This is a genomic window from Pseudomonas sp., assembly GCF_002796985.1.
In the GTDB taxonomy this organism is placed as follows: domain Bacteria; phylum Pseudomonadota; class Gammaproteobacteria; order Pseudomonadales; family Pseudomonadaceae; genus Pseudomonas.
This window is the reverse complement of record NZ_PEKX01000012.1, coordinates 230,687-286,457: the sequence shown is the minus strand read 5'-3', so window position 1 is coordinate 286,457 and position 55,771 is coordinate 230,687. Positions and strand designations below refer to the sequence as shown.

Below are 55,771 nucleotides of genomic sequence, written 5' to 3'. Positions count from 1 at the left end.
TCCTGGTCGCTGTAGGTGCTGGCCAGACTGCCAGCCTTGACGAAGGCGGCGGTGGGGCCGATCAGCGGCCGGTTCTCGGCGTAGGCGCTGAGGAGGATGCCCTTGATGGTCTGCGCGTTATAAAGCTGTTTGTCGTCCAGACCGAGCAGCAGGTCACTGCGACCGAGCAGTTCTCGCAATGGGCGGCTGTCTTCGGCGCGGGTCTGCAGCTCGCTGACCAACTCCACGCCGAGCCTTTGTGCGGCCTGGGTGAGTTCGTCCAGGAGGAATGCGCTGGTGGGGCCGAGCAGTACGCCGATGCGCTGCGGGCGCGGGCTGAGCTCCAGCGCCAGCTGTAATTGGCGGACCGGTGGCGGGTCGCTCCACAGCAGGCTGAGGTGCGGCGGCTTGTACTCACCCAACACTTGCCGGGCTTCGACGCGGCTGACCAACAGGGTCAGGGCCGGTGGTGCGTCGTCACTGGCGATACGCCAGTTCAGCGCGCCGCTGCCGAGCAGCAGCAGCCGGGTTTCGCCATCGAGGCTGGCGGCCGGCGGCAAATTCTCGGGGGACTCCAGCCGCACCTGGTCATTCGGCCGGCGTTGCGCCAGGGCCTGAGCGAAGTCTTGCAGCGCCGGGCTCTGCTCGGCGCTGACCAGCAGGATCTCGCGGGCCTGGGCCGGCAGCGCGCACAGGCAGGCCAGCCAGAGGATCAGGGCGCTGAGAAGGGTTCCGGGGCTCGTCCTTGAGCGGCGGGCAGGCATGCTAGAAGTCCACCTCGGCGCTGAAGTAGAGGCGGTGGCGGCTGTCGTAGCGGTTTTCCGGCCAGGTCAGCGGCTCGTCGTCCAGGCGCTGCTGCAGCACGCCGGCCAGCTCCAGCGCGGCGCGGCCCAGGGGAATGCGCTTGGCCACGCGCAGGTCGACGCGCTCGAAGCGGTGTTCGTTCAGCGCATCGTCACCATAGTAGAAGACCGAGCTCGACCAGCCGCGCCCCCAGTCGCGCATCCAGCCGGCGGAGCCGCTGTTGCGCGCGGTGAGGCGTTGGTCGTAGCGGCTGCTGGCATCGTAGTCGACATAGGCGTAGGTCAGGCGCACGCGGTCCTGCCGCGTCAGGCGCCAGTCGAGCTGGGTTTCGGCGCCGCTGAAGCGGATGTCGTTGTCGTTGCTTGGTTCGAAGTCGGAGACCTTCAAGGGATCGCTGATCAGCCCATTGATTTCGTCGTAGTAGGCTTTGATGTCGACCGCGAGCCCGAGTTCGTCGAACTGGCCGTTGTAGCCGATCTCCCGCGAGCGCATGCGCTCCTGGTCGAGGTTATCCGGGCCCTGGGCGCGGGCGAAGTAGTAGGCGCTGGACTGGCCGTAAGCAGGAGCCGAGAGATTGCGCACCCGGTAGCTCCAGTTCACGTTGTTCTCATACATGTCCGGCGAGCGCACCGCCTCGGAGTACACCGCGCGCAGACTGTGGCGCGGGGTGATCAGGTAGTTGAGGGCGATGCGCGGGCTGACCGAGCTGCCGGAGAGCTGGTCGTCCTCGATCATCGCGCCGCCCTGTAGCAGCCAGTGCGGCGTCAGGTGCCATTCCAGCTGGCCGAACAGGCGCCAGATATCGTTGTTCACCGTGCCGTCGAAGTAGGTTTCCGAAGTCGCCTGGTCGTGGCGGTAGCTCATGCCGCTGACCAGCCGTACGCCGTCGGCGAGGCTCAGGGTGTCCTGGATTTCCAGGTCGTAGCGGGTTTCGCGAATGTTCTGGTTCACCTGGCCGCAGACCGGCAGGTAAGCGCCGCCGGCCAACTGCCGCAGGACCTGCCCGGCCAGCGTCTGTTCCTGTGCCGTGCCACGAGGAATGCGCGGCAGCGAGTCAGCGAAGCTCTCCACGTACTTCGGATTCAGCGCCCACAACTGCGCGAGCTGGGGGCTGAAGGCGACCTGCGCCTCACACGCGCCAAAGTCCTGCAAACGCTCCCAATGCTCGGCGTAACCCTGCACGTACAAGCTGTGCTCGGGATTGATGTCGAAGGTCCAGCGCAGGGAGCCGGCGTAGTCGCGGGCGGTCAGGTCGGAATTGTCGTCGCCGGCGGCTATGTTGCCGAAGATCGGCTCGTAGTCGTACGGCCGCTGGTTAGTGCCTTCTTTCGCGGCGAGCTGCCAGTCCAGGCTGTTGCGCAGGTCGAGGCTGTGGTTGGCTGCCAGGTTGAAGCGGCTCAGGCGGCGGCCATCGCGGTAGTCGTGGCCGAACTGGTCGTGGTCGAAGCCGTCGTCCTCCTGGCCGGAGAGGGACAGGCGATAGTCGCCGGAGCGGTCGCGGATGCCCTGGCTGGCGTACCAATCGCGGATGCCGTTCTGCCCGGCGGTGTATTTCAGCCGCGTGCCCTGGCTGTCGGCCGGGTGGCGGGTGAGGATGTTGATCACGCCCATCAGCGCGTTGGCGCCGTAGCTCACCGCGTTCGGGCCGCGGAAGACCTCGATGCGGTCGACGTCCTCGATGGCCACCGGGATGTCGCTCCAGTCCACCGTGGCGAGGCCCGGGCGGTACACCGAGCGGCCGTCCACCAACACCTGTAGGCGACGCGCCTCGGTGACGTTGGTGCCGTGGTAGTTCACCGTCGGCTGGTTGCCCGACAGGTAGCCGACCATCATGCCTGGCACCAGACGCATCAATTCGGGAATGTCGCGGGCGCCGGACGCCTTGATCAGGTCGCGATCGAGCACTGTCATGCTGCCGGGGACTTCGGCGGGTGACTGTTTCAGCCGGGTCGCGGTCAGAACTTCAGGGACGTCCAGGCTGTCCACGAACAGATCGCCCGCCATGGCCTTGCTCGCCAGCAGCGCAGCGCACAGGGAAAGCGGCAGGGGAGCGCGAAAGGGACGATGCACGGAACGACCTTGTTCTCGGTTCTTATCGGTTCAGTCAGCTCGGTTCAGTCGATGTCTACGGCTGGACGTATTCTGCTAGTCGGATGTTAAACGAGGCAGCGCTGATTACCAGCCCGGCGATCCGGACTGGCCGGTCGCCGACGCGGCCTTATAATGCCCCAATTGCCGCCGCGGAGCGGCCACCAATGGAACAGACATGACACAGCAGCAACCGATCGCCGTCCTCGGTGGTGGCAGTTTCGGCACCGCCTTCGCCAACTTGCTGGCAGAAAACGGACAGCGCGTGCGCCAGTGGATGCGTGACGAGGAGCAGGCCGAGGCAATTCGCACCCGGCGTGAGAACCCGAACTATCTCAAAGGCGTGCCGATCCATGCCGGCGTCGAACCGACCACCGATCTGGCGGCGACCCTGGCCGAGTGCGAGATGATCTTCGTTGCGGTGCCCTCCAGCGCCCTGCGCAAGGTGCTCGACGGCCGCAGCGATGAGCTGGCTGGCAAGATGCTGGTCAGCCTGACCAAGGGCATCGAGGCGCAGAGCTTCAAGCTGATGAGCCAGGTGCTCGAAGAGATCGCGCCGAAATCCCGCATCGCGGTGATTTCCGGCCCGAACCTGGCGCGCGAGATTGCCGAGCATGAGCTGACTGCCACCGTGGTCGCCAGCGAGGACGAAGACCTCTGCACCCAGGTGCAGGATGCGCTGCACGGCCGCACCTTCCGCGTCTACGCCAGTGGCGACCGCTTCGGCGTCGAGCTGGGCGGCGCGCTGAAGAACGTCTACGCCATCATCGCCGGCATGGCCGCCGCGCTGGGCATGGGCGAGAACACCAAGGGCATGCTGATCACCCGCGCCCTGGCGGAAATGACCCGTTTCGCGGTCAAGCTGGGTGCCAACCCCATGACCTTCCTCGGCCTGGCCGGCGTGGGCGACCTGATCGTCACCTGTTCGTCACCCAAGAGCCGTAACTATCAGGTGGGCTTCGCCCTGGGCGAAGGCCTGAGCCTGGAAGACGCCGTGGCGCGCATGGGCGAGACTGCCGAGGGCGTGAACACCCTCAAGGTGCTCAAGGCCAAGGCCGACGAGCTGCAGGTCTACATGCCGCTGGTGGCCGGCCTCAACGCCATCCTGTTCGGCGGCCGCACGCTGGAGCAGGTCATCGGGGCGCTGATGAGCGGCGAGCCGAAGACCGACGTCGACTTCATTCCCACCACCGGTTTCTGAGGAGGTTTCGCCATGTCTGCTGAACGACAGTCCGCTGAACGTCAGGAAAAAGAATCCCTGGTCCTGCGCGTCGTCTGGATGCTGGTCTTCGCGCTGGTCTGGTTCGTCGCCGAGATGATCCTCGGCGCCGTGGTGATCATCCAGCTGATCTACCGCATCATCTACGGCGCGCCCAGCGGCAGCCTGATGGGCTTCGGCGACAGCCTGAGCCAGTACTTCGCGCAGATCGGCCGCTTCGGCACCTTCCAGACCGAAGAGAAGCCCTGGCCGTTCTCCGACTGGCCGACCGCCCACTTCCCGGAAGGCGAGGCCCCGCACGACGTGCCGCCGGCGCCGCATCCGGTGCGCGACGAAGAGCCCAAGCTTTGAAGCTCTGGCTGCTCCGTCATGGCGAAGCCGAGCCCCAGGCTCGCCGCGATTCTGAGCGCCGACTGACGGCCCACGGTGTCAAAGAGGTGCTGAAAAGCGCCGCCCAGCTCGCCGGCCAGCCGCTGGACGGCATCCTCGCCAGCCCCTACGTGCGCGCCCAGGAAACCGCCGAGCTGGTCCGCGAGGCGCTGGGTTTCGAGGGGGCGGTGGGCACTGCGCCCTGGCTGACTCCGGATGACGATCCGAAGGACGTGCTGCGCTTCCTCGACGGCCGCAACGAGCAGAACCTGCTGCTGGTCACCCACCAGCCGCTGGTGGGCGCGCTGGCCGGCCTGCTGGTGCACGGCAGCCGCAGCGACGCCGTGCCGTTCAGCACCGCCACCCTGGCGGAACTGGAAGGCGAGGTGCTGGTGGCGGGGCTGATGGAGCTGGTATCGCTGCACCATCCGCGGCATTCCTGAGTTCGCTGAAAAGGTCTCCGGCCGGTTTGTGCTGGGCGCTCCCTCTCCCCAACCCCCTCCCTGAAGGGAGAGGGGTTCTTTCGCCCAGCAGGGTAAATCGTGCCCGGATGTTTCCGCGCGAGCCCCGTCCCAGAGCGGCTCGGACCAATCCTTCGGCTAAATCCTACAAAAGTTCACACGACCAGTCTTGTCTGCCGCTGCGCTGCGTGGAATATTCAACCAAGCAAGTGCTTGGTTGATCCATCGCTGTACCCTTGAGCTACACCTCTGACAACAAGAACAAAGGAGGGGCACGTGGTTAAAGCAGTCCGATTACCACTCGACCTGTTCTATCAGCGCGAGAAGAGCCACCCAAACAAACGCTACCTGGTGCAGCCGCTCACCGGCGGCGAAGTGCAGACCCTGACCTGGGGCGAGGTGGGCGATCAGGCCCGCCGCGCTGCCGCCTGGCTGCGCAGCCTGGAACTGCCGGCAGGCAGCCGGGTAGCGATCATTTCGAAGAACTGCGCGCACTGGATAGTCGCCGACCTCGCCATCTGGATGGCCGGCCACATCTCGGTGCCGCTGTATCCCAACCTCACCGCCGACTCCGCGCGCCAGGTGATGACCCACTCCGAGTCGGTGGTGGCCTTCATCGGCAAGCTGGACGACTGGGCGTCGATGGCCGACGGCATTCCCGAGGGCGTGCCGACCGTGGCGCTGCCGCTGCATCCGCAAGGCCGCTTCGACCATCAGTGGAGTGACCTGCAGCAGCTTTCACCGATCCGCGATGACCCGCGCCCGGATGCCACCACCCTGGCGACGCTGGTCTACACCTCCGGCACCACCGGCACGCCCAAGGGGGTGATGCACACCTTCGGCAACTTCGCCTTCGCCGCCAGCCATGCCATCGACCTGTTCGGCGTCGGCGAGGAGGACCGTCTGCTGTCCTACCTGCCGCTTTGCCATGTGGCCGAACGCATGTTCGTGGAAATGGCCTCGCTGTATGCCGGGCAGACGGTGTTCTTCGCCGAGAGCCTGGAAACCTTCGTGGCCGACATGCGCCGCGCGCGGCCCACGGTGTTCTTCGGTGTGCCGCGCATCTGGACCAAGTTCCAGATGGGCGTCTATGCGCAGATGCCGGCGCAGAAGCTCGACCGCCTGCTGCGTTTGCCGATCATTGGTCGAATGGTCGGGCGCAAGGTGCTCGCCGGCCTAGGGCTGGACGCTGTGCGCTACGCGCTCTGCGGTGCCGCGCCCGTGCCAGAGGCATTGCTCGACTGGTACCGGCGTCTTGGCCTCGGCGTGCTGGAGGTCTACGGCATGTCGGAGAACTGTGGCTACTCCCATGTGTGCCGGCCCGGCGAGCAACGCAAGGGCTGGATCGGGCGCAACAGTCCCGGGGTGGAAGTGCGCATCAGTGACGAAGGCGAAGTGCAGGTCCGCAGCGGCGCGACCATGGTTGGCTACTACAAGGACCCGGAGCGCACTGCCGAGACCATCACCGAGGACGGCTTCCTGCGCACGGGCGACAAGGGCGAACAGGACGCCGAGGGGAACCTGCGCCTGACCGGGCGCATCAAGGAAATCTTCAAGACCGCCAAGGGCAAGTACGTCGCCCCGGCGCCCATCGAGAACCGCCTGGCCGTGCATTCGCGGATCGAGCAGATCTGCGTGGTCGGCGATGGCCTGATCGCCCCGCTGGGCCTGTGTGTGCTCTCCGAAGTCGGCCGCCACGAAGCCGCCAACGGCTCGCGCAGTCAGCTTGAGCAGAGCTTGCAGGAGCTGCTGACGGAGGTGAACGAGGCGCTGGACAAGCACGAGCGTCTGGCTGGGCTGGTGCTGGTCAAGGATGTCTGGACCGTGGACAACGGCTTCCTCACGCCCACCTTGAAGATCAAGCGCAACGTGGTGGAAGGTGCCTACGGGCCGCGCTTCAATGAATGGGCGGAGCGCCGCGAGGCGGTGCAGTGGCATGAATAAGACAAGGGGAATGGCATGACCTGGCGCACCACGCCCGATCTGGAGAAGCTCAACGCGAACCTGAAGAACACCATCGGTGAAGTGCTCGATATCCGCTTCGAGGCGTTCGACGACGACTCGCTGACCGCCAGCATGGTGGTGGATTCGCGCACCCACCAGCCCTACGGCCTGCTGCACGGTGGCGCCTCGGTGGTGCTGGCGGAGACCGTCGGCTCCACCGCCAGCTACCTGTGCCTGGACAACAGCCAGTACTACTGCGTGGGCCTGGAAGTGAACGCCAACCACCTGCGCGGCTTGCGCAGCGGGCGGGTGACGGCGGTGGCCAAGGCGGTGCACATCGGTCGCTCGACACACGTCTGGGAAATCCGCCTGCACGGGGATGACGGCAAGCCGAGCTGCATCTCGCGGCTGACCATGGCGGTGGTGCCGCTGGAGCGTTGAGCCGGCGACGGGCTCCGGGCAGGAAGCCACGCTCGAGATTTGCGCGGGGCTCGGCCAATCGCGGACGGAGTCCGCTCCTACGCTCCCTGGGAGTTGAGCGCGGGGTAGGAGCGGACTTCGTCCGCGATGTCTCCGCCCAACGCCAGACTCCGGAGCTGTCACCGAAGAACCTGCCGCTCGCAATTTTGTCCAAGACCCGCCGTTCCCGCGCCGGTAAAGTAGGCCCATGGAACGCATCGAACACCACAGCAGCGGCCTGCCCGGCGTCCGTTTCATCGACGCCGAATACCGCCGTTTTGCCTTTCCCCGGCACTTTCATCTCGACTACCACGTCGGGCTGATGGAGGGCGGCTACCAGCGCTATACCCATCGCGGTGAGCGTTTGCTGGCCGGGAATGGCGACATCCTGCTGATGAGCCCCGAGAGCATCCATGACGGTTCCAGCGAGGGTGAGGACGGTTATCGCATCCGCGTGCTGTCCATCGACCCGCAATGGCTGGACGATGCCTGTCGCGCTTTCAGCGATGGCCGCCAGGGCGCACCGCGCCTGACCGCCGCGCAGCTACGCGATCCGTTGCTGCAGGTCGAGCTGCAACGCGCCCACGCCCTGATGCTCGGTGGCGAGCGGTTGGCGCAGGAAGGCCAGCTCTGGCAGGCTCTCGCCGCCTTGCTGGAGCGCGCCTCCAGCCTGCGCATCCGCGAACCGGGGCAGGGCTTCGATGCACCGACCTGGGCGCGCCTCCGCGAGTGGCTGGAATCGCGCCTGGAAACCCCGCCGACCCTGGAAGAGATCGCCGAGTTCTGCGACCTCAGCCCCTGGCAGGTGCTGCGCCGCTTCCGCCACCAGTGCGGATTGCCGCCGCACCAGTGGCTCACCCAGCTGCGCCTGGAGCGCGCGCTGCCACGGGTGATCAAGGGCCAGCCGCTGTCGGAGATCGCCCTGAGCCTGGGCTTCTATGACCAGGCCCACTTCAGCCGCCTGTTCCGCCGTACCTACGGATTGCCGCCCGCGCGCTTGCGCCAGCGCTGACCCCCCACCTTCCTCGTTTCACTTTCCACTGGAGAATCCCGCCATGCAGGAGGTTCAGGTCTTGCTCATGCTCACCGCCGTGTTCGCCGTCGCCCTGGTCAGCCCCGGCCCGGACGTCGCGCTGGTGGTGCGCACCTCGCTGCACCAGGGCCGCCGCGCCGGCGTGCTCAGCGCCCTCGGGCTGGCCAGCGGTATCCTGGTCCACGGCACCCTGGTGCTGACTGGCGTGTCGCTGCTGCTCAGCCGCTCGCCGCTACTGTTCAGCGCGCTGCAACTGGTGGGCGCCGCCTACCTTGGCTGGCTTGGCATCGGCGCACTGCGCGCGTTGCGCAAGCCGGGCGGGGCAGGGCGGATCGACGGCGAGCTGCCGGCCTCGAAGCTCGGCCCCTGGCTGCGCGGGCTGGCGACCAACCTGTTCAATCCCAAGGCGCTGGTGTTCTTCCTCGCGCTGCTGACCAGCCTGATCCCGGCGGACATGTCGGCGCCCGGCAAGGTCTCGGTGGCGGTGATGCTGTTTGTCGTCGGCTTCGCCTGGTTCAGCCTGCTCAGTGTCGTCCTCACCCGGCCCTTGTGGCAGAAACGCCTGCTGCGTGCCGTTCCTGCAATCGACGGCGCGTGCGGGGTGGTGTTCCTGCTGGTGGCGGGCGGCATCCTGTTCAGCGTGGTGAATCACGCGACGCATTGGGTCTAACGGCTGACGGCGGATAAGGCGTGCCGCGTTATGCGCTCTACGACGGCGCTCCCGTAGGGCGAATAACCGTTCACGGTTATCCGCCGAAGTTGCTCAGCACGAAGCGCCGATCAGGGCAAATCCGCCGGAGCGCCATGGACTTTGGCCGGAGTGCCGTCATTCGCGGGAGTGTGGGTCATTGCCGCACCCTCGATGCTGGCGGAAAATTCAGGCAGTCATTTCCCTGAGTTCACCCAGCATGTCGCAAACGGTCTTCTTCGCCCACGCCAACGGTTTTCCCTCGGGCACCTACGGCAAGTTGTTCGATGCCCTGGAGCCGGATTACCGGGTCCATCGGCTGGACATGCACGGCCACGACCCGCGCTTCCCGGTGAATGCCAACTGGGAAAACCTGGTGGAAGAGCTGCTGCATCACCTCGAAGCGCTGGACGAGCCCGTGTGGGGAGTCGGCCACTCCCTTGGCGGCGTGCTGCATTACCACGCGGCGCTGCGCAAACCCGAGTTGTACCGTGGCGTGGTGATGCTCGACTCGCCCTTGTTGACGCTGGCCGACCAACTGGTGATCCGCGTCGCCAAGCGCTTGGGCTTCATCGACCGACTGACGCCTGCTGGCCGTACCCTTGGCCGCCGCGAGGACTTCGAGGACTTCGCCGAGGCGCTGGAGTACTTCGCCGGCAAGCCGCTGTTCAAGCGCTTCGACCGCGACTGCCTGGAGGCCTATGTGCGCCACGGCCTGGCTCCGTCCGCCGCGCAGGGCCTGCGCCTGAAGTTCGACCCGGCCACGGAAATCTCCATCTACCGCAACGTGCCGCATACCAGCCCCGGCCGCGCCAAACAGCTGGCCGTGCCGCTGACCATGGTGCGCGGCCGCCACAGCCGCGTAGTGCTGCCGCACCATGCGAGCCTGATCGGCCGCATCCCCATGGGCGAGAGCCTGTCGCTACCGGGCGGGCACATGTTCCCGTTGGAGCGCCCGCAGGACACTGCCGCTCTGCTCAAGACCGTCTTCGCCCGCTGGCAACAGCGCACCCACGTTTAAGGAATCACCATGACCGCCAAAGTCCAGGAAATCCGCCTGAACCTGCCGCATATCGAGCTGGCCGCGCACCTCTTCGGCCCGGAAGACGGCCGCCCGGTGATCGCCCTGCATGGCTGGCTGGACAACGCCATGAGCTTCGCCCGGCTGGCGCCCATGCTCGAAGGCGTGCGTATCCTCGCCCTGGACTTCGCCGGCCACGGCCACTCCGGCCACCGTGCGCCGGGGGCCAGCTACCTGCTGTGGGACTACGCGCTGGACGTGCTGATGGTGGCCGACCAGATGGGCTGGGAGCGCTTCTCGCTGCTCGGGCATTCCATGGGCGCCATCGTCTCGGTACTGCTGGCCGGCGCCATGCCCGAGCGCATCGAGCGCCTGGCGCTGATCGACGGCCTGGTGCCCTACACCGGCGAGGCGGACACTTCGCCGCAGAAGCTCGGCGAAGCCCTGCGCGCCCAACTGGCCCTGCCGAACAAGCGCAAGCCAGTCTACGAAGTCATCGATCGCGCCGTGGAAGCGCGCATGAAAGGCGTCGGTGCGGTGAGCCGCGAGGCGGCGGAGCTGCTGGCGTCCCGTGGCCTGGTGCCGGTGCCCGGTGGCTATACCTGGCGCACCGACGCACGCCTGACCCTGCCGTCGCCGCTGCGCCTGACCCGCGCCCATGCGCGACAATTCGTCCAGTCCGTGCAATGCCCGGCCAGCCTGGTGCTGGCGCAGCAAGGACTGTTGCTGGCCGAGCCGGCCACCCGCGAACTGCTGAAGGACAGACCCTTCGAGGTCCATGAGCTGCCCGGTCAGCACCACCTGCACCTGGATGACGAGGCGGGCGCCGAAGCTGTCGCAGCGTTCTTCCGACCCTTCCTGCAGGCCTGAGGGAAACACCCGGTAGCGCCCTGCGGCTTGACTAAAGCGGGGCCTGCCGCGAGGCTGCACGGATCGCTTCAGGGAGATTGTGCATGCTCGACATCCAGACCGCCGCGCGCCAGGGGCCGGAAAACCCTCACTTCGTCAGGACCGACGCGCACCGGATGTCACGGCTGCTTCGCACGCTGATCACCGGTGGCTTGCTCGGCTTCGCCAGCCTCGCCGCTGCCGCCGACCTGCCCGACAGCCATGACCTGGAGGTTCTCCCGCGCTTCCCGCGTTCGGAGATCGTCGACTTCAACCAGGCTGCCAGCCAGGAACGCATCTACCCGCAAGGCTCGATCAGCCGCATCAGCGGGCGCCTGCGCATGGAAGGGGAGGTGCGCGCCATCGGCGACCTGACCGCCGTGACCTATCGCCTGCCCGACGAGGACTCCAGCCAGAGCGCCTTCGCTGCGGCGCGCAAGGACCTGCTCAAGGCCGAGTCCACGCCGCTGTTCTGGTGCGAGAGCCGTGACTGCGGCTCCAGCAACCTGCTGGCCAATTCGGTGTTCGGCAATTCCAAACTGTTCGGCCCGGACGACCAGCAGGCCTACCTGCTGGTGCGCCTCGCCGCGCCCCACGAGAACAGCCTGCTGGCGGTCTACACCATCACCCGTGGCAACCGCCGTGCCTACCTGCATGCTGAACAACTGGATAGCGCCACCGCCCTCGGCGAACTGCTGCCCAGCCCGGCGACGCTGATGCGCCTGCTCAAGGCCAACGGTGAGCTGACCTTGAGCCACGTACCGCAGGAACCGGGCGGCGCCTGGCTGGACCTGCTGGTGCGCACCCTGCGCCTGGACACCGGCGTGCGCGTCGAGTTGGCCGGCCAGCACGCCAGCGACTGGCGAACTGCGCTGACCGCCCAGGGCGTGCGCGATGCACGCCTGGAACAGGGCAAGGATGATGGCGACGGCCTGCATCTGACCTGGCTGCGCTGATTCCCCTACGCCGATTCTCCTCCGCGAAGAGGGGAAACGCCCTACACTGGGGCTTTCGAGCCAACCGGGGTTTCCAATGTTCGCCAACGATCGCCTGTTGCTGCGCCTGCTGTTGCTTGGCCTGCTGGGTGCGAGTATCTGGGTGCTGCTGCCATTCTGGTCGGCGCTGTTCTGGGCCGCCGTGCTGGCCTTCGCCAGTTGGCCGCTGATGCGCCTGCTGACCCAGTTGCTGGGTGGCCGCCAGGCAGCGGCAGCCGGGCTGCTGACCATTGGCTGGATCGTATTGGTGGCGCTGCCCCTGGTTTGGCTGGGCTTCGGCCTGGTAGACCGGGTGCGCGAAGGCGTCGAGCTGGTGAAAAACCTGCAGGTGGCCGGCCTGCCGCCACCGCCGGAGTGGATGGCGGGGGTGCCGCTGATCGGTGACCGCCTGATCGGCTGGTGGTACCAGGCCGACCAGCAGGGCGTGGCGATGTTCTCCGCGCTCAAGCCGTACATGGGCGAAGTCGGCAACTGGGCGCTGGCGCGCAGTGCCAAGCTGGGCGCGGGCATCTTCGAACTGGTGCTGAGCCTGGTGCTGATCTTCTTCTTCTACCGCGACGGCCTGCGCCTGCAGGCCTTCGCCCACGGCGTGCTGGAGCGCCTGATCGGCTCCGCGGCGCAGCAGTACATGGACATCATCGCCGGCACCGTGCAGCGAGTGGTCAACGGCGTGATCGGCACTGCCGCCGCCCAGGCCGTGCTGGCCACCATCGGCTTCCTCATCGCCGGCGTCCCCGGCGCCTGGCTGCTCGGCCTGCTGACCTTCGTCTGCAGCCTGCTGATGGTGCCGCCGTTGGTGTGGGGCCCGGCGGTGATCTGGTTGTTCTACCAGGAGAGCTATGGCTACGCGGTGTTCATGGCGATCTGGGGCTTCTTCGTGATCAGCGGCGTGGACAACATCTTGAAGCCCTACCTGATCAGCCGCGGCGGCAACCTGCCGCTGGTGGTGGTGCTGCTGGGTGTGCTCGGCGGGTTGCTCAGCTTCGGCTTCATCGGCCTGTTCCTCGGCCCGGTGCTGCTGGCGGTGGTGTACAACCTGGTCAGCGCCTGGGTGGCCAGCTCGCACCAGCCTCCGCCGCCGCCGGTGGCTTGAGGTTCCTGCGTGGGACTGCCCTCACCCTAACCCTGGCTGGGGAGAGGGTGATCAAGCTCGCTCCGGTGTTCCCATGAGGCGCTGTTCGCGAGCAAGCTCGCTCCTACAGGGGCATTCCGAAGTAGGGTGAATAACCCGGAACGGGTTATCCGCCCTACGTGACGGGCCGGGCTCAGACGTGCTCGCTCTTCACCTGCACCAGCTTGTCCCGCCCGGCGCCCAGGCCGAACACGATCCCCGCCACCGTCACCACCACGAAGATAACCCCGGTCGCTGCCCAGCCTCCGGTGGCGTCGTGCACCACGCCGACCAGGAACGGCCCGCACGCGGCCAGGGTATAGCCCACGCCCTGGGCCATGCCGGAGAGGTTGGAGGCGACGTGGGCGTCCGGCGAGCGCAGCACGATCAGCGCCAGAGCGATGCTGAAGGTGCCGCCCTGGCCGAGGCCCAACACCACGGCCCAGCCCCAGATCCCCGAGAGCGGGGCGAACAACAGACCGAGCAGGCCAGCCAGGGTCAGGCTCATGACGATCACCACTGCAAGGCGCTGGTCCTTGCCGCGGGTAGCCAGCCAGGGCGCGGCCAGGGCGCTGAACAACTGCACCATCACCGAGCCGGAGAGCACCAGCCCGGCTTCCACTGCGCTCAGGCCACGGTCGATGAGGATCGACGGCACCCAGCCGAAGACGATGTAGGCCAGCGACGACTGCAGGCCCATGTACAGCGTCACCTGCCAGGCCAGTGGGTCGCGCCACAGGCCGGTCACCTTGTACACCGCGCGGTGGGCATGGTGGTTGTGGCGGGTCTGCGGCAGCCAAATCGCTGCGGCGACCACGGCCGGGATTGCCCAGAACGCCAGCGCCAGTTGCCAGCTGTCGTCCATCAGCTTGGCCAGCGGCACGGTGGAGCCGGCGGCGGTCGCGGCGCCCAGGCACAGGGCCATGGTGTAGACGCCGGTCATGGTCCCGGCGATGTGCGGGAAATCGCGCTTGACGATGCCCGGCAGCAACACGCCGATGATGCCGATGCTGGCGCCGGCCACCAGGCTGCCGAGGAACAGCCCGGCCACCGGGAACAGGCTGCGCAGGACGATGCCGCCGGCCAGGGTGAAGAGGATCAGCAGCACGGTGCGCTCGGCACCCAGCCGCCGAGCGAGCATCGGCGCCAGCGGCGCGAACAGGCCCAGGCAGAGCACCGGCAGGGTAGTCAGCAGGCCGGCAGCCGCCGCCGACAGACCGGTGCCGTCGCGTACGGTGTTGAGCAGCGGCGCGAGGCTGGAAAGTGCCGGGCGCAGGTTGATCGCCACCAGCACCAGGCCCAGCAGCAACAGCCAGGTGCGTTGCGGGCGTGGCGCAGCTGCTGGCGTGCTGTCGTCTTCGGCGTCGATCAGCAGTGCTTCGGGCGGGCAGGACAGCTTGTGCTCGGTGTCTTTCGGGTCGTTGGGCAAGGACATGGTGGGCATTCCAGGGCAGCAAGGCAGAAAGCGTTCGTAGAAAGAAATGGGCGTCAGATCAGCAGCGCACGGTTCGCTTTCGCGGCGGCTTCGGCGTCGCCACGGGCGATGGCTTCGAGCAGCTCGCGGTGCAGCTCGAAGCTTGGCTGCGGCCGACTCGGGTCGCCGATGGTGCGTTCCAGGCCGGCGCGAATCACCTGCGAGAAATAGCGGTACAGCTCGCTCAGCACCGGGTTGTGGGCGCTGTCCACGACGCGCTGGTGGAAGGCCAGATCGAGGTCGATGTAGGTGGCGAGATTGCCGCCGTGGTGAACGGCGGAAGCCTCCAGGGCTTCGTGCAGCGCGGTGAGGTCCGCCTCGGTACGCCGCTCGGCGGCCAGCCGGCTGGCTTCCACTTCGATGATGCCGCGCGCTTCCAGCGCCTGCTCCACCGAGCTGCGGGCCAGCACCAGCATGGCGTCCAGCGGGTTGGCGCAGGCGCGCACGTAGGTGCCATCGCCCTGGCGCACTTCCAGCACGCCGGAGAAGGTCAGCACGCGTACCGCTTCGCGCACGGTGTTGCGGCTGATACCGAGGGACTCGGCCAGTTCGGGCTCTGGCGGCAGGCGCTGGCCCAGTGGCCAGGTGCCGTCGGCGATGCGCTGGTGAATCTGCTCGAGGGCGATGTCCACCAACGAGCGTTTCTGGATGGGGCTTGGCATGGAAACATCCAATCATCGGATGAATTTGAAGAGGCCAAGCCTAGGACAGATTCGGGGCGACTGGCAATCCAGGAAGACCGCCGGAACGGGGGCGCTCCGGCGGCCGACCGAAATCAGACCGCGAGGTGGCCCCCGCTGCTCTGGCATTGCTTGAGCCGGTTGGCGACCAGCTTCTGGTAGGCCGCGCTGGTGCTGGAGTTGCCACTGGACGGGCCGACGGGTGTCGCCAGCGTGTCCGCTGTGTATCGATTTCGATACGTGCCCGCCGGGTGCCGCCCCTGAGCGGTTTTTTACGCCTTCTTTACGCCGCTCGGCGCGGTGGGGAATCGCTCCTTTACGCGTTCCTTGCGGAAAATTTCCGTCAGGCGGCAACGGCTGCCCAAGCGATGGAATCGCCCGCGTGAGGAGAAAGAAATCATGAGCGTGCTCGACGGTGTGTCCCTGGTCCTGGCCACGGGATTGTTCATCTACCTGCTGGTGGCGCTGCTGCGCGCCGACCGTTCCTAGGAGTGGCCATGAACAGCCATGACGTATTGCTGATCGTTGCCTTCCTGGCGCTGGTGCTGGTGCCGGCGCCGTTCCTCGGGCGCTTCTACTACAAGGTGATGGAGGGGCAGCGGACCTTCCTCAGCCCGCTGTTCCTGCCGGTGGAGCGGGCGATTTACCGCGCCTGCGGCATCCACCCCGAAGACGAGCAGGACTGGAAGCGCTACACCCTGGCCCTGCTGGCGTTCAACCTGGTCGGGCTGGTGCTGTTGTTCACCATCCTCATGCTGCAAGGGCTGCTGCCGCTCAACCCGCAGCACCTGCCGGGCCTGGAGTGGACGCTGGCGTTCAACACCGCGGTGAGTTTCGTCACCAACACCAACTGGCAGGCCTACAGCGGTGAAGCCTCGCTGAGCTACCTGAGCCAGATGCTCGGCCTGACCGTGCAGAACTTCGTCAGCGCCGCTGTCGGCCTGGCCGTGCTGGTGGCGCTGGCCCGTGGCATCTCGCGCAAGTCGACGCACAACCTCGGTAACTTCTGGGTCGACCTGACCCGCGCCACCCTTTACGGGCTGCTCCCGCTGTGCCTGCTGCTGGCGCTGCTGCTGGTCTGGCAGGGCGTGCCGCAGACCTTCCTCGACTACGCCCATGCGCTGACCGTGCAGGGCGCCGACCAGTCCATCCCGCTCGGCCCTGCCGCCAGCCAGATCGCCATCAAGCAGCTGGGCACCAATGGCGGCGGCTTCTTCGGCGTGAACTCGGCGCACCCGTTCGAGAACCCGACGATCTGGAGCAACCTGTTCGAGGTCGCCTCGATCATCCTGATCCCGGCCGCGCTGGTATTCACCTTCGGCCACTACGTGAAGGACCTGCGCCAGAGCCGCGCCATCCTCGGCTGCATGCTGGTGCTGTTCGCCCTCGGCCTGGGCGCCTCGCTGTGGGCCGAGTACCAGCCGAACCCGGCGCTCAGTGCGCTGCCGGTGGAGCAGGTCGCACCGCTGGAAGGCAAGGAAAGCCGCTTCGGCACCACCGCCAGCGTGCTCTGGTCGGTGACTACTACGGCTGCCTCCAACGGCTCGGTGAACGCCATGCATGACAGCCTCAGCCCGCTGTCGGGCATGGTTGCGATGCTCAACATGATGGTCGGCGAGGTGATCTTCGGCGGTGTTGGCGCGGGGCTCTACGGCATGCTGCTGTTCGTCCTGATTGCGGTGTTCCTCGCCGGGCTGATGGTCGGCCGCACCCCGGAATACCTCGGCAAGAAGCTCGAAGCCCGCGAAGTACGCCTGCTGGTGGCGACGCTGCTGGTGATGCCGGTCGGCGTGCTGGTGCTCGGCGCCATCGCCGCCAGCCTGCCGGGCCCGGCCTCGGCGGTGAGCAACCCCGGCGCCCACGGTTTCAGCCAACTGCTCTATGCCTACACCTCGGGTACCGCGAACAACGGTTCGGCGTTCGGCGGCTTCGGTGCCAACACGCCGTTCCACAACCTGATGATCGCCCTGGCCATGCTGATCGGCCGCTTCGGCTACATCCTCCCGGTGCTGGCGATTGCCGGCAGCCTGGCGGCGAAGAAGGCCACCCCGGTCGGCCCCAACAGTTTCCCGACCCACGGCCTGCTGTTCGTCAGCCTGCTGACCGCGACCATCCTGCTGGTGGGCGGCCTGAACTTCCTGCCGACGCTGGTGCTGGGCCCGGTGGCCGATCACCTGACGCTCGGTTTCTGAGGATATCGACATGAACGCACATACCCAGGAACTGGCGCCGAAGAAGGTCGCCGAGAAGCGCCCGACCACTGCGCTGTCCGCCCTGTGGAAACCGGCGCTGGTGCAGGCCTTCGTCAAGCTCGACCCGCGCCAGTTGCAACGCTCGCCGGTGATGCTGGTGGTGGCCCTGACCGCTGTGCTGACCACCGTGCTCTGCATGGTCGGTGGTGAGTCGGTGCCGACCTTCGTCGCCGTGCAGATCGCCGTGTGGCTGTGGTTCACCGTACTCTTCGCCAACTTCGCCGAGGCGCTTGCCGAGGGCCGTGGCAAGGCCCGCGCGGACAGCCTCAAGGCCGGCACCCAGGGCCTGCAGGCCCTGCGCCGGACCCCTAGCGGCAACTTCGAGAAAGTCGCCGCCAGCAGCCTGCGCAAGGGCGATGTGGTGCGCGTCGAAGCCGGCGAACTGATCCCCGGCGACGGCGAGGTGATCGAAGGCGTGGCGGCGGTCAACGAGGCCGCCATCACCGGCGAGTCCGCGCCGGTGATCCGCGAATCCGGCGGCGACCGCTCGGCCGTGACCGGCAATACCCGGCTGGTGTCCGACTGGCTGCTGGTGAAGATCACCGCCAACCCCGGCGAGTCGACCCTCGACCGGATGATCGCCCTGGTGGAAGGCGCCAAGCGCCAGAAGACCCCCAACGAAGTGGCGCTGGACATCCTGCTGATCGGCCTGACGCTGATCTTCCTGCTGGTGGTCGTGACCCTGAAGCCCTTCGCCCTGTTCGCCGGCGGCAACCTGCCGCTGGTGTTCCTGGTGGCGCTGCTGGTGACCCTGATCCCGACCACCATCGGCGGCCTGCTCTCGGCCATTGGTATCGCCGGCATGGACCGCCTGGTGCGCCTGAACGTCATCGCCAAGTCCGGCCGCGCCGTGGAAGCGGCGGGGGACGTGCATGTGCTGATGCTCGACAAGACCGGCACCATCACCTTCGGCAACCGCCGCTGCAGCGCGCTGCACACCGCGCCCGGCGTGCAATCGCTGGAATTGGCCGAGGGCGCGTTCCTCGCCTCGCTGGCCGATGACACGCCGGAGGGCAAGTCGATCATTGAGTTCCTGCGTGCGCAGATCGTCCTGCCGGAGCCGGACCGTGCGCGGGTGACGCCGATTGCCTTCAGCGCCGAGACGCGCCTGTCGGGCATCGACATGGATGGCCATGTCTACCGCAAGGGCGCGGTGGACGCCGCGCTGGCTTTCGTCGGCCTGGACCGCGCGCAGATGCCCGAGAGCCTGGCCAAGGAGATCGAACGCATCGCCCAGAGCGGCGGCACGCCGCTGCTGGTGGTGGCCGACGGCAAGCTGCTGGGCGCCATCCACTTGAAGGACGTGGTCAAGCCGGGCATCCGCGAGCGCTTCGCCGAACTGCGCCGCATGGGCATCCGCACCGTGATGGTGACCGGCGACAACCCGCTGACCGCCGCCGCCATTGCCGCCGAAGCGGGCGTGGACGACGTGATCGCCGAAGCCACGCCGGAGAAGAAGCTGGCGCGCATCCGCCAGGAGCAGGGCGAAGGGCGCATGGTCGCGATGTGCGGCGACGGCGCCAACGACGCCCCCGCACTGGCCCAGGCGGACGTCGGCATGGCCATGAACGACGGCACCCAGGCTGCCCGTGAGGCCGCCAACCTGGTGGACCTGGACAGCGACCCGACCAAGCTGCTGGACGTGGTACAGGTCGGCAAGGAACTGCTGGTGACCCGTGGCGCGCTGACCACCTTCTCGGTGGCCAACGACGTGGCCAAGTACTTCGCCATCCTCCCCGCGCTGTTCGCCGGCATTTACCCGCAGCTGGGCGTGCTCAACCTGATGCAGTTGGCCAGCCCGCAGAGCGCGATTCTCTCGGCCATCGTGTTCAACGCGCTGATCATCGTTGCGCTGATTCCCTTGGCCCTGCGCGGTGTGCGCGTGCAGGCCAGCGACGCTTCGCAACTGCTGCGGCGCAATCTGCTGATCTACGGCGTGGGCGGGCTGGTGGCGCCGTTCGTGGGGATCAAGGTGATCGACATGATCCTGGTCGCCATCGGCCTGGCCTGAGGTTGCTCTTCGTAGGACCGAGGGGGACGCCCAGTCCTTGCTCGCGAACCGCCCGAGCGCCGGAGCTGCTGGATGATTGTTCGCGAGCAAGCTCGCTCCTACAGGATCCGGCCAATCCCCGATCTCGCCGGACACGCCGAACTACTCCCTCTCCCTCTGGGAGAGGGCAGGGGTGAGGGCATTCCCTCGCTCCGAACCTGACAAGAGGAATACGAAAATGCTCAACCAACTCCGCCCCGCCATTGCCTCGCTGGTGCTGCTCAGCGCCGTCACCGGTGTCGCCTACCCACTGGCCGTTACCGGCATCGCCCAGGTCGCCTTCCACGACCAGGCCAATGGCAGCCTGGTCCGCGACGACCAGGGCAACGTGCGCGGCTCGGCACTGATCGCGCAGAAATTCGACGGCGCCCAGTGGTTCCACTCGCGGCCCTCGGCCGGCGATTTCGCCACCGTTTCCAGCAGCGCGAGCAACCTCGCGCCCGGTAACCCGGCGCTGGCCGAACGCATCGCCAAGGATGCCGCCGCCCAGCAGATCGGCGCCCAGCCGGTACCGCTGGCGCTGGTCACCACCTCCGGCAGCGGCCTCGACCCGCAATTGCCGCCCGCTGCCGCGCTGTACCAGGTACCACGCATCGCCCTGGAACGCGGCGTACCGGCAGCGAGCCTGGAGAAACTGGTGGAAGCGAACACCGAACGCCCGCTGATCGGCCCCGCCGTGGTCAACGTGCTGGCGCTGAACATGGCCCTGGCCAGCCTGCCTCGCTAGACTCCTGCGCCAGTACCGCACTGCCGCGGTATGGGTAAAAACGCAGGGCCGTCCATTGGCAGAGGACAGCTCCCTCTCCCTCTGGGAGAGGGCTGGGGTGAGGGGCTCTTGAACTCTCACTCCCCCCATGAAACGAGCGCCCAACGCGCTCCGAGGATAGCCCCATGACCGACCCCAACCGCGCCGACGCCCTGCTGGCCGACCTGCCCCCCACGGGCCGTGGCCGTCTCAAGGTATTCCTCGGCGCCGCGCCGGGCGTCGGCAAGACCTACGCCATGCTGCTGGCCGCCCAGAGCCAACTGCGCCAGGGTGTAAAACTGCGCGTGGGCATCGTCGAAACCCACGGCCGCGCGGAGACCGAAGCGCTGTTGGCCGGCCTGCCGCAGCAGGCGCTCAAGCGTTCCGAGTACCGGGGCATCCAACTGGTGGAAATGGACCTCGACGGCCTGCTCGCCGACCCGCCAACCCTGGCGCTGGTGGACGAACTGGCCCACAGCAATGCCCCCGGCAGCCGCCACGCCAAGCGCTGGCAGGACATCCAGGAACTGCTCTCGGCCGGCATCGACGTCTACACCACGGTCAACGTCCAGCACCTGGAAAGCCTCAACGACCAGGTGCGCGACATCACCGGCGTGCAGGTGCGCGAAACCGTGCCCGACTGGGTGCTACAGGAAGCCTACGAACTGCTGCTGATCGACCTGCCGCCGCGCGAACTGCTGGAGCGCCTGCGCGAGGGCAAGGTCTACGTGCCCGAGCAGGCCCGCGCCGCCATCGACGCCTTCTTCAGCCAGACCAACCTCACCGCGCTGCGCGAACTGGCCATGCAGACCGCCGCTGCGCGCGTGGACGACGACCTCGCCCACCGCTATCGCCAGCAAGGCGGCGATGCCCCGGCCGTGCGCGGGCGCCTGCTGGTAGGGGTGGACGGCGAACACAACGCCGAGCGCCTGGTGCGCCATGCCAGCCGCGTGGCCGAACGCCGGCATCTGCCGTGGTCGTTGGTGCATGTGGAGACTGGCGAGCCGCGCAGCGAATCGTCGCGTATGCAATTGCAGAGCGCCCAGCAACTGGCCGAGCGCCTGGGCGGTGACGTAGTCGAACTGCGCGGTGGCGAAGTGGCGCGCACCCTGGTCGAGCACGCCAAGGAACGCCGCGCCACGCTGCTGCTGGTCGGCCGCTCGCGGCAGCGCTGGTATCGCGTGCTGTTCGGCGGCGGGCTGGCGGCGCGCCTGCTGCGCCTGGGGGACGGCCTGGAAATCAGCGTACTCGACAGCGAAGCCGATCTCGCGCCGCCCAAGGTGCGCCCGCCATCCCCCTGGCCCTGGGGCAACTACCTGCTCGCCGCACTCGCCGCCGCCTGCGCCAGCGCATTGGCCTGGGGCGTGGCCAGCGTGCTGGAACTGCCGAACATCTCCCTGGTGTTCCTTGCCGCCGTGCTGTTGGTGGCGGTACGCAGCAGCCTCGGCCCGGCGCTGGCCTGCGCGGTGCTGTCGTTCCTGGCCTATGACTTCCTGTTCATCCCGCCGCATTTCTCCTTCGCCATCCAGCGCGAGGAAGACGTGCTGACGCTGCTGTTCTTCCTGCTCATGGCCGGCCTCACCGGCAACCTCGCGGCCCGTCAGCGCCGGCAGTTGCAGGCGCTTCGCGAGACGCAGGAAGAAACCAGCCAACTGCTCGATCTGTCGCGCAAACTCACCGCCGCCACCGACCGCCAGGCGGTGATGGCCGCCGCTGCGCAGCAGCTCGGCGGCTGGGAGGGACTGGACATCTGCCTGCTCGGCCGGGTCAATGGTGAGTGGAAGGCGGAGGGCGGTCTGAGTCGCGTGCTGGAAGATCAGGAGCGCGCTGCTGCCGACTGGGCCTGGCAGCACGATCAGCCCGCCGGCCTGGGCACCGGCACGCTGCCGGGTGGGCGCTGGTGGTGGTGGCCGCTGTCCGGCGAAGACGGCCCGCTGGCGCTGCTCGGCGTCAGCCCGCGCGATGCTCAGCCATTGCCTGGCTCGCGTCGCCGTCTGCTCGCGGCACTTGGCCAACCGCTGGCGCAGGCGCTGGCCCGCGCGCGTCTGGCGGAAGACCTCGAAGCCGCGCGCTTGCACGGCGAAACCGAACAACTGCGCAGCGCGCTGCTGGCGTCGGTCAGCCACGACCTGCGCACGCCGCTCACTTCCATGCGCGGTGCCATCGACAGTCTGCTGGCGCTGGGCGACGCGATCCCGCCGCCCGACCGTCGCGAACTGCTGGAGAGTACCCGCGACGAAGCCGAGCGCCTGGACCGCTACATCCAGAACCTGCTGGACATGACCCGCCTTGGTCACGGTGGGCTGAAGCTGTCGCGGGACTGGGTGTCGCCCGGCGACATCGTCGGCAGCGCGCTCAATCGCCTGCGCGCGGTGGTCGCCCCGTATCGGGTGGAAACCCACGTCGAGCCGGAACTGCCGCTGCTCTATGTGCATGCCGCGCTGATCGAACAGGCGCTGGTCAACGTGCTGGAAAACGCCGCACGCTTCTCGCCGCCGCAAGGTTGCCTGCGGGTGGCGGTGGAGCAGGGCGAGGAGGAGCTGCGCTTCCTGGTCAGTGACGAAGGGCCGGGCATTCCACCGGCGGAGCGCGAGAAGATCTTCGACATGTTCTACACCGCCGCCCGTGGTGATCGTGGCGGCCAGGGGACCGGTCTGGGACTGGCGATCTGCCAGGGCATGGTCGGCGCCCATGGCGGGCGAATCACCGTCGAGGACGGTATCGACGGGCGCGGCACCACGCTCATGCTGCACCTGCCGCTGCAGCAACAGCCGGACCTGGAGCAACTTGATGCTGCTGTCTGAAAGGCTCAAGCTGGACGCCCCCAGCCAGCCCGGACTGCCGATGAACGCCAGCGCCGCCACCATCCTGGTCGTCGATGACGAACCGCAGATCCGCAAGTTCCTTCGCATCAGCCTGAACGCCGGCGGCTACAAGGTGCTGGAAGCCGGCACCGGCGAGGAAGGTCTGGCCCAGGCCGCGCTGGGCCGCCCGGACCTGGTAGTGCTCGACCTCGGCCTGCCGGACAAGGACGGCCAGGACGTGCTTCGCGAACTTCGCGAGTGGTCACAGGTGCCGGTGCTGGTGCTCTCGGTGCGCGCCAGCGAGAGCGAGAAGGTGCTGGCGCTGGACAGCGGTGCCAACGACTACGTGACCAAGCCCTTCGGCATCCAGGAGTTCCTCGCGCGCATCCGTGTGCTGCTGCGCCAGGGGGCGAGCGGCGAGACGCAGGAGGCGGTGGTCGCGGTGGGGCCGCTGAGTGTGGATTTCTCCTATCGCCGGGTATTGCTCGATGGCGAGGAAGTCTCGCTGACCCGCAAGGAATACGCGGTGCTCTCGACCCTGGCGCGGCATGTCGGCCGCGTGGTCACCCAGCAGCAACTGCTCAAGGATATCTGGGGGCCGACTCACGCCGAAGACACCCATTACCTGCGCGTGGTGGTCGGTCACCTGCGGCAGAAGCTCGCCGATGACCCGGCGATGCCGCGTTTCATCGTCACCGAGGCGGGGGTTGGCTATCGGTTGCGCGAGGTCTGAACGCCTGGGGCCACTTCGTAGCACGTAGGGCGGATAACCCGGAACGGGTTATCCGCCCTACGAAACTGCTTCTGGGAGAGTTGGCCAGGGCGTCTCCTCCGCTCAACCCTGGCGGCGGGCCTCGTTTGGCGGGACGGTCGTGCAGGCTGACTGCATGGTGTCGCCCTATGCCGGACGGTCCCCTCTCCCTCTGGGAGAGGGCTAGGGTGAGGGCAGATCCCAGCGCAGGGGTATCAGGTAGGAGCGGACTCTGTCCGCGATGCTCTTGCCTCAGGTTGGGTGTTCATGCGCCGCTTCGGCGTGCGCGCGGACTTCGTGTTTCGCCCCTCGAGCGAGTCCCTTTTGGCAATCGCCCCAAAAGGAACCAAAAGGTCTTGCCCCGGACATCCGGTTTTTCGCTTGGGGCGAAAAATCCCCTCGTTGAAGCGCAGTTTCAGGGGCGCGAACTAGGCGTCCCCCTCGACGGGCCATCCCTGGCCCGACAGCGCTCTCGCGACATCCATGTCGCTCAACCCCTGAAACTCCGCTTCAACGAGGCCTCCTGAACGGGGCAGCCGGCGTGCGCGGATGTTTCTCTGGAAGTCTTCGCGAGCCAAAGCGTCGCGATGGCGCTCTTCGTAGGAGCGAGCTTGCTCGCGAACCGCCTGACACCGGCGTTCACCTGTAAGCGGGCCATGCTCGCCATCGCGCCCAGGGGGCGCTCCTACAAGGTGGCTCAACTCAATACGGATTCTCCGCCTCATACCGATCCAGCGTATCGCTGGCGATCTGCCGGCCGAGGGCGATGAGTTCGGGGGCCTTGTAGAACTCGAAGAAGCGGCAAACGCGCTTGGGCACGTTGATCAGGATGTCCGGCGGGTAGCCGGCGATCTTGTACTGCGCCAGCGACGTCTGCATCACCTCGAAGCTCTGATTGACCAACTCCAGCAGCGAGGCGGGGCTGCTGCTGTCGATCACGTGGCTGCCGGTGGCCGAGCGCGGTGAACCCTTGGCCTGCGGGGCGGCGGCGGGTTGCTGCATCTCCGGTTCGGCCGGCTCCTCGGAGGTAGCAGGTACCGGGTGGAGCAGGGCGTCGGCGATCAGTTCCGGTGGCGGCTCGACGTCGCCACGGCGCAAGAAGCTCAACTTGTTCGACAGCCCGGAGATCACCGAATCGAAGCGACCCTTGAGGGCCGGCGGCCGTTCGATCACCGGCAGCGAGTACTGGCGCTGGTTGGTGGCGTTGAGGTTGACCGCGACGATCAGGTCGGCATGGGTCGAGACCACCGGGACAATCGGCAGCGGGTTGAGCAGACCGCCGTCCACCAGCATGCGGGTGCCCTGCATGACCGGGGTGAACAAGCTGGGGATCGCCGCCGAGGCGCGCATGGCCTGGTGCAGGCAGCCTTCTTGGAACCAGATTTCCTGCTGGTTGGTCAGGTCGGTGGCCACGGCGGTGTAGGGGATCGGCAGTTGTTCGATGTCGATCTCGCCGAGAATTTCGTGGATCTTGCCGAATACCCGCTCGCCGCGAATGGCCCCGAGGCGAAAGCTGACGTCGAGCAGGCGCAGCACGTCGAGGTAGTCCAGGCTTTCCACCCAGTCGCGGTACTCGCCCAGTTTGCCGGCGGCGTAGATGCCGCCGATCACCGCGCCCATCGAGCAGCCGGCGATGCACACCACTTCATAGCCGCGCCGTTCGATCTCCTCGATCACTCCGATATGCGCATAACCGCGCGCGCCGCCGGAACCGAGTACCAGCGCGATCTGTTTTGACATGGGGCAACTCCGCGTGACGAACCTTGCGACGATACGCCGGGGGAGACGGTCGAGCCAAGCCAGCCTTTGCTAGAATCGCCGTTTGATTTCCTAGCCCGGAGCCTTCAGATGAGCGAACCGATCCGCCTGACCCAGTACAGCCACGGTGCCGGCTGTGGTTGCAAGATTTCCCCCAAGGTCCTGGAGGTCATCCTCGCCGGCAGCGGTGCGCAGAATCTCGACCCGAAGCTGTGGGTCGGCAACGCCTCGCGTGACGACGCCGCTGTCTATGCTATCGACGCCGAGCGCGGGGTAGTGTCCACCACCGACTTCTTCATGCCGATCGTCGACGATCCCTTCGACTTCGGCCGAATCGCCGCCACCAACGCCATTAGCGACATCTACGCCATGGGCGGCGACCCGCTGATGGCCATCGCCATCCTCGGCTGGCCGGTGAACGTGCTGGCGCCGGAGATCGCCCGTGAAGTGATCGCCGGCGGCCGCAAGGTTTGCGACGAAGCGGGCATCCCCTTGGCGGGCGGCCACTCCATTGACGCCCCCGAGCCGATCTTCGGCCTGGCCGTTACCGGGCTCGTCGAAAAGCGCTTCATGAAGCGCAACGACACCGCCACCGTCGGCTGCAAGCTGTACCTGACCAAGCCGCTGGGCATCGGCATCCTCACCACCGCCGAGAAGAAGGCCAAGCTGCGCGCCGAGGACGTGGGCGTCGCCCGCGACTGGATGTGCACCCTGAACAAGCCCGGCGCGCGCTTCGGCAAGCTCGACTGCGTGAAGGCGATGACCGATGTCACCGGTTTCGGCCTGCTCGGCCACCTGGTGGAAATGGCCGACGGCAGCGGGCTGACTGCGCGCATCCGCTATGACGCCGTACCGCGTCTGGCCAGCGTCGAGTACTACCTGGAAGCCGGTTGCGTACCCGGCGGCACCCTGCGCAACTTCGACAGTTACGGCGAGCGCATCGCGCCGCTGCCCGAGCTCCACAAGCTGCTGCTTTGCGACCCGCAGACCAGCGGCGGCCTGCTGGTGGCGGTGGAGCCGGAGGGCGAGGCGCAATTCCTCGCTGCTGCCAAAGAGCTTGGTCTGGAACTGGCGCCGATCGGCGAGCTGGTCGGCCGACAGCGTCACGCGGTCGAGGTGGCGTAATGCGTGACAACACCCGCCACTACCGCGAGCTGTTCCTCGGCGATGTGAAAATGATGGATGTGCGCGCCCCGGTCGAATTCGACAAGGGCGCGTTCCCCCATGTGGTGAACCTGCCGCTGATGAATGACCTCGAGCGGCAGAAGGTCGGCACCAGCTACAAGCAGCACGGCCAACAGGCGGCCATCGCGTTGGGCCACGAGCTGGTTTGCGGCGAGCTCAAGGCCGAGCGCATCGAGGCCTGGGCGAACTTCGCCAAGGCCAACCCCGAGGGTTACCTGTACTGCTTCCGTGGCGGGCTGCGCTCGCAGATCACCCAGCAGTGGCTGAAGACCGAAGCGGGCATCGACTACCCGCGCGTGGTCGGCGGCTACAAGGCGATGCGCGGCTTCCTCTTCGATACCACCCGTGCCGCCGTCGATGAATGCCAGTTCGTCCTGGTGGGCGGGCTGACCGGCACTGGCAAGACCGAGGTCATCGCCCAACTGGCCAACAGCCTGGACCTCGAAGGCCACGCCAACCATCGTGGCTCCGCCTTCGGCCGCCGCGCCACGCCGCAGCCGGCGCAGATCGATTTCGAGAACCGCCTGGCCATCGACATCCTGAAAAAGCGCCACGCCGGCCTGGAGCAGTTCGTGCTGGAGGACGAGGGGCGTATCGTCGGCAGCTGCTCGGTGCCGCTGGAGTTGTACCAGGGTATGCAGCACTACCCACTGGTGTGGCTGGAAGACAGCTTCGAGCAGCGCGTGGAACGCATTCTCAAGGACTACGTGGTGGACCTGTGCGCCGACCATGTGCAGGTGGTGGGCGAGGAGGGTGGCTTCGACGCCTTTGCGGCCTACCTGCGCAAGGCCTTGTCCGGCATCGTCAAGCGCCTGGGTGGCGAGCGTTACCAGCGCCTGTCGGCGATCATGGATGCAGCACTGGAGGAGCAGAAGCGCAGTGGCGCGGTCGACCTGCACCGGGGTTGGATCGAGGGTTTGCTGAGCGAGTACTACGACCCCATGTATGCCTTCCAGCGCGAGAGCAAGGGCGAGCGCGTGGAGTTCCGCGGGACGCAGGATGAGGTGGTGGAGTACCTGCGCTTTCGCGCGGAGCGTTGATTGAGTCCGCGGCGGCGGCTGGCCAATCGCGGACGGAGTCCGCTCCTACCCAAGGTCATGCAGATGCGTAGGAGCGGACTCCGTCCGCGATGTCTCCAAGCCGGCAGCGAATCAAGCCATCTCACACGCTCTTGCCGTCGTACTCCTTCACCGTCAGCCCCGTCAGCTCCACCCCCGGCAAACAGCGCACATTGATCGCCGCCATCGGCGTGCCGTCCGGGGCCGAGGCGAAGGCCAGGGGTGCGCACCCGCAGGTGGGGCAGAAACGGTGCTCGATGCGATGGGTGTTGAACGTATAGGTGCTCATCGCACTCTCAGGAGTCGTCAGCTTCAGCTTGCCGCGCGGCACGAACCACAGCAGCGAGCCCTTGCGCCGGCAGATCGAGCAGTTGCATGACACGACTTCACCGACATCCCCTTCCACTTCGAACGCGATCTGCCCGCAATGGCAGCTGCCCTGGTGCACCATGATCTTTCTCCTGTCGGGATACCCCGTGGGCAAACAGTGTAGTAGTCGCTTGAACGCCATCCGTCCGGTGGCATACTGCGGCGCCGTCCGGCAGGCCGCTGTGCCGCGATCTAAGCTGGATTCACCTCGAACATCTGCAGGAGTTTCGTCATGCCGCGCATTCCCCTGATCCTCGCTCTGCTGCTGGCTGTCGCCGGCTGCTCGGGCAAGACCGTCAACCGCGACAGCTGCGCCTCGCAACTCGACGCCGCCTGGCACGAGCTGGACCTGGCCAAGGCCGAAGGCTTTGCCGGCACCGTCAGCTACTCCAAGGCCCTTGGCCTGCTGACCGCCGCCAAGACCCAGCAGCAGGTCGAGGCGTATACCGGTTGCTCCGACAAGGCCAGCCGCGCGCGCTTCTACATCCAGGAATCCCGCGCCGGCCGCTGAGCCGTGTGTCGCCGGGCCGCCTGAAGCGGCCCGCGCCTTCCCACCGCATCGCTCACGCTTTATCTGGAAATGCCCATGCAACTCGACTTCACCCAACTGACCAAGTCCGAGGCCTACCGCTGGCTGGCCTCCACCGTCACGCCGCGGCCCATTGCCTGGGTCTCCACGCTGTCTGCGGAGGGTCAAAGCAACCTCGCGCCGTTCAGCTTCTTCCAGGTCATCAGCGATTCACCGCCGACCCTGCTGGTCAACACCAGCGTGCGTGAGGACGGCAGCGTCAAGGACACCCTGCGCAACGTGCGCGAGACCGGCGAGCTGGTGATCCACCTGGTCAGCGCCACCCAGGCCGAGCACATGAACGCCACCGCCGCCTGGCTGCCCCACGGCGCCAGCGAGATCGAGCACGCCGGCATCGCTACCGTGCCCAGCGACCGTGTGGCGCCGCCCCGCGTGGTTGGCGCACCGGTGGCCTTCGAGTGCCAGCTCGCGGAAATCATGCCGTACCCGGCAGAGAATCCTTCCAGCATGCTGATCTTCGCCCGCGTGCTGCTGGCGCACATCGACGAGTCGGTGATGCAGGACGAGCGCCACATCGACCCGGCGAAGCTGGACCTGGTGGGTCGCCTGGGCGGTACCCAGTACAGCTATACCCGCGATACCTTCAGCATGATTCGCCCGAAGTAAGGCGCCGCGCCTGGCGCTGCGGCGTCAGGCAAATTCCAGTTCCAGGCCGAGCTGCCAGTGGGTGCCGGTCATGCGCGCCACGTCCAGTCGTTCGCCGAGGGCGAAGAGTTCCGACAGCAATTGATCGCGGCGGGTGAGTTCCTGCGTGCTGCCGTGAATCAGGCTGATGATGCCGTGCACCAGCCGCCAGCCGGTCTGGGCGTCGAACCAACAGTCCAGCCACTCACCCTTGACCTCGTCGCAGGCCAGCGGGCAAACGAAACGACGGATCGGCAGGAGCCCGCGAGCCAGCAGCAACGGATCGAGGCGGCGCTGCTCGCGATACAACTCCGGCAGCAGGAGTTCATGGGCGAACCCGGCGAGCGGGCGTTGCAGGACCAGTTGGTAGTAGGCGTTCATCCGAGCACCTTGGATGGAAAGTCAGGTGTCGGAATCTGACCGGTCAGGCCGATAGTGCGCTGTCGGCGATTTCCCTTTCCGGGGCAGGAAACTCCTGTTCAGTGTTCTGGATACGACCTCTGCGTATCTCTCTGCAGCATCACCGTGCCATCACCGCCGCGCCCTCTATCCAGTGGGTGGCGGCGCTCCTAATGTTCCGCGCAAAAGCAACGATAACGATCAGGAGACCTTCAAGGATTTCCTGCAACGCCTTTGCGGATGGGGAGAGATGCCATGGTTGCCTTCGTGCAGCGTCGTCTGGCCGATATGGGCACGGCCCGCAAACTGGCCATCGGTTTCGGCCTGGTGCTGCTGCTCACCGTTCTGGTGGCGGTGATCGGCGTTACCTCGCTACGGGTGATTGCCCAGCGCTTCGATCTGCTCGGCGACATGTCGACCATCAACCGCGAACTGCTGGAGATGCGCCAGAGCGAGAAGGACTTCGTCATCGACGCCAGCGACGCCTCCGCCAAGCGCCTGCGCGATCATGCCGGCAACCTCGGTGAGGCGGTAGCGCGGCTCAAGGTGCAGCCGGACCAGGCCGCTGCCATGGCCCAGGTGGAGCAGGGCATCGCCGACTACCTGGCGGCGTTCGCCAGCTTCGAGAAGTCCAGCAAGAGCCGGCGCCTGTCGCTGGACGCCGCCACCTGGTCGGTGAGCGGCGCGTCCAACAGCCTGGACATCCTGCAGTCCAGCCTGGCCGATGACGGCGCGTACGAACTCAAGGATTCCCAGGGCCAGAAGGGCGAGGAACTGCTGCAGCAGGCCGCCCAGGTCAGCCAGCTCTACCGTCTGGTGCTGCAGGGCCTGAACGAGGCCCGCTCGCGCATGGACGCAGGCGGTGAAGAAAAGGCCGAGGGCGGCCGTATCAAGTCGGCCGCCGAGGCGCTGGAGTTGTCCGCCAAGCTTCAGGAAGCCATCACCGATCCAACCTACGTCTCGGTGCTCAAGGATGTCATCACCAACATCAACGCCTTCGTCGAGAAGCTCGACGAGTACACCGCCAGCCTGGAGCAGGAAAAACAGGTCCACGCACAGATGAACGACCGCGCGGCGCTGGTCATGCAGCAGGTCGACGATGCCTATGCTGCCCAGCGCGTGGCCATGCAGAGCCAGCTGCGCACCAACACTCTGCTGATCGTCGCTTCGGCGGCGCTGGCGCTGCTGGTGGGCGCGCTGGCTTCGCTGCTGATCACCTGGATGATCGTGCGGCCGCTGCGCCAGGTGATCGGCATCGCCCGCCGCATCGCCGAGGGCGACCTGAGCGTCAGCATCGACGTACAGCGCAAGGATGAAGTGGGGCAACTGATGGGTGCGGTGGGGAGCATGGCCGACAGCCTGCGCGGCATCGTCAGCCGGCTCAGCGATGGTGTGGGGCAGATCAGCGCTTCAGCGCAGGCACTGTCCACCGTCACCGAGCGCACCCAGCTCGGGGTGAACAGCCAGAAGGCCGAGACCGACCAGGTGGCCACGGCAATGAACCAGATGGCTGCCACCGTGCATGACGTCGCGCGCAATGCCGAGGAAGCTGCCAGCTCCGCCGAGCAGGCCGACGGCAAGGTCGCCAGTGGTCAGGATGTGGTGCGCCAGACGCTCGGCCGCATCGAGCAACTGGCCGATGCCGTGCGCGCAGCCACCCAGAGCATCGAACAGCTCGGCCGCGAGAGCCAGAGCATCGGCAGCGTGCTGGTGGTGATCAAGAACGTCGCCGAACAGACCAACCTGTTGGCACTCAATGCGGCCATCGAGGCGGCGCGGGCGGGAGAGCAGGGCCGGGGCTTTGCGGTGGTGGCGGACGAGGTGCGGGCGCTGGCGCGGCGGACTCAGCAGTCCACCGCCGAAATCGAGACGCTGATCGCTGCCCTGCAGAACGGCGCGAATACGTCGGTGCAGCGCATGCAGCGCAGTCACGCGCTGGTGGAGATGACCGTGGGCGATGCGGTGCAGACCGAGGCCGCGCTGGGCACCATCGCTTCGGCGGTCGCGGTGATCCACCAGATGAACCAACAGATCGCTGCGGCTTCCGAACAGCAGAGCGCGGTGGCCGAGGAGATCAGCCGCAGTGTCAGCAGCATCCGAGGCATCGCCGACGAATCGGCGCAGGCCATGGAGTCCACCGCGTCCTCCAGCGTCGAGCTGGCGCAGCTCAGCCGGGAATTACAGGGCCTGGTCGGGCAGTTCCGCCTGTGATTCGGCGGCCTTCGCCTCCTGCTCGCGCTTGCGTTGCTGGTGCCAGCGCCGGTAGGCGTTGACCCCCGCGCGCACCGAGCTGAACACCAGCGGCGGCTTCACCTCGCCCAGCGCGCCGGAGCGCTTGAGCATCGCCATCGCCTCGCCGGTCACCCGCGCCAGGGACAGGTGTACGCCCTGGGCGTCGAGGGTCTGCTGCACTTCGCGCAGCGTGGTCAGGCCGCTGATGTCGAGGTTGAGAATGCCCTCGGCATTGAGCAGCACCGCGCGCGCGTTTGGCGCCTCGGCTACCACTTCGAGGATGCGTTGTTTGAAGTAGTCGGCGTTGAAGAACAGGATCGGCGCGTCGAAGCGATAGATCACCAGCCCCGGCAGGGTACGTGCATTGGGATACTGCTCGATCTCCACCTGCCCATCGATGCCGTGCACCCAGCCCATCACCGCATCATGGGGGCGATAGGTGAGGTAGAGCAGGCGCAACAGGGCGAGCATGATGGCGACGAAAATCCCCGGCAGCACGCCGACACTGAGCACGCCAGCGGTGGTCAGCACGCACAGGCCGAACTCGAACCGGCTCAGCGCCCAGAAACCGCGCAGTGCGCGGAAGTCGATCAACCCCCAGCCGGCCATCAGCAACACCGCGCCCAGCGCCGGCATCGGCACCCAGCCCAGCGGCTTGCTGAACAGCAGCAGCACCAGGCCGATCACCAGCGCGGCGACCACGCCGACCAGTTGGCTCTTGCCGCCGACCATGTCGTTCACCGCCGTGCGCGAGTCGGCGCCGCTGATGACGAAACCCTGGGAAATCCCTGCGCCGATGTTGGCCATGCCCAGCGCCATGAACTCGTGGTTGGCATCGACGGCATAACCGTGGCGGGCGGCGAAGCTGCGCGCAGTGAGCATGGCGCTACAGAAACTGACGATGGTGATGCCCATGGCATCGCGGAACAGACTGCCCAGTTCCTCGTAACTGGTCTTCGGCCAGCTCAGTTGCGGCAGGCCCTGCGGTACTTCGCCGAGCAGCTTGATGCCGTACTGGTCGAGGCCGAACACGGCGGCGATCACCGAGGCAAACAGCACGCCCACCAGCGCGCCGGGAATCTTCGGGTAACGGCGTGGCAGCAGGATCATCAGCGCCAGCGTGCCGATGCCCAGCGCCAGGGTCGGCAGGTGCGTATCGGCGAGGTTGCGCACCAGGGCGATCAGGCCGCGGACGAAGCCGCTGGTTTCGCTGTGGTAACCGAGGATCTTGCCCAACTGGCCGGCGATCAGGCTCAGGCCGATGCCGTTGAGGTAGCCCACCAGTGTTGGCCGCGAGAGGAAGCTGGCGACGAAGCCGGCGCGGGCGAAACCGGCGGCGATGGACAGGGCGCCGACCAGTACGGCGACGAGCATCGACAATTGCAGCAGCCGCTCCGGGTTACCCGCCGCCAGCGGTGTGATGGCCGCCGCGACCATGGCCGCGGTGGCAGCGTCCGGCCCGACCATCAACTGCCGCGAGCTGCCGACGATGGCGTAGATCAGCATCGGCAGGATGCACGCGTAAAGCCCGACCTGGGGCGGGAAGCCGATGATCTGCGAGTAGGCGATGGCAGTGGGAATTTGCACCGCAGCCACCGACAGGCCGGCCTGCACGTCGCGTGGCAGCCAGTCGAAACGGTAGTGCAGCAGGCTGTCCAGACCGGGCAGCCAACGGGCGAGGGACATCGGGGGGATCTTCCTTGGAATCGACCAAGGGAAATCCTAGCTGGAAAGGCGGTTCAGAGCTTGTCGGAAATCATCGAGATAGAGCGCGGAAAGCGTGCAGGATGCGAAGTCTTGTCTGTAGGAGCGAGCTTGCTCGCGAACCGCCCAGCACCGCAATCGCCGGACAGAGCGTTCGCGAGCAAGCTCGCTCCTACATCAGAGCTGCCTGGGCCGTCAGACCTTGAGTACCAACTTGCCGAAGTTCTCGCCGCTGAACAGCTTGGCCAGGGTCTCGGGGAAGGTTTCCAGGCCTTCGACGATGTCCTCCTTGGACTTCAGCTTGCCTTCGGCGATCCAGGTCGCCATGTCCTTGAAGCCTTCCTGGAAGCGGTGGGCGTAGTCCATTACCACCATGCCTTCCATGCGCGCGCGGTTGACCAGCAGCGACAGATAGTTGGCCGGGCCGCGCACGGCTTCCTTGTTGTTGTACTGGCTGATCGCGCCGCAGATCACCACCCGCGCCTTGGGTGCCAGGCGGGCCAGCACGGCGTCGAGGATGTCGCCGCCGACGTTGTCGAAGAACACGTTCACGCCCTTGGGGCACTCGCGCTTGAGGCCGGCATGGAGGTCCTCGGCCTTGTAGTCGATGGCGCCATCGAAGCCCAGCTCGTCCACCAGGTAGCGGCACTTGTCGGCGCCACCAGCGATGCCGACCACGCGGCAGCCTTTGATCTTCGCGATCTGCCCGACCACGCTGCCCACCGCGCCAGCGGCGCCGGAGACGACCACGGTGTCACCGGCTTGCGGCAGGCCGACATCGAGGAAGCCGAAGTAGGCGGTCATGCCGGTCATGCCCAGCGCCGAGAGGTACAGCGGCAACGGCGCGCGCTGGCTGTCGACCTTGTAGAAGCCCTTGGGCTCGCCGAGGAAGTAGTCCTGTACGCCGAGGGCGCCGTTCACTTCGTCGCCGACTTTGAAATCCGGGTGTTGCGAGGCGATCACCTTGCCCACGCCGAGGGCGCGCATCACGTCGCCGATGGCCACGGGGGCGATGTAGGACTTGGCGTCGTTCATCCAGCCGCGCATGGCCGGGTCCAGCGAGAGGTACTGGTTCTGCACCAGGATCTGGCCGGGGCCAGGCTCGCCGACCGGGGTTTCCACGTAGGCGAAGGTGTCGCGGGTGGCGGCGCCGACCGGGCGCTGGGCGAGCTGGAACTGACGGTTGATCTGGGCGGGCATGGCAGTGGACTCAGTCAGGGGGAAAGCCTAGGTGATAGTCCGCGCGCGGCGTTGGGGCAAGTTCCGTCCGCCGGGGGAATGTCCGTCCATCGGTTCCAGTGATCCGGATTTGGCGGAATCATCATTGGTGTGGATGCAGCGATGTCGCCCCGCCTGATAGTGCTTCGCGCCCGCAACGTGCTGGCTAGACTGCGACGGTTATCCCCATTCGCTTCGCAACGCTTTCGAGGAATGCTCATGAGTCAGCTGCTTTCCGGCCAGGTCGCCCTGGTCACCGGCGCCGCCAACGGCATCGGCCGCGCCACCGCCCAGGCCTTCGCCCAGCAGGGCGTGAAGGTCGTGGTTTCCGACGTCGACGCCAAGGGCGGCGAAGGCACCGTCGAGCTGATCCGCGCGGCGGGTGGCGAGGCGACCTTCATCCGTTGCGACGTGACCCGCGACGCCGAGGTCAAGGCGCTGGTGGAAGGCACCGTGGCCGCCTACGGCCGCCTGGACTATGCCTTCAACAACGCCGGCATCGAGATCGAGAAGGGCAAGCTGGCCGACGGCGAGGAGAGCGAGTTCGACGCCATCATGGGCGTCAACGTGAAGGGCGTCTGGCTGTGCATGAAGCACCAGATTCCGGTGATGCTGGAGCAGGGCGGCGGCGCCATCGTCAACACCGCCTCGGTCGCCGGCCTGGGCGCCGCGCCGAAGATGAGCATCTACGCCGCCTCCAAGCACGCGGTGATCGGCCTGACCAAGTCCGCCGCCATCGAGTACGCGAAGAAGAAAATCCGCGTCAACGCGGTGTGCCCGGCGGTGATCGACACCGACATGTTCCGCCGCGCCTACGAGGCGGACCCGAAGAAGGCCGAGTTCGCCGCCGCCATGCACCCGGTGGGTCGCGTCGGCCGCGTCGAGGAAATTGCTTCCGCCGTGCTCTACCTGTGCAGCGACCACGCCGGCTTCACCACCGGCATCGCGCTGCCGGTGGATGGTGGGGCGACGGCGATCTGATTGTCTCAGGGGCGCCTGCGCTGGGGGCCCTCTCCCCAACCCTGGCTGCGCGCCCTGCGCCGATGGGGGGGAGGTAAATTCAGCGCCATCCATGGCGCACATGAGGCCGCAAGCTTGTTCGCGAATGGATTTCCCGGCCACTTTGGCGCTGGGCGGTTCGTCAGCAGGTTTGCTTGCAGTTGGCGATTGGCGCGGAGCGTGGTCATCGCCCGCCCATGATTGCAATGTAGTCCTGCGTCCACCGGCTGTAAGGCACGCACTGGCCCTGGTCACACTTGGCCTGGGGGGTCTTCCAGAAGGCGATGCGGTCGAACTGGTCGTAGCCGTTGGTGGCGCAACCCTGGGCGCCGAGCAGTTGGCTGCCGGTGCAACCATCGGGTGCGGCGGGCACCGAGCCGAACCAGGCGGCGACGTCGCCCTGCACCTTGGGTTCCAGGGACCAGTTCAGCCACTTGTAGGCGCATACCGGGTGCTTGGCGTCGACGTGCAGCATGGTGGTGTCGGCCCAACCGGTAACGCCTTCGGTGGGAATGGTCGAGGCGATCGGCTGCTTCTCGCCCTGCAGCGCGTTGACCTGGTAAGGCCAGGAGCCGGAAGCGGCGACGCCCTCGTTCTTGAAGTCACTCATCTGCACCGTCGCATCGTGCCAGTAGCGGTGGATCAGCTTCTGTTGTTCGCGCAGCAGCTTGAGGGCGGCGGCGTATTGTTCCTCGTTGAGCTCATACGGGTCCTGGATGCCCAGCGAGGGCTGAGTGGTCTTCAGATAGAGCGCCGCGTCGGCGATGTAGATCGGGCCGTCGTAGGCCTGCACGCGGCCCTTGTTGCTCTTGCCGTCGGGCAGCTTCTGCTCGCTGAACACCACGCTCCAGCTCTCCGGCGCCTTGGGGAAGACCTTGGTGTTGTACATCAGCACGTTCGGCCCCCACTGGTAGGGGGTGCCGTAGTGTTTGCCGTCCACGGTGTGCCAGGGCGCGTTCTGCAGGCGCTTGTCGACGTTCTTCCAGTTGGGCACCAGGGAGATGTTGATCGGCTGCACACGCTTGCCGTAGATCAGCCGCAACGAGGCGTCGCCCGAGGCGGTCACCAGGTCGTAGCCACCCTTGGCCATCAGGCTGACCATCTCGTCGGAGGTGGCGGCGGTCTTCACGTTGACCTTGCAGCCGCTGTCCTTCTCGAACTGACTGACCCAGTCGTAGTTCTTGTCGCTCTCGCCACGTTCGATGTAGCCGGGCCAGGCAATGATGTCGAGCGCGCCTTCGGGCTGGCCGAGCTGTTTGAGTTCTTCAGCCGCCTGCAACGAGGCGCTGGACAGCAGGCTGACGCCGGCGAAGGCCAGGGCCGCGGCTTTCACTGAAAGCAATGGCGCTGAAGACAATTTCACTGAGGACATGAATCGACTCCTGTTGTTTTGATTCTGGGAGCCGTGCGGCCGAACTGCGCCGAACGTCGGCACCTACGTTGATGGCAATGTGCTCACAGCGGGAGGGCACGCTCTAGCAGCGTAGTTCTGAGGTCTGGGGCTGACAAGAATGCGCCGCCCGCGTCCTCGGGCGGGGCAGGAGAGTCAGTTGCTGGCGCTCTTCGCCTTGCGCCCGGCCATGTGCTTCAGATACGCGACGATCTGATCCAGCTCCGGGTCGCTGATCACATCGGCGGCGAAGCCCTTCATCCGCGCCTCGGGCCAGTGCCGCAGGCTCTGCGGGTCGCGGATGTACTGCTTGAGGTAACCCTGTGCGAAGTACTCGGTGGGGTTGTGCGGCAGGTTCAGGTCCGGGCCGAACTGCGAGTCGCCCGCACCGTTCAGGCGGTGGCAGGCCAGGCAGTTCTTCTGGAACTGGGCGAAGCCGTTTTGCACCGCTTGCGGCGCATTCTTCGCCGGCAGCAGCGCCGGGAAGCGTTCGGCCAGCGGCTTCAGGTAACGGATGCTGGCGACCTGGAAGGGCCACTGCTCCGGGCCGATGCCGGCGGCTTTCGGATCGCTCCACACCAGGTAGAACGGTCCGGCGGAAGGCTTGCCTTCGGCCAGTGGCGGCCAGGGCTTGTTCGGCTCCTCGATGGCCAGCCAGGCGCGCGAGCCTTTCTCCGCCAGCAGCGGCGCGGCCGGCAGTTCGGCGGCGAAGCCGTCCAGCGCGACGGCCTGCAGGTGATCAGCCGGCTTCACACCTTGCAGCAGCGCCGCCAGCGGCACCGCGCGGTAATGCATGGTGCGGTTGTAGGAGACGTCCGCGGGGATTTCGATGTCCCGCGCCTGGGGGTTGGCCAGCAGTTGCTCGGTAGTGAGGTCGTGCTTGCCGTCGGGCAATTCCAGGGTGAGCGTGGCGGCGAACGTGGTGGGGCAGAGCAGGAGCAGCGTCAGCAGCAATGGGCGCATGGTCGCATCCGGGGCGCAGGAGTGGGCCGCGGAACATTAGCAGAGGCTGACGGGGTGATGCAGGGAGAGGTGGCTCCCGCGCTGCGTTGACCGTGGCTCGCGGATGGCGGCGCGCGGTGCGCAGCGGCGGGGGTGCCGGGTGCTGGCCCTAGCCGACCAGACGACTCAGATTGGGGATGATCAAAACTACGGTGGTTGCGAAGACGATCAGGCTTGCCTGACGCCATTTTCTCGATTGTTTGTCCATGATGTCCTTCCGCCTTTCTTGTTCTTGGCACGGCTCACTCACGGCCTGTTGATAGTGGAGCGCATGCCTTGGCTTCTGGTTTCTCGAGCCGAGCCGGCAAAACCCGGCAACGGCACTCTTCGCATCATCTGCCTGTTTGAGTCTAAGCCTAGTGCCGCGCGGGCTTAGACCATCTGGCAGCAAGTCCTGCAACTCCAGGCATATTCCATCTATATGACGGCACGGTGACAGCTCTGGTGCGCTGGCCGACCGTTCGTCCGCCTTCGTCGTTATCCCCTTTCCAGAGCCTTCGGCGCGCTCGCCGCCGGTCGCTGACTGAGCGTGGCGGTCAATTGCGCTGAGCGCTGCGGTCATTGCCCCCAGCCGCTACACCGCTAAGGTAGGCCGACACGCCACGCCTGCGTGACGACAACTCTAAGAGAGAACGCCATGACCGAAGCATTCATTTACGACGCGGTGCGTACTCCCCGCGGCAAGGGCAAGAAGGACGGCGCGCTGCACAGCGTCAAGCCGGTCAACCTGATGGCCGGTGTCCTGCGCGCGCTGCAGCAGCGCAACCAGCTCGATACCGCCCAGGTCGACGATATCGTCCTGGGCTGCGTGACCCCGGTGGGCGACCAGGGCTCGGATATCGCCAAGACCGCCGCGCTGGTGGCCGACTGGGACGAGCAGGTTGCCGGCATGCAGATCAACCGCTTCTGTGCCTCGGGCCTGGAAGCGGTCAACCTGGGCGCCATGAAGGTGCGCTCGGGCTTCGAGGACCTGGTGGTGGTCGGCGGCGTGGAGTCCATGTCCCGCGTGCCCATGGGCTCCGACGGCGGCGCCTGGGCGCTGGACCCGGAAACCAACCTGCACACCAGCTTCGTCCCCCAGGGTATCGGTGCCGACCTGATCGCCACCCTCGAAGGCTTCAGCCGTACCGACGTCGACGCCTTCGCCCTGCGTTCCCAGCAGAAGGCCGCCAAGGCCCGAGCCGAAGGGTTGTTCGCCAAGTCGCTGGTGCCGGTGACCGACCAGAACGGCATCGTCCTGCTCGACCATGACGAATTCATTCGTGCCGACTCCACCCTCGAAGGCCTCGGCGCGCTCAAGCCCAGCTTCGAGATGATGGGGCAGATGGGCTTCGACGCCAGCGCGCTGCGCAAGTACAGCTTCGTCGAGCGCATCGAGCATGTGCACACGCCGGGCAACAGCTCGGGCATCGTCGACGGCGCTACCGCCATGCTCATCGGCTCCGAGGCCAAGGGCCGCGAGCTGGGCCTGAAGGCCCGCGGGCGCATCGTCGCCACCGCGGTGACCAGCACCGACCCGACCATCATGCTCACCGGCCCCGCGCCGGCGACCCGCAAGGCACTGGCCAAGGCCGGGCTGAAGGCCGAGGACATCGACCTCTATGAAGTGAACGAAGCCTTCGCCTCGGTGGTGATGAAGTTCATGAAGGACATGGGCGTGCCGGAGAGCAAGGTCAACGTCAACGGCGGCTCCATCGCCATGGGCCACCCGCTGGGCGCCACCGGCTGCATGATCCTCGGCACCCTGCTGGATGAACTGGAGCGGCGCAACCTGCGCTACGGCCTGGCCACCCTCTGCGTGGGCGGCGGTATGGGCATAGCCACCATCATCGAACGAATCTGACTTTTCGTAGGAGCGAGGGGGACGCCTAGTCCTTGCTCGCGAACCCTCCAGAGCTTCGCGAGCAAGCTCGCTCCTACAGGTCTCCCACCCTGGGAAGAGAGCAAAAATGACTGACGCCATCCGTTATGAGAAAGGCCAGGACAACATCGTCGTCCTGACCATGGACATGCCCGGCCAGAGCGCCAACACCATGAACGGTGTGTACCGCGAGGCCATGGCCGCCACCGTGGCGCGCCTGGAAGCCGAGAAGGAGTCGATCGCCGGCGTGGTGATCACCTCCGCGAAGAAGACCTTCTTCGCCGGCGGCGACCTGAATGAACTGATCAAGGTGACCAAGGCCGACGCCCAGGCTTTCTACGAAGGCATCCTGGTCATCAAGGGCCAGCTGCGTCGCCTGGAAACCCTCGGCAAGCCGGTAGTCGCTGCCATCAACGGCGCGGCCCTGGGCGGCGGCTGGGAAATCTGCCTGGCCTGCCACCACCGTATCGCTCTGGACGAAAGCCACGTCCAGCTCGGCCTGCCGGAAGTCACCCTGGGCCTGCTGCCCGGCGGTGGCGGCGTGGTGCGCATGGTGCGCTTGCTCGGCCTGGAGAAGGCCCTGCCGTACCTGGCCGAAGGCAAGAAGGTACGCCCGGACCAGGCGCTCAAGGCCGGCCTGGTGCATCAGTTGGCCTCCAGCCGCGAAGAGCTGCTGGGCAAGGCCCGCGAGTGGATCGCCGCCAACCCGACCGCCAAGCAACCGTGGGACAGCGCCGGCTACAAGATCCCCGGCGGCACGCCGTCCAGCCCCGCCGTGGCGCAGATGCTGGCCATCGCCCCGTCGGTGCTGCGCGACAAGACCAAGGGCTGCTTCCCGGCGCCGGAGAAGATCATGTGCGCCGCCGTCGAAGGCGCGCAGGTGGACTTCGACACCGCGCAGCTGATCGAAGCGCGCTACTTCACCGAGCTGACCACCGGCCAGGTGGCGAAGAACATGATTGGCACCTTCTGGTTCCAGCTCAACGAGATCAACGCCGGCAAGTCCCGCCCGCAGGGCATCCCGCCGCAGCAGACGAAGAAGGTCGGCGTGGTCGGCGCCGGCATGATGGGCGCGGGCATCGCCTACGTCTCGGCCGCCGCCGGTATCGAGGTGGTGCTCAAGGACGTCTCCCTCGAAGCGGCTGAGAAGGGCAAGGCCTACTCCGCCGGTCTGCTGGACAAGAAGGTCGGGCGCGGGCAGATGAGCGCCGAGAAGCGCGACGCCTTCCTCGCACGGATCAAGGCGACCGCCAGCGATGCCGACTTCGAAGGTTGCGACCTGATCATCGAAGCGGTGTTCGAGGACCGTGGCCTGAAGGCCAAGGTCAGCGTTGCCGCCGAGTCCGCCGCGCTGCCCGAGGCGGTGATCGCCTCCAACACCTCGACCCTGCCGATTACCGGCCTGGCCGAAGCGGTGGCGCAGCCGCAGAAGTTCATCGGCCTGCACTTCTTCAGCCCGGTGGACAAGATGCCGCTGGTGGAGATTATCCGCGGCGAGAAGACCGACGACGTCACCCTGGCCCGCGCCTTCGACTACGTCCTGCAGATCAAGAAGACCCCGATCGTCGTCCACGACAGCCGTGGCTTCTTCACCTCCCGCGTGTTTGGCACCTTCACCAACGAAGGCCTGGCCATGCTCGGCGAGGGCGTGTCGGCGGCGATGATCGAGAACCAGGCGCGCCAGGCCGGCATGCCGGTGGGCCCGCTGGCGATCAGTGACGAAGTGTCGATGAGCCTGATGACCCACATCCGCGAGCAGACCCGCAAGGATCTGGAAGCCGAAGGCAAGCAGTTGCCCGGGCACCCGGCCTTCGCCGTGGTGGACCTGATGGTCAACGAGTACAAGCGCCCGGGCAAAGCCGCCGGCGCCGGCTTCTACGACTATCCCGCCAATGGCAAGAAGCACCTGTGGCCGGAACTGAAGCAGCGCTTCGAGAAGGCTGACGCGCAGATATCCGCCGAGGACGTGCGCGACCGCATTCTCTTTGTGCAGGCCATCGAGACGGTGCGCTGCGTGGAGGAGGGCGTGCTGCTGTCCACCGCCGACGCCAACATCGGCTCGATCTTCGGCATCGGCTTCGCGGCCTGGAGTGGCGGCGCGCTGCAGTTCATCAACCAGTACGGCCTGAAAGACTTCGTCGCCCGCGCCCAGTACCTGGCCGAGCAGTACGGCGAACGCTTCCTGCCACCGGCGCTGCTGTTGGAGAAGGCGGCGCGCAACGAGACGTTCTGAAGGGACTTCTGTAGGAGCGAGGGGGACGCCTAGTTCTTGCTCGCGAACAGCCCCGCTGCGGAGCCGGGTTCGCGAGCAAGCTCGCTCCTACCGAAGAATCGTCATCCTGGAAAACCGGCTCACATGGCCGGTTTTTTCTTGCCCGCACTGGCCGTAGGATGACGTCTTCTCACCTGCAAGGAATGCCCTCCGATGACGCCTCCCGCCTTGTTGATCATCGACCAGCAGAAAGGCATGCGTACCAGCCACGAGCCGCGCAACAACCCGCAGGCCGAGCAGCGTATCGGCGAACTGCTGGCCGCCTGGCGCCGGGCCGGCTGGCCGCTGGTGCATATCCGCCACATTTCGCGCACGCCGGGCTCGCCGTTCTGGCCCGGGCAGCCGGGAGCGGAATTCCAGGAGGCGCTGGCGCCGCTGGAGCATGAGCACGTGGTGGAGAAGAACGTCCCGGATGCCTTCATCCACAGCGGCCTGGAGCGCTGGCTGCGCGTGCGGGGCATCGGGGCGGTGGTGATCTGCGGCGTCAGCACCAACAACTCGGTGGAAGCCACGGCGCGCACGGCGGGCAATCTGGGCTTCGCTACGCAGGTGGTGGCGGACGCCTGCTTCGCCTTTGCCAAGCGTGATTTCAACGGCTTGCAGCGCAGCGCAGAGGAGGTTCACGCCATGTCGCTGGCCAACCTGCAGGGCGAGTATGCGCAGGTGCTGGACACGAATTTGCTCGTGCAAAGACTGTCCATCGGCTGAGTCCTTGCCAACCGGCCGTCACCCTTGTGCGCCGGTGCAATTGAAGGAAGTCGGCTTTTCCGGTATTTCCCCTGAAATTCCTACACAAGAATCGGCCTCGGCATCTTGTGTGGTGAAAAAATAGGGCGTAATTTTCACGCGCGTTTCATCAGTGTCAGGAAAACCATTCTTATCAGCCGCCAACCCCCCAGGAATCACCCCTGCATGTCGTTGCACATCTGCATTCTGGAAACCGACATCCTCCGCCCCGAACTCATCGATCAGTACAAGGGCTATGGCTGGATGTTCCAGCAACTGTTCGCCAAGCAACCCGTTCCGGCCGAGTTCAAGGTCTACAACGTGGTGGAAGGGCATTACCCGCCCGACGATGAGAAGTTCGACGCGTACCTGGTGACCGGCAGCAAGGCGGACTCCTTCGGCACTGATCCCTGGATCCAGACCCTCAAGGACTACGTGCTCAAGCTTTACGAGCGCGGTGACAAGCTGCTGGGCGTGTGCTTCGGCCACCAGTTGCTGGCGCTGGTGCTGGGTGGCAAGACCGAACGCGCCAGCCAGGGTTGGGGCGTGGGCATCCACGACTACCGTATCGAGGAGCAGCCGGAGTGGATGAGCCCGTCGCCGGGCGATGGCCTGACCCTGCTGGTCAGCCACCAGGATCAGGTCACCGAGCTGCCCCACGGCGCACGCCGTATCGCTTCCAGCGAGTTCTGCCCGAACGCCGCCTATGCCATCGGCGACCAGGTGCTGTGCTTCCAGGGCCACCCGGAGTTCCAGAGCGACTACTCGCAGGCGATTCTCGAGCTGCGCAAGCACATCTTCAGCGAGCTGGTGTTCCAGTCCGGCATCGACAGTCTTGCGCGCCCGCACCAGGGCACCGCCGTCGGTGAGTGGATGATGCGCTTCGTCCAGCACGGCCGCGACGAGAAGAAGAGCGCCGAGAAGAAAAGCGCAGCCTGATTCCTGCCGCGCTGACTGAAAACGCCGCTCAATCGAGCGGCGTTTTCGTTTGTACGACGGATTACTGCAGACGGCTTTTGTAGGATGGCGTGGAGCGTTCCGGGAACATCTGATGCTCCTGGTCAGAGCCAATCCGCCTGCTTGAAGCTGATGTACAACCCGACGCAACCCAGCACCAGCAACCCCATGATCAGGAAGTAGCCGTAGTGCCAGTGCAGCTCCGGGATGTATTCGAAGTTCATCCCGTAGATGCCGGCTACGGCGGTGGGGAAGGCGAGGATGGCCGCCCAGGCGGCGAACTTGCGCTGCACCACGCTCTGCCGTGAGGACTCCAGCGCCAGCCCGACCTCGATGGTCTGGCTGGCCACGTCACGCAGGGTAGTGAGGTCTTCCAGCAGGCGGTTCACGTGGATCGCCACATCGCGGAAGTACGGCCGCATCTGTTTGTCGATGAAGGGGAAGTCCAGGCGCTGCAGCTCCTGGCAGATCTCCACCATGGGCGCGGCATAATGCTTGAGCTTGAGCACCTCGCGGCGCAGGCCGTAGATCTTCTCGATCTGCTCCTGGGTCAGCGATTTGCGCAGCACCTGCTGTTCCACTACCTCGATTTCCTCGCGGATGGCCTCCACCACGGGTTCGTAATTGCTCATTACGAAATCCAGCAAGGCGTAGAGCACGAAGTCAGTGCCATGCGCCAACAGCAGCGGCCGTGCTTCGCAGCGTTGCCGGACCTGGGTGTAGGACTGGGAGAAACCGTGGCGCGCGCTGATGATGTAGCCAATACCGGCAAACAGATGGGTTTCGACGAACATCAGTCGGCTATCGGCGCGGATTGGTGAATAGATGACGATGAACAGCGCGTCGCCGAAGGTTTCCAGTTTCGGCCGGCTGTGCTTTTCCAGGGCGTCGGAAACGGCCAGTTCGTGGAGGTTGAACTGCCGTTGCAGGTTGAACATCTCCTCCGGCGTCGGCTCCTGCAGGCCGGTCCAGACGAAATGGTCGGGCTGGCAAGCCCACCGATAGCCGTCCTCCAGCGGGATGTCGGAGACCTTGCGGCCCTTGCTGTAGACGGCGGAAGCGATGACGCGGCCCATGGCGAAGCCCACCCTGCAGCTGGATCTGGTGTGGAGTCTGATGTTGCTGTGCAGGACTTCAGTGTTGGTCAGCCTGGCGCGGTGCGCCAGCGAAGCAGAATCAGGAATGGGGCGTCAGGGCGTCCTGGAGGCCATGCAGGGCGACGGGGACCGCCTGATTGAAGCGTTCGAAGAGCCCGCTGCGGTCGATGTTGTCCACTGGGGCCCGGCGCGCGCCGTCGAAGCCGGCAGTGAGGGCGGTGACCACCAGGATGACGATGGTATAGAGGCCCAGAGCGGCGAGGGCTCCGTTGCGAGCGTAGCGATGGGCTTGACGGTTCATGGCGGTAACTCGGGCTCGGGGAAGGGATGGCCCAGTGTCGCTTTGGTCATTTCGATTGAATAACGATGCTGATTGGTTCCCGGTATCAGGCAAATTGATAGATGTCGGCGTGGCGACCAGACGCAAAGTGGTGGGCGGCGGGACGTTTTCCGATGTTTCCGGGACTCTGGAGGGTTTCATGGCTGCTTGACCTTCGTCATGAAGGGGACGACGGCAATGTCACTGCGAGGCCCGGCATCGTGCCGGGCTTGTCGCTTCGAGCAGGGTTGCATGACGTCACCTGCTGCAGACGGCTGGCGGGGTGTAAAGGTTTCAGCCCTGCTTGGACGCGGCTTCGACGTTCACCTGGCTGGCGGACTGTTCGCTCTGCTGTTGCTGGATAGCGGCCTGGGTCATGTGAACCATGCGGTCCTGCATCAGCGGGGATTCTTCGGCGAAGCTGGCCTGGGCGGCGAAAGCGGTAGCAGCGGCCAGTACGCTGGCGGCGATGATGTTGAGTTTCATGATGAACACCTCCGGTTGGGTTTGTTTGGGTTCATCTATAGGTTAAAGCGTAATAATTTTTGAAAAATAGCAAACAGGCTTAATCAGTATTGCCCTTTAGGTAATAGTGGTGGCATGAAAAAGCCCGGCACCAGGCCGGGCTTTTTCATGCGGGAGCGATCAGGCCAGGTGGTTCCTGTCCAGTTCGATGGACTTGTCCAGGGTTTCCAGTAGCTGCTTGCGCACTTTCAGCTTGGTGTTGCGGTGGGCGGTCATGTTCAGCTTCTTCAGGTGCTGGGCAGCTTGCAGCGCGGCAGCCTGGAGCTGTTCGGCCGGGACCACTTTATCGAGGAAGCCGGCGTCCACGGCATCGTGGGGGTTGAACATCTCGGCGTTCACCACCGAGCGGGTGAAGGCAGAGCGGCGCAGGCGATCGCGGGCCAGTTCGATGCCGACGTGATGCATGGTCATGCCGATGGCGACTTCGTTCAGGCCGATCTGGAACGGGCCGTCGACGCCGATGCGGTAGTCCGCCGAGAGCAGGATGAACGCGCCTTTGGCGACCGCGTGGCCGGTACAGGCGACGATGACCGGGAAGGGGTGGGACAGCATGCGGCGCGCCAGGGTCGAGCCGGCGGCCACCAGGTTCACGGCGTTCTCCGGGCCGGAGGTCATCACCTTGAGGTCATAACCGCCGGAAAGAATGCCCGGCTGGCCGGTGACGATGACGATCGCACGGTCCTTCTCCGCCTGGTCCAGCGCCTGGTTGAAGGCTTCGATGACCGCCGGGGAGATGGCGTTAACCTTGCCGTTGTTCAGGGTCAGGGTGGCGATACCGTCTTCGAATTGGTAGCTGATCAGCTCACTCATGGCAGAGAGTCCTGGGTTGGAATCCATGGGTTGGGAGTGGCGTGAACATACTGACGCAGGCGCAGGGCGTAAAGCGTTTTGGCTGACTGGTGAGTCAGCCGCATGCCAGAAAAAACGGGCGATTTCTGTGCGCTGTGCACGCAATTTCCGACTGCGCTCGTGGAGAGGTCCCAGGTGTACTGTTAAGCTGCCAGTATCCCTGCGTCCCGCCGTCGCACAATCCAGGATGTGCCTTCCATGTCGAAGATTCTCAAGTGGTCTCTATTTGCCGTCGTTGCGATTGCCCTGATCATCAAGGCATCGCTCTGGCTATCCGTCCGCAGCGTGGTGAATGACGCCATTGCCCGCGTTTCGCCATTCATGGAAATCACCTACGGCGGCATCTCCTCGTCCTTCGACGGCCGGGTTGGTCTGCAGAACGTAGTGATCAGGGTTCCCATGGCCAATGACAGCCTGAAAGTCGCCCACGCCCAGCTGAAGTTCAACGGGCTGCGCGAACTGCTGAGCTTCAAGGAGCGCCTGGGTGACGGCAAACTCCCGGAGCAGATGGCGGTCGATCTGAAGGGCGTGGAACTGCAGATTCACGGGCCGTTCATGCAATCGCTTTATTCCCAACCGGCAGAGAAGAGTGCGTTCACCGCGTTGAGCGAAGTGGCCTGCGGTAACGTACGCAATATCGGTGTCGATGAGCTGCTGCAGATGGGCTATCGCACCCTCGAGTCGGACATCGAATTCTCCTATCGCATGCAGCCGGGTGCGCAGACGCTGACCTTCGATCTGCGCAGTGACACTCGCGACATGCTGGACATGCGCACCAGCATGACCCTGATGAACGTTTCCGAGCGTCCGGGCGACATGCGTGTGAATCCGCCGCGGGTTTCCCAGCTCGTCGTCGAAATGAGCGACAACCAGTACCAGCGCCGGGTCAGCGAGTTCTGCCGGGGCAAGCTCGGTGTGGACCAGAAGGCCTATACCGCCCTGTCGCTGGAAAAGTTCGACAAGGCCCTGCGCCAACAGCGCATCGCCCTCGACAAGCCGCTGCTCGAGGCCTACGGCCGTTACCTGGCCGACCCGCGCTCGCTGCGCATCGAGTTGACGCCTTCCGAGGGCATGACCTGGGATGGTCTGCAATTTTTCGAGCCCAAGGATGTGATCCAGATGCTCCATCCGGTCGTCCTAGTGAACCAGCAGTCGGTCACACCACTGGGGTTTGCCTGGGTCGATCCGCTGAAGAAAAAAATCACGCCGGAAAGCCAATATCAAATGGTTTCGGCCCAAGAAACGGTTGAGTCGCAGGCCAGAACGCAGCAATATGAGTTCGTTAGCGTTGAAAGCCTTGCCCAGTACACCGGCAAGCGCCTGCAGTTCATCACGTTCGATGGTGCCTATTACCAGGGTGTGCTGCACAAGGTGGAGAACGGCCGAGTCTATATCACCGTCCTTATCGGGACGGGTTCGGCAGAAATGTTCCTCCGCCTGAACAAGATCAATCAGGTGCGGGTCATGTTGTGAGGACCCCGGAAGGAGAGAGCAAGTGAGTGAGTCGTTGTCCATCCAGCATGATGAAACCAGCCACCAGTTCGTAACGACTGTTGATGGCCATCGTGCCTATCTGGCCTACATGGATCTGGGCAAGCAGACGCTCGACATCTACCGCACTTTCGTTCCGGACAGCCTGCGCGGCCGCGGCATCGCCGCCGCCCTTACCGAACACGCGCTGCAGTTCGCCGAGCGCAGGGGCTACAGCGTCATCCCGTCGTGCTCCTACGTCGAGCGCTACCTGGAGCGTCGCCAGCGCCACACCGATACCGCGCTCTGATCGTTGGATCACTGCCAATAAAAAGCCGGGCTGATGCCCGGCTTTTTATTGGCCATTTGTAGGAGCGAGCTTGCTCGCGAACCGCTTGACGCCTGCGTTGCCGGCTCTGGGTTCGCGAACAAGCTCGCTCCTACGGGATCCTCAACTCACGCGGCGATGGTGGGCACATGAAAAAGCCGGGCATAAGCCCGGTTTTTTCGTTCGTGCCTTGAGCGTCAGCCGCGCTGACGCTTGGGCAGGACGTCCTTGAGCTTGGCGTGCATGCTGCGCACGGCCTTCTCGGTGGTGTCCCAGTCGATGCAGGCGTCGGTGACCGACACGCCGTATTGCAGCTGGCACAGGTCCTTCGGGATCGGCTGAGCACCCCAGCCCAGGTGGCTTTCCACCATCAGGCCGACGATGGAGTTGTTGCCTTCGGCGATCTGGTTGGCGACGTTGTCCATCACCAGCGGCTGCAGGGCCGGGTCCTTGTTGGAGTTGGCGTGGCTGCAGTCGACCATCACGTTCAGCGGGATCTTCGCCTTGGTCAGTTCCTGTTCGCACAGGGCGACGCTGACCGAGTCATAGTTCGGCTTGCCGTTGCCGCCGCGCAGCACCACGTGGCCGTAGGCGTTGCCTTTGGTGGTGACGATGGAGACGCCACCTTCCTGGTTGATGCCCAGGAAACGGTGCGGGCTGGAAACCGACTGCAGGGCGTTGATCGCCACGGTCAGGCTGCCGTCGGTGCCGTTCTTGAAACCGACTGCCGAGGACAGGCCGGAAGCCATTTCGCGGTGGGTCTGGGATTCGGTGGTGCGCGCGCCGATGGCTGACCAACTGATCAGGTCCTGCAGGTACTGCGGGGAGATCGGGTCGAGTGCCTCGGTGGCGGTGGGCAGGCCCATCTCGGCGAGGTCGCGCAGCAGCTGGCGGCCGATGTGCAGGCCATCCTGGATCTTGAACGAGTCGTCCAGGTACGGGTCGTTGATCAGGCCCTTCCAGCCGACGGTGGTACGCGGCTTCTCGAAGTACACGCGCATCACCAGGAACAGGGTGTCGGAGACTTCCGCAGCCAGCACCTTCAGACGCTCGGCGTATTCGTGGGCGGCCTTGATGTCGTGGATCGAGCAGGGGCCGATCACCACGAACAGGCGGTGGTCCTTGCCGTCGAGGATGTCGCGGACGACCTGGCGGCCGTTGGCGACGGTGCGCAGGGCAGCACCGGTGAGGGGGATTTCGCGCTTGAGCTGCTCCGGCGTGATCAGTGTCTCGTTGGAGGCAACGTTAAGGTCGTCGATCTGTAAATCAGCCATCGTGGTACTCAATCAGGTCACGGGTGCCGGCCGCCAGAAATCCCCGTGCGATGGGGCGCAGGCATTGGTGTCGCTAAGGGGAACCCGAACCTTAACCGTTCCTGCGTGGCCTCGACAATGGGCCGACGCAGGAAAATGCCCGGATCACGGGCATTTGCGCCACTTTCTGCGGGGCGGCGATCAGACCGCGCAAAACAATGGGAAGTCCGCGGCGTTCTGCGCGATCCATTCCAGCGCAAGATCCTCGATCGGCTGATCGTTGCCCAGGGTCAGCATCTGCTGGCGGCGGTAGTGTTCGATCTGGCAGACCTGCTCAATCATCCGCGCGCGAAACAGGGTGTCTTCGTCGATGAAGGCGATGCCGACGCGGTAATCGCTGTTCTGCTTGCGGCTCCAGGCGACGATGCCTGGATAGCGTGCGGCGTCGCCCAGCAGGGGAATGTGCAGTTCGATGGACGTGCCGCGGCGAAATCCTCGCGGTGAGTTGCACGCCACACCGCCGAGGCTGATATTGTGCAACCGCTGGCGCGGCAGGAAGGTCTGCTTGCGGATGATCAGCTCGACCGGAAGGTCGCAAGGGTGACGCAGGAACTGACGCATGACGGAACGCTCCGACTGCAATCTTTATAGTGGCGGCACCTTGAGTATAGTGCCGGCCCTGGAGCTGACCGACCTGGATGCCGACCGCCGGCTGCTGGAGCTGCCGGGCGTATCGCTGCTGATTTTCACCGGTGCGGGCTGCTCCACCTGTCGCTGGGCGCGGCAGGTGCTGCCGGAGTTCGGCCTGCCGGTGGACCGCCTGTGCTGGATCGACGCCGGGCACAGCGGCGGCCTGGTGGAGCGCTACGAGGTCTTCCATCTGCCGTCCCTGTTCCTGGTGCGCGACGGCCATTTCCTGGGGGCCGTCCACGCGGCGCTGCGCCCCGAACCTCTGATCCAAGCCCTGCGCGCGGCTCTGTCGCGCCCTGCTGAGGAATTGCCTTGATGAATCTGCCAATCGGCATCATTGGAACCGGCGCCATTGGCGGTTTCTATGGCCTGATGCTGGCCCGCGCTGGCCACGACGTTCATTTCCTGCTGCGCAGCGAATACGCCGCCGTCGCGCAGAACGGCCTGCGCCTGAACAGCCAGGTACATGGTGCGCTGAGCCTGTCGCCGGTAAATGCCTACGACGACGTGGCGAAGATGCCGCCCTGCGACTGGTTGTTGGTGGGCGCCAAGACCACCAGCAACGCCGACCTTGCGCCGCTGATCATTCAGGCCGCTGCGCAGGGTGCCAAGGTCCTGCTGCTGCAGAACGGCCTTGCCGTGGAAGACGAGTTGCGTGCGCTGCTGCCCGAACATATCCACCTGCTGGGTGGGCTGTGCTTCATCTGTGTGCACCGCGCTGAACCGGGCGTGATCGAACACCAGGCCTTCGGTGGGGTGAACATCGGATATCACTCGGGCTCCGCGCAGGAGACCGAAGCAAGCCAGGCGATCGTGGAGGAGGGCGCCGCGCTGTTCCGCAGCGCCGGCCTGGACTCCAACGCCATGCCCAACCTGGAACAGGCGCGTTGGCAGAAGCTGGTCTGGAATATCCCTTACAACGGCCTCTCCGTGCTGCTCGACAGCGGCTCGCGGGCGATCATGGACAACCCCGACAGCCGCGTCCTGGTGGCCGAGTTGATGGAGGAAGTGATCGCTGGCGCCGCCGCTTGCGGGTACTCGCTGCCTCCGGGCATTGTCGGCGCAATGCTCAGCTCCACCGACGCCATGCCGGACTACCTGCCCAGCATGTACCATGATTTCGCCCAGCGCCGGCCACTGGAACTGGGGGCGATCTACGCCGCGCCGCTGGAAGCAGCGCGCAAGGCAGGACGTGAGTTGCCGAAGATCGAGGCGCTGTATCGCGCGCTGCGTTTCATCGACGCACGCAACCAGGCTCGCTGACGGATACCGGGGGAAGCATGGCAAAAGGGCTGGGCGACAAGCTGGTGGTGGCGATCTCCTCGCGGGCACTGTTCGACCTGCGGGAAAGCCATCAGGTCTATGAAAGCGAGGGTGTCGAAGCCTATCGCCAGTACCAGATCGACCGCGAGGACGAAGTCCTGCCGCCGGGCGATGCCTTTGCCCTGGTGCAGAAGCTGCTCGCCCTCAACGGCGGGACCGACAGTGCGCCGGTGGAAGTTGTCCTGGTCTCGCGCAATAGCGCCGACACCGGCCTGCGCGTGTTCAACTCCATCCAGCACTACGGCCTGGGCATTTCCCGCGCCGCCTTCGTCGGCGGCCGTAGCCCGTATCCCTACCTCAAGGCGTTCAACTGCCACCTGTTTCTCTCCACCCACATAGAGGACGTGCGCAACGCACTGGAAGCGGGCTTTGCCGCCGCGACCATTCTTTCCGGCGGCACCCGCCGGGAAGCCAGCGGCGAGCTGCGCTTCGCCTTCGATGGCGATGCAGTGCTGTTCTCCGACGACTCCGAGCGTGTCTACCAGCAAGGTGGGCTGGAAGCCTTCCAGACCCACGAGCGCGAGTCCGCCCGCGAACCGCTGGGCGGTGGGCCGTTCAAGCCCTTCCTGAAGGCGCTCAACCGCGTGCAGCAGGCCTTCCCGCAGGAGTCCTGCCCGATCCGCACGGCGCTGGTCACCGCGCGCTCGGCCCCGGCTCACGAGCGGGTGATTCGCACCCTGCGCGAGTGGGACATCCGCCTGGATGAGTCGCTGTTCCTGGGTGGCCTGGACAAAGCCGCCTTCCTCGAAGCCTTCGCCGCCGACGTGTTTTTCGACGATCAGCCGATGCACTGCGAGAGGGCGCGAGACGTGGTGGCGACCGGCCACGTCCCCCACGGCGTGAGTAACGAGAAGAAGGTCGCCGGATAGCCATCCGGCCGCGACAGTCGGCCTTCTCGGAGGGGCGCGCGTTCTCCTGCTACGCTGCTGGATAGGCCCCGCCGTGCTGGCAGTCGAGGAGGCCGCATGATCCGAACGATTCTTTACGCCACTGACCTCGGCCTTTACGCCCCCTACGTCCTTCTGCACGCACTTTCGCTGGCCCGTGCCTACGGTGCCGAGCTGTATGTCGTGCATGCGGTGGAGCCGCTGGGGCTGTTCGCCGAGTCCGTCCTGCAGACCTACCTGGACGAAGGCACGCTGAACGAGATGCGCACCAATGGCCTGACCAACGTCATGGGCAGCATCGAACAGCGCGTGATGGAGGGGTTTCGCGATGAGCTGGGGGAGGCGCGCCAGGACGCCGAGTTGATCCGCACTGTGCGGGTGGTGCAGGGAGACGCACCGATGGTGATCCTTGACGAGGCCAAGCGCCTGGACGTCGACATCATCGTCGCCGGCAGTCACAGCCATGGGGATGGCCAGAACACGCCGCTGGGGCGCACTGCCGCACGCCTGGTGCAGTTGGCCGAGGTGCCGGTCTATCTGGTACCGATGCTGCAGCACCGCTGAACGAATGTGACGATACGTCGGACAAGCCCGGATTCTCTGTGCGGCTTTAGACGAATGGCATGCAGGGCGAAAAAAAACGTCTAGTTTTATTCCTTAAACCATTAATATGGTTATAAAACGACAAGCCCCTGATCGCGGGTCGCGACATTCATTTCGAGGAAAGTCCATGAAGCTTCAGCAGCTGCGCTATATCTGGGAAGTCGCGCACCACGATTTGAACGTCTCGGCCACCGCCCAAAGCCTGTATACCTCCCAGCCCGGCATCAGCAAGCAGATCCGCCTGCTGGAAGATGAGTTGGGCGTCGAAGTCTTCGCCCGCAGCGGCAAGCACCTGACCCGCGTTACCCCAGCCGGCGAGCGCATCATCACCACCGCTGGCGAGATCCTGCGCAAGGTCGAGAGCATCAAGCAGATCGCCCAGGAGTTCTCCAACGAAAAGAAGGGCACGCTGTCCATCGCCACCACCCACACCCAGGCGCGTTATGCGCTGCCCGGCGTGATCAGCGGCTTCATCAAGCAATACCCGGACGTCTCGCTGCACATGCACCAGGGCACGCCGATGCAGATCGCCGAGATGGCCGCCGACGGCACCGTCGACTTCGCCATCGCCACCGAGGCGCTGGAGCTGTTCGGTGACCTGATCATGATGCCGTGCTACCGCTGGAACCGCTGCGTGATCGTGCCCCAGGGCCACCCGCTGACCAAGGTGCCGAAGCTGACCCTGGAGTTGCTCGCCGAGCAGCCCATCGTTACCTACGTGTTCGGTTTCACCGGTCGTTCCAAGCTCGACGAAGCCTTCAATCAGCGCGGCCTGGTGCCGAAAGTGGTGTTCACCGCCGCCGACGCCGACGTGATCAAGACCTACGTGCGCCTGGGCCTGGGTGTGGGCATCGTTGCGCACATGGCGGTCGACCCGAAGCTCGACAGCGACCTGGTGATGCTCGACGCCAGCCACCTGTTCGAGTCCAGCGTGACCAAGATCGGTTTCCGCCGTGGCACCTTCCTGCGCGGCTTCATGTGCGACTTCATCGAGAAGTTCGCCCCGCACCTGACTCGCGACCTGCTGGCCAAGGCCGTGCAGTGCCACAACAAGACCGAGCTGGACGAGCTGTTCGACGGCATCGAACTGCCGGTTTACTGATGCAAAGCGCCGCTTGATCGGCGCTGGTCTCAGAGGAAACGCCGCGATCCCAAAAGGGGACGCGGCGTTTTTGTTTGTCTGGAGGGCTGGGCCTTGAGGTGGCTCTTGGTAGGGCCGAGGGGGACGCCCAGTCCTTGTTCGCGAATTGCCCTGCATGGATGTGGCCGGTGATTCCGTTCGCGAGCAAGCTCGCTCCTACAAAAGGCGCCGCGCCTCAGTGGATGCGCCAGCGCAGCAACAGCAAGGCGGCGAGGGCCAGCGCTGCGCCGATAAGAAAGGTCCAGCTGGCGCCGTAGCTCTGCCACAACCAGCCGGCCAGCACGCTGGCGAGCAACATGGCGATGCCGCTGGCGAGGTTGAACATGCCAAAGGCGGTGCCCTTGAGATCGGCCGGGGTGGTGTCGGCGATCAGCGTCGCCAGCAACCCCTGGGTGAAGCCCATGTGCAGGCCCCAGAGTGCCACGCCGATGAGCATCAGCGGCGTGGAGTCGGCCCAGGCCAGCAGCAGGTCGGCTACCACCAGCAGGAGCATGCCGATGGCCAGCAGGCCGGTGCGGTCGGTGCGGTCCGACCACCAGCCCACCGGGTAGGCCGACAACATGAACAGCAGCGCCATCACCACCATCACCACCGGCGTCCAGGCCATCGGCAAGCCGATATCCTGGGCGCGCAGCACCAGGAAGGCCTCGCTGAAGCGGGCGAGAGTGAACACCGCGCCGATGCCGACCACCCACCAGTAACGCGCCGGGAAGCTGCGCAGTGCGTCGCGGTGGATGGGGGAGCGGAAGCGATGAGGGCCTTCGGCGTGCTCCGGTTCCTTGACGAAGAACACGATGGCTAGCACCGCAATACCGGCTGGAATGCAGGCGAACCAGAACACCAGCGGCAGGTTGTTGCCCAGCCAGAGCATCAGGGCAATGGCCAGCACGGGGCCGGCGAAAGCGCCGACGGTGTCCATGGACTGGCGCAAGCCAAAGCACGCACCGCGAATCGAGGGTGGCGAAACGTCGGCGATCAGCGCATCACGCGGCGCACCGCGAATACCTTTGCCAATGCGGTCGAGCAGGCGTGCGGCGAAGATGGTCTCGCCGGAAGTGGCCAGCGGGAACAGCGGCTTGGACAGCGCCGCCAGGCCGTAGCCGAACAGCACCAGGCCCTTGCGCCGGC

At 65.8% G+C, this 55,771-nt stretch carries 52 protein-coding genes (2 of these 52 cut by a window edge); 34 read left to right on the top strand and 18 right to left on the bottom strand.

Annotated elements, in window-relative coordinates; genetic code table 11:
- Both CTR55_RS18995 and CTR55_RS18990 read right to left on the bottom strand, forming a co-directional pair.
- Window positions 1-743 carry the 5' portion of an ABC transporter substrate-binding protein gene (locus CTR55_RS18995; RefSeq protein WP_296288374.1) on the bottom strand. The gene continues 178 nt to the left of window position 1, outside the view, so 743 of the gene's 921 nt are visible here — the first part of the coding sequence; it begins with the start codon at window positions 741-743; its stop codon lies beyond the left edge, outside the window.
- A gap of 1 nt (window position 744) precedes the next feature.
- Window positions 745-2,853, bottom strand: coding sequence for a TonB-dependent receptor (locus CTR55_RS18990; protein WP_363711271.1), 2,109 nt, complete (start codon window positions 2,851-2,853; stop codon window positions 745-747).
- A gap of 196 nt (window positions 2,854-3,049) precedes the next feature.
- Here CTR55_RS18990 and CTR55_RS18985 point away from each other — a divergent pair, with 196 nt between their 5' ends.
- The 11 genes from CTR55_RS18985 to CTR55_RS18935 all read left to right on the top strand — a co-directional run bounded on the left by CTR55_RS18985 (window position 3,050) and on the right by CTR55_RS18935 (window position 13,041).
- Window positions 3,050-4,072, top strand: a complete 1,023-nt coding sequence (locus CTR55_RS18985) for an NAD(P)H-dependent glycerol-3-phosphate dehydrogenase (protein ID WP_296288373.1) — start codon at window positions 3,050-3,052, stop codon at window positions 4,070-4,072.
- Window positions 4,073-4,084: 12 nt separating this feature from the next.
- A complete protein-coding gene (locus CTR55_RS18980) occupies window positions 4,085-4,441 on the top strand; it encodes a DUF4389 domain-containing protein (RefSeq protein ID WP_296288372.1) in 357 nt (118 codons plus the stop codon).
- Window positions 4,438-4,902 (top strand): phosphohistidine phosphatase SixA, encoded by a 465-nt coding sequence (sixA, locus tag CTR55_RS18975; RefSeq protein ID WP_296288371.1) that lies wholly within the window; start codon window positions 4,438-4,440, stop codon window positions 4,900-4,902. Before CTR55_RS18980 ends, sixA begins: the two co-directional genes overlap by 4 nt.
- Window positions 4,903-5,196: 294 nt before the next feature.
- The gene (locus CTR55_RS18970; protein ID WP_296288369.1) at window positions 5,197-6,864 is read left to right on the top strand and encodes an AMP-binding protein; all 1,668 of its coding nucleotides are present in this window, start codon (window positions 5,197-5,199) and stop codon (window positions 6,862-6,864) included.
- A gap of 15 nt (window positions 6,865-6,879) precedes the next feature.
- Window positions 6,880-7,305 carry a hotdog fold thioesterase gene (locus tag CTR55_RS18965; protein ID WP_296288367.1) on the top strand — a complete coding sequence of 142 codons (426 nt, stop codon included), beginning with the start codon at window positions 6,880-6,882 and terminating at the stop codon, window positions 7,303-7,305.
- Window positions 7,306-7,531: 226 nt separating this feature from the next.
- Window positions 7,532-8,335: an AraC family transcriptional regulator gene (locus CTR55_RS18960; RefSeq protein ID WP_296288366.1), complete on the top strand. Its 804-nt coding sequence runs from the start codon at window positions 7,532-7,534 to the stop codon at window positions 8,333-8,335.
- Window positions 8,336-8,378: 43 nt separating this feature from the next.
- The gene (locus tag CTR55_RS18955) at window positions 8,379-9,026 is read left to right on the top strand and encodes a LysE family translocator (protein ID WP_296288364.1); all 648 of its coding nucleotides are present in this window, start codon (window positions 8,379-8,381) and stop codon (window positions 9,024-9,026) included.
- A gap of 238 nt (window positions 9,027-9,264) precedes the next feature.
- Window positions 9,265-10,065: an alpha/beta hydrolase gene (locus CTR55_RS18950; RefSeq protein WP_296288362.1), complete on the top strand. Its 801-nt coding sequence runs from the start codon at window positions 9,265-9,267 to the stop codon at window positions 10,063-10,065.
- A gap of 9 nt (window positions 10,066-10,074) precedes the next feature.
- The gene (locus tag CTR55_RS18945; protein WP_296288361.1) at window positions 10,075-10,935 is read left to right on the top strand and encodes an alpha/beta hydrolase; all 861 of its coding nucleotides are present in this window, start codon (window positions 10,075-10,077) and stop codon (window positions 10,933-10,935) included.
- 83 nt (window positions 10,936-11,018) lie between these two features.
- Window positions 11,019-11,909 (top strand): DUF4892 domain-containing protein, encoded by an 891-nt coding sequence (locus CTR55_RS18940; RefSeq protein ID WP_296288359.1) that lies wholly within the window; start codon window positions 11,019-11,021, stop codon window positions 11,907-11,909.
- A 76-nt stretch (window positions 11,910-11,985) separates the two neighbouring features.
- Window positions 11,986-13,041, top strand: a complete 1,056-nt coding sequence (locus tag CTR55_RS18935) for an AI-2E family transporter (protein WP_296288358.1) — start codon at window positions 11,986-11,988, stop codon at window positions 13,039-13,041.
- A 172-nt stretch (window positions 13,042-13,213) separates the two neighbouring features.
- Here the strand turns inward: CTR55_RS18935 and CTR55_RS18930 are convergent, their stop codons facing one another.
- Both CTR55_RS18930 and CTR55_RS18925 read right to left on the bottom strand, forming a co-directional pair.
- A complete protein-coding gene (locus CTR55_RS18930) occupies window positions 13,214-14,494 on the bottom strand; it encodes a CynX/NimT family MFS transporter (RefSeq protein ID WP_296288356.1) in 1,281 nt (426 codons plus the stop codon).
- Between the two features lie 53 nt (window positions 14,495-14,547).
- Window positions 14,548-15,195 carry a FadR/GntR family transcriptional regulator gene (locus CTR55_RS18925; RefSeq protein ID WP_296288354.1) on the bottom strand — a complete coding sequence of 216 codons (648 nt, stop codon included), beginning with the start codon at window positions 15,193-15,195 and terminating at the stop codon, window positions 14,548-14,550.
- Window positions 15,196-15,612: 417 nt separating this feature from the next.
- Here CTR55_RS18925 and kdpF point away from each other — a divergent pair, with 417 nt between their 5' ends.
- From kdpF to CTR55_RS18895, 6 genes are all read left to right on the top strand, one after another.
- Window positions 15,613-15,702: a K(+)-transporting ATPase subunit F gene (gene kdpF / locus CTR55_RS18920; protein WP_009618573.1), complete on the top strand. Its 90-nt coding sequence runs from the start codon at window positions 15,613-15,615 to the stop codon at window positions 15,700-15,702.
- An 8-nt stretch (window positions 15,703-15,710) separates the two neighbouring features.
- Entirely contained in the window at window positions 15,711-17,405 is a 1,695-nt protein-coding gene (gene kdpA, locus CTR55_RS18915) for a potassium-transporting ATPase subunit KdpA (protein ID WP_296288353.1), read from the top strand.
- Between the two features lie 10 nt (window positions 17,406-17,415).
- Window positions 17,416-19,476, top strand: a complete 2,061-nt coding sequence (gene kdpB, locus CTR55_RS18910) for a potassium-transporting ATPase subunit KdpB (RefSeq protein ID WP_296288351.1) — start codon at window positions 17,416-17,418, stop codon at window positions 19,474-19,476.
- 217 nt (window positions 19,477-19,693) lie between these two features.
- Window positions 19,694-20,242 carry a potassium-transporting ATPase subunit KdpC gene (kdpC, locus tag CTR55_RS18905; RefSeq protein WP_138525202.1) on the top strand — a complete coding sequence of 183 codons (549 nt, stop codon included), beginning with the start codon at window positions 19,694-19,696 and terminating at the stop codon, window positions 20,240-20,242.
- Window positions 20,243-20,406: 164 nt separating this feature from the next.
- Entirely contained in the window at window positions 20,407-23,064 is a 2,658-nt protein-coding gene (locus CTR55_RS18900; RefSeq protein WP_296288349.1) for a sensor histidine kinase KdpD, read from the top strand.
- Window positions 23,065-23,104: 40 nt separating this feature from the next.
- Window positions 23,105-23,797: a response regulator gene (locus tag CTR55_RS18895; protein ID WP_296288396.1), complete on the top strand. Its 693-nt coding sequence runs from the start codon at window positions 23,105-23,107 to the stop codon at window positions 23,795-23,797.
- 720 nt (window positions 23,798-24,517) lie between these two features.
- Here CTR55_RS18895 and CTR55_RS18890 read toward each other — a convergent pair.
- Entirely contained in the window at window positions 24,518-25,555 is a 1,038-nt protein-coding gene (locus CTR55_RS18890) for a patatin-like phospholipase family protein (RefSeq protein WP_296288348.1), read from the bottom strand.
- A gap of 108 nt (window positions 25,556-25,663) precedes the next feature.
- Between CTR55_RS18890 and selD the strand changes: the two genes are divergently transcribed.
- Both selD and mnmH read left to right on the top strand, forming a co-directional pair.
- A complete protein-coding gene (selD, locus tag CTR55_RS18885) occupies window positions 25,664-26,698 on the top strand; it encodes a selenide, water dikinase SelD (protein WP_296288347.1) in 1,035 nt (344 codons plus the stop codon).
- Complete coding sequence (gene mnmH / locus CTR55_RS18880; protein ID WP_296288346.1) at window positions 26,698-27,798, top strand: tRNA 2-selenouridine(34) synthase MnmH; 1,101 nt, start codon at window positions 26,698-26,700, stop codon at window positions 27,796-27,798. The genes selD and mnmH overlap by 1 nt, the downstream gene beginning before the upstream one ends.
- 121 nt (window positions 27,799-27,919) lie before the next feature.
- On the opposite strand, the gene CTR55_RS18875 is transcribed toward mnmH, so the two are convergent.
- Window positions 27,920-28,267, bottom strand: a complete 348-nt coding sequence (locus CTR55_RS18875) for a GFA family protein (RefSeq protein ID WP_296288345.1) — start codon at window positions 28,265-28,267, stop codon at window positions 27,920-27,922.
- Between the two features lie 150 nt (window positions 28,268-28,417).
- Between CTR55_RS18875 and CTR55_RS18870 the strand changes: the two genes are divergently transcribed.
- Both CTR55_RS18870 and CTR55_RS18865 read left to right on the top strand, forming a co-directional pair.
- Window positions 28,418-28,696, top strand: coding sequence for a hypothetical protein (locus CTR55_RS18870; protein ID WP_296288344.1), 279 nt, complete (start codon window positions 28,418-28,420; stop codon window positions 28,694-28,696).
- Between the two features lie 75 nt (window positions 28,697-28,771).
- The gene (locus CTR55_RS18865; RefSeq protein WP_296288343.1) at window positions 28,772-29,380 is read left to right on the top strand and encodes a flavin reductase family protein; all 609 of its coding nucleotides are present in this window, start codon (window positions 28,772-28,774) and stop codon (window positions 29,378-29,380) included.
- A 24-nt stretch (window positions 29,381-29,404) separates the two neighbouring features.
- Here the strand turns inward: CTR55_RS18865 and CTR55_RS18860 are convergent, their stop codons facing one another.
- The gene (locus CTR55_RS18860; protein WP_296288342.1) at window positions 29,405-29,779 is read right to left on the bottom strand and encodes a hypothetical protein; all 375 of its coding nucleotides are present in this window, start codon (window positions 29,777-29,779) and stop codon (window positions 29,405-29,407) included.
- Between the two features lie 273 nt (window positions 29,780-30,052).
- Here CTR55_RS18860 and CTR55_RS18855 point away from each other — a divergent pair, with 273 nt between their 5' ends.
- The gene (locus CTR55_RS18855; RefSeq protein WP_296288341.1) at window positions 30,053-32,008 is read left to right on the top strand and encodes a methyl-accepting chemotaxis protein; all 1,956 of its coding nucleotides are present in this window, start codon (window positions 30,053-30,055) and stop codon (window positions 32,006-32,008) included.
- Here the strand turns inward: CTR55_RS18855 and CTR55_RS18850 are convergent.
- On the bottom strand, window positions 31,976-33,715 hold the full coding sequence (locus CTR55_RS18850; RefSeq protein WP_296288340.1) for a SulP family inorganic anion transporter: 1,740 nt from the start codon (window positions 33,713-33,715) through the stop codon (window positions 31,976-31,978). The genes CTR55_RS18855 and CTR55_RS18850 overlap by 33 nt on opposite strands.
- 213 nt (window positions 33,716-33,928) lie before the next feature.
- Window positions 33,929-34,933: an NADP-dependent oxidoreductase gene (locus CTR55_RS18845; RefSeq protein ID WP_296288339.1), complete on the bottom strand. Its 1,005-nt coding sequence runs from the start codon at window positions 34,931-34,933 to the stop codon at window positions 33,929-33,931.
- 237 nt (window positions 34,934-35,170) lie between these two features.
- Here CTR55_RS18845 and CTR55_RS18840 point away from each other — a divergent pair, with 237 nt between their 5' ends.
- Entirely contained in the window at window positions 35,171-35,932 is a 762-nt protein-coding gene (locus tag CTR55_RS18840) for an SDR family oxidoreductase (protein ID WP_081520647.1), read from the top strand.
- 202 nt (window positions 35,933-36,134) lie between these two features.
- On the opposite strand, the gene ydcS is transcribed toward CTR55_RS18840, so the two are convergent.
- Both ydcS and CTR55_RS18830 read right to left on the bottom strand, forming a co-directional pair.
- Entirely contained in the window at window positions 36,135-37,322 is a 1,188-nt protein-coding gene (gene ydcS, locus CTR55_RS18835; protein ID WP_296288338.1) for a putative ABC transporter substrate-binding protein YdcS, read from the bottom strand.
- Window positions 37,323-37,496: 174 nt separating this feature from the next.
- Window positions 37,497-38,303 (bottom strand): cytochrome c, encoded by an 807-nt coding sequence (locus tag CTR55_RS18830; RefSeq protein WP_296288337.1) that lies wholly within the window; start codon window positions 38,301-38,303, stop codon window positions 37,497-37,499.
- Between the two features lie 676 nt (window positions 38,304-38,979).
- Between CTR55_RS18830 and CTR55_RS18825 the strand changes: the two genes are divergently transcribed.
- The 4 genes from CTR55_RS18825 (at window position 38,980) to CTR55_RS18810 (ending at window position 44,140) form a co-directional block, all read left to right on the top strand.
- Window positions 38,980-40,185, top strand: coding sequence for an acetyl-CoA C-acetyltransferase (locus CTR55_RS18825; protein ID WP_296288336.1), 1,206 nt, complete (start codon window positions 38,980-38,982; stop codon window positions 40,183-40,185).
- Between the two features lie 106 nt (window positions 40,186-40,291).
- Window positions 40,292-42,436: a 3-hydroxyacyl-CoA dehydrogenase NAD-binding domain-containing protein gene (locus CTR55_RS18820; RefSeq protein ID WP_296288335.1), complete on the top strand. Its 2,145-nt coding sequence runs from the start codon at window positions 40,292-40,294 to the stop codon at window positions 42,434-42,436.
- A gap of 192 nt (window positions 42,437-42,628) precedes the next feature.
- Window positions 42,629-43,183 (top strand): cysteine hydrolase family protein, encoded by a 555-nt coding sequence (locus CTR55_RS18815; protein ID WP_296288334.1) that lies wholly within the window; start codon window positions 42,629-42,631, stop codon window positions 43,181-43,183.
- A 204-nt stretch (window positions 43,184-43,387) separates the two neighbouring features.
- Window positions 43,388-44,140, top strand: a complete 753-nt coding sequence (locus CTR55_RS18810) for an amidotransferase (RefSeq protein ID WP_296288333.1) — start codon at window positions 43,388-43,390, stop codon at window positions 44,138-44,140.
- Window positions 44,141-44,262: 122 nt separating this feature from the next.
- Here CTR55_RS18810 and CTR55_RS18805 read toward each other — a convergent pair whose 3' ends face one another.
- From CTR55_RS18805 to CTR55_RS18790, 4 genes are all read right to left on the bottom strand, one after another.
- Window positions 44,263-45,234, bottom strand: a complete 972-nt coding sequence (locus CTR55_RS18805) for a magnesium and cobalt transport protein CorA (protein WP_296288332.1) — start codon at window positions 45,232-45,234, stop codon at window positions 44,263-44,265.
- Window positions 45,235-45,334: 100 nt separating this feature from the next.
- Complete coding sequence (locus CTR55_RS18800) at window positions 45,335-45,556, bottom strand: hypothetical protein (RefSeq protein WP_296288331.1); 222 nt, start codon at window positions 45,554-45,556, stop codon at window positions 45,335-45,337.
- A 312-nt stretch (window positions 45,557-45,868) separates the two neighbouring features.
- Entirely contained in the window at window positions 45,869-46,060 is a 192-nt protein-coding gene (locus tag CTR55_RS18795) for a hypothetical protein (RefSeq protein ID WP_081520664.1), read from the bottom strand.
- Window positions 46,061-46,219: 159 nt separating this feature from the next.
- Window positions 46,220-46,909, bottom strand: a complete 690-nt coding sequence (locus tag CTR55_RS18790) for a crotonase/enoyl-CoA hydratase family protein (RefSeq protein ID WP_296288330.1) — start codon at window positions 46,907-46,909, stop codon at window positions 46,220-46,222.
- Between the two features lie 237 nt (window positions 46,910-47,146).
- Between CTR55_RS18790 and CTR55_RS18785 the strand changes: the two genes are divergently transcribed.
- Entirely contained in the window at window positions 47,147-48,421 is a 1,275-nt protein-coding gene (locus tag CTR55_RS18785) for a hypothetical protein (RefSeq protein ID WP_296288329.1), read from the top strand.
- A 22-nt stretch (window positions 48,422-48,443) separates the two neighbouring features.
- On the top strand, window positions 48,444-48,728 hold the full coding sequence (locus CTR55_RS18780; RefSeq protein ID WP_296288328.1) for a GNAT family N-acetyltransferase: 285 nt from the start codon (window positions 48,444-48,446) through the stop codon (window positions 48,726-48,728).
- 215 nt (window positions 48,729-48,943) lie between these two features.
- Here the strand turns inward: CTR55_RS18780 and CTR55_RS18775 are convergent, their stop codons facing one another.
- Both CTR55_RS18775 and CTR55_RS18770 read right to left on the bottom strand, forming a co-directional pair.
- Complete coding sequence (locus CTR55_RS18775; protein WP_296288327.1) at window positions 48,944-50,020, bottom strand: 3-deoxy-7-phosphoheptulonate synthase; 1,077 nt, start codon at window positions 50,018-50,020, stop codon at window positions 48,944-48,946.
- A gap of 180 nt (window positions 50,021-50,200) precedes the next feature.
- On the bottom strand, window positions 50,201-50,620 hold the full coding sequence (locus CTR55_RS18770; protein ID WP_296288326.1) for a PilZ domain-containing protein: 420 nt from the start codon (window positions 50,618-50,620) through the stop codon (window positions 50,201-50,203).
- Between CTR55_RS18770 and CTR55_RS18765 the strand changes: the two genes are divergently transcribed.
- The 5 genes from CTR55_RS18765 to cysB all read left to right on the top strand — a co-directional run bounded on the left by CTR55_RS18765 (window position 50,619) and on the right by cysB (window position 54,604).
- Window positions 50,619-51,005, top strand: coding sequence for a thioredoxin family protein (locus CTR55_RS18765; protein WP_296288325.1), 387 nt, complete (start codon window positions 50,619-50,621; stop codon window positions 51,003-51,005). The two genes, CTR55_RS18770 and CTR55_RS18765, sit on opposite strands and share 2 nt — an antisense overlap.
- A complete protein-coding gene (locus CTR55_RS18760) occupies window positions 51,005-51,952 on the top strand; it encodes a putative 2-dehydropantoate 2-reductase (protein WP_296288324.1) in 948 nt (315 codons plus the stop codon). The genes CTR55_RS18765 and CTR55_RS18760 overlap by 1 nt, the downstream gene beginning before the upstream one ends.
- 17 nt (window positions 51,953-51,969) lie before the next feature.
- Entirely contained in the window at window positions 51,970-52,881 is a 912-nt protein-coding gene (locus CTR55_RS18755; RefSeq protein ID WP_296288323.1) for a 5'-nucleotidase, read from the top strand.
- 96 nt (window positions 52,882-52,977) lie between these two features.
- The gene (locus CTR55_RS18750) at window positions 52,978-53,463 is read left to right on the top strand and encodes a universal stress protein (RefSeq protein WP_296288322.1); all 486 of its coding nucleotides are present in this window, start codon (window positions 52,978-52,980) and stop codon (window positions 53,461-53,463) included.
- Between the two features lie 166 nt (window positions 53,464-53,629).
- Window positions 53,630-54,604: an HTH-type transcriptional regulator CysB gene (gene cysB / locus CTR55_RS18745; RefSeq protein WP_024765699.1), complete on the top strand. Its 975-nt coding sequence runs from the start codon at window positions 53,630-53,632 to the stop codon at window positions 54,602-54,604.
- A gap of 214 nt (window positions 54,605-54,818) precedes the next feature.
- Here cysB and CTR55_RS18740 read toward each other — a convergent pair whose 3' ends face one another.
- On the bottom strand, window positions 54,819-55,771 hold the 3' portion of the coding sequence (locus CTR55_RS18740) for an MFS transporter (RefSeq protein WP_296288321.1). It continues 232 nt past the right edge of the window; only the last 953 of its 1,185 coding nucleotides appear in the window; its start codon lies off the right edge, out of view — the gene reads right to left on this strand; the stop codon is at window positions 54,819-54,821.

What these genes read in the sequence shown, in the direction of transcription:
- kdpB (WP_296288351.1), top strand. Translation starts at nt 17,416, where the DNA reads ATGAACGCACATACCCAGGAACTGGCGCCGAAGAAGGTCGCCGAGAAG.
- CTR55_RS18770 (WP_296288326.1), bottom strand. Translation starts at nt 50,620, where the DNA reads ATGCGTCAGTTCCTGCGTCACCCTTGCGACCTTCCGGTCGAGCTGATC.
- CTR55_RS18790 (WP_296288330.1), bottom strand. Translation starts at nt 46,909, where the DNA reads ATGAGTGAGCTGATCAGCTACCAATTCGAAGACGGTATCGCCACCCTG.
- CTR55_RS18800 (WP_296288331.1), bottom strand. Translation starts at nt 45,556, where the DNA reads ATGAACCGTCAAGCCCATCGCTACGCTCGCAACGGAGCCCTCGCCGCT.
- CTR55_RS18925 (WP_296288354.1), bottom strand. Translation starts at nt 15,195, where the DNA reads ATGCCAAGCCCCATCCAGAAACGCTCGTTGGTGGACATCGCCCTCGAG.
- CTR55_RS18840 (WP_081520647.1), top strand. Translation starts at nt 35,171, where the DNA reads ATGAGTCAGCTGCTTTCCGGCCAGGTCGCCCTGGTCACCGGCGCCGCC.
- CTR55_RS18855 (WP_296288341.1), top strand. Translation starts at nt 30,053, where the DNA reads ATGGTTGCCTTCGTGCAGCGTCGTCTGGCCGATATGGGCACGGCCCGC.
- kdpF (WP_009618573.1), top strand. Translation starts at nt 15,613, where the DNA reads ATGAGCGTGCTCGACGGTGTGTCCCTGGTCCTGGCCACGGGATTGTTC.
- CTR55_RS18870 (WP_296288344.1), top strand. Translation starts at nt 28,418, where the DNA reads ATGCCGCGCATTCCCCTGATCCTCGCTCTGCTGCTGGCTGTCGCCGGC.
- CTR55_RS18765 (WP_296288325.1), top strand. Translation starts at nt 50,619, where the DNA reads ATGACGGAACGCTCCGACTGCAATCTTTATAGTGGCGGCACCTTGAGT.
- ydcS (WP_296288338.1), bottom strand. Translation starts at nt 37,322, where the DNA reads ATGTCCTCAGTGAAATTGTCTTCAGCGCCATTGCTTTCAGTGAAAGCC.
- CTR55_RS18845 (WP_296288339.1), bottom strand. Translation starts at nt 34,933, where the DNA reads ATGCCCGCCCAGATCAACCGTCAGTTCCAGCTCGCCCAGCGCCCGGTC.
- CTR55_RS18760 (WP_296288324.1), top strand. Translation starts at nt 51,005, where the DNA reads ATGAATCTGCCAATCGGCATCATTGGAACCGGCGCCATTGGCGGTTTC.
- CTR55_RS18950 (WP_296288362.1), top strand. Translation starts at nt 9,265, where the DNA reads ATGTCGCAAACGGTCTTCTTCGCCCACGCCAACGGTTTTCCCTCGGGC.
- CTR55_RS18965 (WP_296288367.1), top strand. Translation starts at nt 6,880, where the DNA reads ATGACCTGGCGCACCACGCCCGATCTGGAGAAGCTCAACGCGAACCTG.
- CTR55_RS18775 (WP_296288327.1), bottom strand. Translation starts at nt 50,020, where the DNA reads ATGGCTGATTTACAGATCGACGACCTTAACGTTGCCTCCAACGAGACA.
- CTR55_RS18830 (WP_296288337.1), bottom strand. Translation starts at nt 38,303, where the DNA reads ATGCGCCCATTGCTGCTGACGCTGCTCCTGCTCTGCCCCACCACGTTC.
- CTR55_RS18980 (WP_296288372.1), top strand. Translation starts at nt 4,085, where the DNA reads ATGTCTGCTGAACGACAGTCCGCTGAACGTCAGGAAAAAGAATCCCTG.
- CTR55_RS18860 (WP_296288342.1), bottom strand. Translation starts at nt 29,779, where the DNA reads ATGAACGCCTACTACCAACTGGTCCTGCAACGCCCGCTCGCCGGGTTC.
- CTR55_RS18890 (WP_296288348.1), bottom strand. Translation starts at nt 25,555, where the DNA reads ATGTCAAAACAGATCGCGCTGGTACTCGGTTCCGGCGGCGCGCGCGGT.
- CTR55_RS18805 (WP_296288332.1), bottom strand. Translation starts at nt 45,234, where the DNA reads ATGGGCCGCGTCATCGCTTCCGCCGTCTACAGCAAGGGCCGCAAGGTC.
- CTR55_RS18815 (WP_296288334.1), top strand. Translation starts at nt 42,629, where the DNA reads ATGACGCCTCCCGCCTTGTTGATCATCGACCAGCAGAAAGGCATGCGT.
- CTR55_RS18930 (WP_296288356.1), bottom strand. Translation starts at nt 14,494, where the DNA reads ATGTCCTTGCCCAACGACCCGAAAGACACCGAGCACAAGCTGTCCTGC.
- CTR55_RS18935 (WP_296288358.1), top strand. Translation starts at nt 11,986, where the DNA reads ATGTTCGCCAACGATCGCCTGTTGCTGCGCCTGCTGTTGCTTGGCCTG.
- kdpC (WP_138525202.1), top strand. Translation starts at nt 19,694, where the DNA reads ATGCTCAACCAACTCCGCCCCGCCATTGCCTCGCTGGTGCTGCTCAGC.
- CTR55_RS18960 (WP_296288366.1), top strand. Translation starts at nt 7,532, where the DNA reads ATGGAACGCATCGAACACCACAGCAGCGGCCTGCCCGGCGTCCGTTTC.
- CTR55_RS18940 (WP_296288359.1), top strand. Translation starts at nt 11,019, where the DNA reads ATGCTCGACATCCAGACCGCCGCGCGCCAGGGGCCGGAAAACCCTCAC.
- CTR55_RS18900 (WP_296288349.1), top strand. Translation starts at nt 20,407, where the DNA reads ATGACCGACCCCAACCGCGCCGACGCCCTGCTGGCCGACCTGCCCCCC.
- CTR55_RS18810 (WP_296288333.1), top strand. Translation starts at nt 43,388, where the DNA reads ATGTCGTTGCACATCTGCATTCTGGAAACCGACATCCTCCGCCCCGAA.
- CTR55_RS18945 (WP_296288361.1), top strand. Translation starts at nt 10,075, where the DNA reads ATGACCGCCAAAGTCCAGGAAATCCGCCTGAACCTGCCGCATATCGAG.
- CTR55_RS18755 (WP_296288323.1), top strand. Translation starts at nt 51,970, where the DNA reads ATGGCAAAAGGGCTGGGCGACAAGCTGGTGGTGGCGATCTCCTCGCGG.
- CTR55_RS18795 (WP_081520664.1), bottom strand. Translation starts at nt 46,060, where the DNA reads ATGAAACTCAACATCATCGCCGCCAGCGTACTGGCCGCTGCTACCGCT.
- CTR55_RS18750 (WP_296288322.1), top strand. Translation starts at nt 52,978, where the DNA reads ATGATCCGAACGATTCTTTACGCCACTGACCTCGGCCTTTACGCCCCC.
- selD (WP_296288347.1), top strand. Translation starts at nt 25,664, where the DNA reads ATGAGCGAACCGATCCGCCTGACCCAGTACAGCCACGGTGCCGGCTGT.
- kdpA (WP_296288353.1), top strand. Translation starts at nt 15,711, where the DNA reads ATGAACAGCCATGACGTATTGCTGATCGTTGCCTTCCTGGCGCTGGTG.
- CTR55_RS18955 (WP_296288364.1), top strand. Translation starts at nt 8,379, where the DNA reads ATGCAGGAGGTTCAGGTCTTGCTCATGCTCACCGCCGTGTTCGCCGTC.
- CTR55_RS18875 (WP_296288345.1), bottom strand. Translation starts at nt 28,267, where the DNA reads ATGGTGCACCAGGGCAGCTGCCATTGCGGGCAGATCGCGTTCGAAGTG.
- CTR55_RS18865 (WP_296288343.1), top strand. Translation starts at nt 28,772, where the DNA reads ATGCAACTCGACTTCACCCAACTGACCAAGTCCGAGGCCTACCGCTGG.
- mnmH (WP_296288346.1), top strand. Translation starts at nt 26,698, where the DNA reads ATGCGTGACAACACCCGCCACTACCGCGAGCTGTTCCTCGGCGATGTG.
- CTR55_RS18985 (WP_296288373.1), top strand. Translation starts at nt 3,050, where the DNA reads ATGACACAGCAGCAACCGATCGCCGTCCTCGGTGGTGGCAGTTTCGGC.
- CTR55_RS18895 (WP_296288396.1), top strand. Translation starts at nt 23,105, where the DNA reads ATGAACGCCAGCGCCGCCACCATCCTGGTCGTCGATGACGAACCGCAG.
- CTR55_RS18850 (WP_296288340.1), bottom strand. Translation starts at nt 33,715, where the DNA reads ATGTCCCTCGCCCGTTGGCTGCCCGGTCTGGACAGCCTGCTGCACTAC.
- CTR55_RS18825 (WP_296288336.1), top strand. Translation starts at nt 38,980, where the DNA reads ATGACCGAAGCATTCATTTACGACGCGGTGCGTACTCCCCGCGGCAAG.
- cysB (WP_024765699.1), top strand. Translation starts at nt 53,630, where the DNA reads ATGAAGCTTCAGCAGCTGCGCTATATCTGGGAAGTCGCGCACCACGAT.
- CTR55_RS18785 (WP_296288329.1), top strand. Translation starts at nt 47,147, where the DNA reads ATGTCGAAGATTCTCAAGTGGTCTCTATTTGCCGTCGTTGCGATTGCC.
- CTR55_RS18820 (WP_296288335.1), top strand. Translation starts at nt 40,292, where the DNA reads ATGACTGACGCCATCCGTTATGAGAAAGGCCAGGACAACATCGTCGTC.